Here is a 56,603-nt window from a genome sequence, read left to right on the forward strand (position 1 = left end):
ACGCATTAAATTAAAATTGGCTGGTTTATGTCCAGTTAAATACCGAACTCAAACCAGCCAATCAGCTGCATAATTAAAACTCTAACTTTTTGGGGTCACCACCCTAACTTAAGATGACGGGAGATTTTTTTAATCTTACTATAAATTTTTATCCATTACTAGACAAAGTATGAACTTTACTAAATAAATTACTTGACAGAATGGAGTTTCTACTAGACAAAACTCAGTATTTACTAGAAATTTTTCTTAAATAATAGATAATCCATGAACTCCCTCTACACAAAAACTCCCAAGTAGAGCTAATCAGCTCATACTTGGGAGTTTCATTACTTAGCTTTTGCTTCTAATTCTACATCAACATTTCCGCGAGTTGCTTTTGAGTATGGGCAGACTTGATGAGCATCTTTCATTAGCTCGTCTGCCTCATCTTGTGATACACCACTAATTTCAGATGTCAGTTTAACACTGATCTTAAATCCACCATCAGATGCATCTTTTTCAAAGCTAACATCTGCTGTCGTTGTAGATTCAATATCTTTATTATTATTCTTTGCAACTAAATTTAGCGCTCCATCAAAGCAAGTTGAATAAGTTGCTGCAAACAACTGCTCCGGATTCGTGCCTGTCTCATCTGTATTTTCCGTTGGCATAACGACATTTAAGTCGATGACACCATCATCTGACTTAACGTGACCACCACGGCCACCTTTTGCTGTTGCTGAAGATGTGAATAGTTTACTCATGAAACCACTCCTTTAAATTTAGTCCTAATTACTTCATACCCTAAAATTACCATTCTCATTCATCCATTGGCAAATGTTAACGTTTTTGTCACTAAACATTATGCTATGCTCCAAATGATAAAATGCGCTATAGCTAATAATAAAAAAGCTGTTAATTGAATGTTTCTATGTGTCTTTTCCTCCCAAGAACAAAACTTACTTAACCACAGGATATATGTATTAACATACAATGACGCCAAAACTAATGCCCCTAATGACTCGATATAACTCGGTTGTTCAGTCATAAAACCAAACATCATAATGGCCATAATGAACCATGAAAACGTTCCAAAAAATATCGCTATACGGTCATTAATAAAATTTTCACCCATGTTTTCATCGGTTTCCCACTTTTCAAGGCTTTTTAAATAATTTTGACAAAAGTCCCTTAAATCTTGCTCTATTTAGGGTGAAAAATCATTTCGACATGTGGAATCCCGTCTTCTAAAAACTCATCTGAAATTGTCTTAAACCCACAATTACCATAAAACGCCTGTAAATGTGCCTGGGCTTCAATTTTCACACTTGGGTGGTTCCACCTTTGCGCTATATCATTAAGCGTATATTGTAGCATCTCAGTCCCTATACCAGTCCGCCTTGTTCGTTCATGTGTGATCACTCTTCCGATTGACGCCTCTTGAAACTTAACGCCTGGTGGGATCACCCGACAATAAGCCATAATCCCTTCTGAGTCCTGCGCAAATATATGGAATGATTTTTGATCGTACCCATCAATTTCAGGATATGGACAATTTTGTTCAACAACGAATACTTCAACGCGCAGTTTCAAGATGTCGTATAGCTCATCATGTGTTAGTTCGTACAATGATTTATTGATCCATTTCATGCTGTCACCCAACCCCTTTTAATAACGATATGTCTTAAAAAAATACCACAGACGAGAACTCGATGGAAGTCTTATGAATATAAAAAAACGCACGTAAATTTAATTTACGTGCGTTTTTAGAATAACGTTTTAAGTTATATTACTTAGCAACTACGTTAGCTGCTTGTGGTCCGCGATCGCCTTCAACGATTTCGAACTCAACGTTTTGACCTTCAGCTAAAGTTTTGAAACCGTCTGCTTGGATAGCTGAGAAGTGAACAAAAACGTCATCTCCGTCTGTACGCTCGATGAAACCAAAACCTTTTTCTGCGTTAAACCATTTTACTGTACCTGTCATCTGAAATGACCTCCTTTATTAAATAACGACAAAACAATTGAATCTTTGTTACTTAGACTTCCTAAAGAGAGGCCATTCAGTAAACGTCGATCTCAATTACTTCGTTCTATTTATACTTTACTCCTTTTCTAGAGAAAATGCAAGTCATTCGACAAATATTACAATTCAATTTCAAGATATGATATAACTTGTCCCTGTCTTCAGTAGTATGCTACAATTCAGAAACAAATCATTATTGAAGAAGGATGTGTATCACATGAAAAAGTTTTTAACAGCGATCCTTATCGTGATGTTAACAGCTTTCCTAGCTGCTTGCTCAGGCGACAGTGATGAAGGCGATAATCCTGAAGAAGGTCAAGAAGAAGATGGTCAAGAAGAAAATGGCGAAGAAGAAGGTCAAGGCGAAGAAGGCCAAGGTGAAGAGGCGCAACAAGAAGCTATTAATGTTGATGAAATAGAAAGCGATGAAGTTGTAGCAACTGTAAATGACACTGAGATTCTTGGTGAAGAATTCAAATCCAGTGTAGATCGCGTAACACAAATGTATCAACAACAATTAGGCGGACAAGGCATTGATCAAATGCAAGCACAAATTCAACAACAAGCATTAGATCAACTTATTAACCGTGAAGTAATTAAACAAGAAGCTCAAAGTCAAGATCTTTCAGTTAGTGATGAAGAAATTAGCGAAGAATATGACAATCAGATTAACGGCTTAATTGAACAAAGCCAAGGCGAGTTTGAAGACGAAGAACAAGTTCTAGAACAAGTTGGTATGAATGAAGAAGAACTTAAAGATAGCTTACAAACTGATTTACTCATTCAAAAGTATCTAGATGAAAACTTAGAAGAACCAGAAGTTACTGATGAAGAAATTCAAGAACAATATGATAATATGAAGGCACAAATGGAAGAATCCGAATCTGGTGAGGAAGTTCCAAGCTTAGAAGAAGTGGAAGACAGTATCGTTCAACAAATTCAAAGCCAAAAACAAGGTCAACAACAACAAGAGTTAATTCAAAACTTACGTGAAGACTACGAAATTGAAACTTTAGTTTAAATTAGTAAAGCTGCCGTTGAAACGGCAGCTTTTTTATTTCTTCTTTAGCATAAATAACGTCATAAATGTTAATGACTGTTTCAAATCTTGAGGAAGTGATCCAACGTGTTTAAGATCTACGCCACGTTTGTAAACATATTCTTGATTTATAATCGTTAAATCATTTTCTTCTGCCAACTTTTGAAACTCCCATGGCATCATCGTGTTCATGATGACATCACGGCCATACAAACGATTGTAACTGTTAACTCGAGGCATAGCTGTCGGTCCTAAAACTCCAATACATAAATGACCCCCTGGTTTAATGACGCGTTTAATTTCTAATATCGCATCAACGGGAACCTCTGCCCACTCCATTGCATTGATGGCCATCAAACCGTCAAAAGAGTCCGTATTAAACGGAAGGTTTAACATATCTCCTTGAAGAAATTCCATCCTAGACATACCATTTGTAAGTCGACTCTTACATAGCGACACCATTTCTTCCGATAAATCAACGCCTGTCACATCAAAACCTTCAGACCATAGCTTATAAGAGCCATAACCATCTCCACAACCTAGGTCTAACACCTTACTTCCGGATTTAAAATGATTTAAAACAAACGGAATGATTGATTTTCGACTTCCATGATCCCACATGTCCTGACTGTTGGAATGCCAAAAATCGGCATTCTCATTCCACATTTCTTTAGCCCGTGTTTGCCAACTTGTATCAGTCATGATTGACCTCCTCAATGATTGAATGCCTAATACCGTAATCAATTAAAGACTCATATGAATCTCCATTTAAATCCAAAGCTTTGCAGAAGGCAGGCTCTGTTTTATACCCGTCTCTTTTCCATTGTTTTATTTGTTCTTTTAGATAAGGTTTTCTTTTCAGGATATGATATTCAACCACCATATGTAGATATGCATATTGTTTCTTAACCGGTGTAGCTTGGGCAAATAACTCAAATTCAAAACCTTCATAAATAAAATTACATTTAATAATCGATTCACCACGAATTTGCTTTTCTGCAATTGTAAAACCTGGCATTTCACTATATAATGATGTCACTAACAATTTGAATTCCTCAAAATCGTGAACCTCAAGAATCAGATCAAGATCAGAGTCTTCTATATCAACATCGATCGGTATTGTCCCACACAACACAGGAGTATATTCAGATAAACCTTCAAAAATACCAAGCTTCTTAATAGAATCATAGGCTTTCTGCTGATTATTTGTACCATATTTTAATTGTTCAAACGTTAGCATGCTCTAATACACTTCTTTCGTAAGAAACAACTTGTTTATCATTAATTTGAAAATGGTGTTCATAGCATTGTTGATCCATTAAAATATCAGGCAAATACCGAGGAATCAATTGTCCAGATCCTAGATTTTGTTCGTCTAACAACCAATCAACAAACTTCCAATCAAAAATGCCTTCATCCATTTTTACCGGTGTATTTAATCCAGGGTTTTTATCTAATTCTGCTAGGAACACATACATACCACCATGTCTTATGCCATCAGACAACCAAGTGGTTACACCTTTATAGATGGCTTGATTTTCATACAACTCAATTCCTGTTTCTTCTTTAACCTCACGAATAACACATTCTTTAGGCGTTTCACCTGAATCAATTTTACCACCAACACCGTTCCAATGACCCATATTAGGCGGGTTTTGTCGATTTAACATTAATATTTCATCATTTAGTTTAATGAAGCATATGGTGTATTTAAGCAAAATTTTCTCCTCCTTATCTATCATCTATTAAAGGGGTGTTCGTGTTGAAAAATTTACTAACCTGGCTCATTATAATTTCCGCGATTCTTTATATTTTCATCATACCTGATTGGCCTTTAGGAATAAAACTTATTTTCAAAGTCATCCCTATGATCTTAATTATTTGGTATGCCTTTTTAAAACTTCCTAAACACCGATTATTTGTTCACTATGCAGTTATTATCGGGCTTGTATTTAGTGCTATTGGAGACGTTACTTTGCATTGGTTTATCGTTGGACTTTCGGCGTTTTTGATTGCTCATGTTTTTTATTTGATCGGTTTTTTAACACAATGGCGTACGTCTTTTGTCCGGAGTATAACGATCGTGCCGTTTATCATTTATAGTTACATTCTGGGTAATGGAATCCTTCAGTCGATTACAGACAACACATTAGTCATTCCAGTTATGGTTTACATCATCGTCATTACGGCAATGGCTTGGGCAGCAGTAATGGCTCGGAATGTTTATGCCATTATAGGTGCATTATTATTTGTTATATCTGATTCTATCCTAGCATGGAACATGTTCGTAACTAACGTGCCTTACTCTGGCATATGGATTATGACTACTTATTACAGCGCACAATTTTTAATAGCTCATAGTATTCTATATTTTAACCAGCAATCCGACTAATATATAAAAAAACAGACCGCTTCTCGCGGTCTATTTTAACGCTTCAATTCTCTTTTTGATTTCATCTCTAACATCACGAAAGACTTGATTAACTTCCTCTTCTGTCCCCTCTGCCTTTGCTGGATCGGTTAATCCCCAATGCTCAGACTTCACATTCGGAGGTAAGGTTGGACAATTATCTCTCGCATCACCACAAAGTGTAATAACTAATTCTGAGTTATTTAGAATATCACGATCAATAATGGATGATTCTTGATTTGAGATATCGATGCTGATTTCATTCATGATTTCAACAGCTTTAGGGTTTAACCCATGTGCTTCAATACCGGCACTATGAACGTCCCACTGATCACCTAAGATCTCTTTCCCTAAACCTTCTGCCATCTGACTGCGGCATGAGTTACCGGTGCATAAAAAGTATAAAATTGGCTTGTCTGACATAAGACATCCCTCTCTTTTAAATTAAAAGTAATGATACATATAAACCTAATAAGGTAAAGAATAAAACTGGAACGGTTAGAATAATTCCGACTTTGAAATAGTAGCCCCATGATATGTGAATGCCTTTTTTAGATAAGACATGTAACCATAATAGAGTTGCTAATGAACCAATTGGTGTAATCTTTGGCCCTAAGTCACTTCCGATCACGTTCGCATAAATTAAAGCTTCACGTACAGATCCAGATGTATCTGTATTAGCAATCGCAAGTGCATCAATCATGACAGTCGGCATATTGTTCATAATTGAAGATAAAATTGCTGCAATAAAGCCCATCGACATCGTCGCCGCTAACAAACCTTGCTCAGCTGCAACATCAAGAACCTGAGATAATAAATCGGTCAAACCAACATTTCTTAGGCCATACACAACCACATACATTCCGATTGAGAAGAAGACAATATCCCATGGTGCTCCTTTGACCACATCCATCGTTGGAACTGCCGGGCTACGATTGGCCATCCATAAGAAGAAAATCGCAATGATGCCTGCTACAAACGACACAGGAATTTCTACAAATTCGCTCACAAAATATCCGACTAATAACACGGTTAATACAGCCCAAGATAATCGAAACATTTTATGATCCTTAATGGCTTCATGTGGCTTTTTCAACATTGATAAATCGTAATCTTGGGGTAGTGATTTTCTAAAGAATAAATAAAGCACCACTATACTTGCCACAATGGAAAATAAGTTCGGAATCACCATACGGATTAAATACTCCGTAAACCCAATGCCAAAGAAATCGGCTGAGACAATGTTTACTAAGTTACTGATGATTAATGGTAGTGATGTTGTATCTGCGATAAACCCACTTGCCATAATAAAAGGTAAAATCATCGATTCTTTGAAATTCAATGCTCTTACCATCGACAACACGATTGGTGTTAAAATAAGTGCAGCCCCGTCATTGGCAAACAGTGCGGCAACGGCTGCTCCCAATAGAGTGACCAAAATAAACATTTTAATGCCACTACCATTCGCAATTCGTGCCATATGTAAAGCGGCCCACTCAAAGAAACCAATTTCATCTAATATAAGTGATATTAAAATAATAGCGACAAACGCTAACGTCGCATTCCAAACTAAATCTGTAACGGCAATGACATCGCTAAATGTTACGACACCAACTAATAAAGCGACAATTGCCCCTCCGCATGCAGACCAGCCAATTCCTAGATTTTTAGGCTGCCAGATCACTAACGTTAATGTTATTAGAAATATAAGACTTGCTGCAAAGATCTCCACGTCTAACTCCCTTTCTAGTCACAAATAATGCGTAAATTATTGTTTGATAGTTCTTCTAGATCCTCTTTACCAGTTGGAATTGAATCTATCACGCCTTGAACGACGTCATATGCAGGGTGTTCCTTATTAATTGAGTAAAATACCCAATGCCCTTTTCTTCTTTCGTTAATTAATTTGGCATCTTTTAATTTTCGCAAATGTTGACTAATAGCCGGTTGTGATAAATCTAACAGTTCCACTAATTCACATACACAACATTCGTCAACCGCTACATAACGCAAAATGGATAACCGATTGCGATCCCCCATTAATTTAAGTACTTGTGCCACTTCCTGAACTTCTAAATAAGTTTTCTCCATGATCATCCACCTTATATAAGTAAATGCTTATATAATAATATAATGATTTTATGATCTTTTCAACCTTAAGTCATAAATATTTTAAAAATACTTAATACAAATCGTTTATCTTCTAGTACAATTCATAATATAATGTTGTTGTACATTTAAGTAGGTGATGATTTTGAACAAAACAAATGAAAATTTAATGGTATTTGCCTGGGGCGTTGCATTAGTTGCAACACTAGGTTCATTATATTTCTCAGAGATTCTAGGGTATGTACCGTGTAAAATGTGTTGGTTTCAACGGATTTTAATGTATCCAATGGTTGTTATTTTACTGATTGGAATTGCGATTAAGGATGTTAAAGCCGTTTACTATACAATAGCTTTATCCATTATCGGGTATTTAGTTTCCACCTACCATTATGCGATTCAAAAATTTGAGGTATTCCAGCAATCAGCTCCAACGTGTGGACAGGTATCATGTACAGGCTCGTATATTAACTGGCTAGGGTTTATAACTATCCCTTTCTTAGCTGGTCTGGCGTTTTTATTAATTTTAGTTGCGTCTATATTGATTTGGAAAAATATGAAGGAGGAATAAGACCATGAAGAAACTTATCATCTTCGGGTTAACGATTATTGCTTTGTTTATAGTTATTATACTGTTAACCAATCTGTCTCAACCAGAAGTGGACGAAAATAACGCTTATGGAACAACGGACTTAGAATCTGAAACAGCCGAACTTTTAGATGATCCTAATTATCAAAATATCATTACACCGGATGAATTAGAGGAGAAATTAGAATCTGGTGAAGATGTGACTGTATACTTTTTCAGCCCAACATGTCAATATTGTCGTGAAGCAACTCCACGATTAATGCCTATTGCCGATGATATGAATGTTGATGTACAGCAGTACAATGTTTTAGAGTTTGAACAAGGCTGGAATGAGTTCAACATTGATGCAACACCTACATTAATCCATTTTGAGAATGGCGAAGAAGTAGCACGTGTGAAAGGTGCCGTTCCAAATGAACAGTTCGAACAATTCTTTAATCAAGCTGTATTGGATGAATAAAAATAAGCTAGCCTAAATCAGGCTAGCTTATTTTTATCAGCATGTTTTTCTGATTTACACGCAGGTTTCCGAATTTTACCAGAAAGTTTTTTAAATTTACAAGCAGGTTTATAAAAATCCCCAGCTAGCACCGCTAACTGGGGAAAAGTTATTCCTCATCATTTTCTTTATGCTTTTTAGGCATTGGATCCACTTTATGATCATACGAATACCCTTTTGAAATAGCAAATAACGTTAAGGCTAAAACACCAACTACAATAGCTATTGCTATGATAAGAACTTTTAACATCTCATAACACCTCTATTTGTGATTAGGGTTGCGACGTTTTTTGTTCCCTTTTTGTCCTCTTTGGTTTGAACGGCGATCATTTTGAGGCTTTCCACCTTTATAGCGACCGCCACCTTGATGACCTCGATTTCGTTTTTGCCCGCTATCGTTTCCGCCTCTAACTTTTTTCACACGTAATGGTGAAACAGCGGTTAATTTTACTGGCGTTCTGTCAGGTTCTTTCGCGAGTAGCTTCAATGCAGCTGACACGACTTCTACCGAGTAATACTCATCCAATAACTGCTCTGCTACATGACGATATTTTTGAGAATCTTGGTCTTCAATCGCCTTAAGAAGATTATCTTTTGTAGCCTGTTGAATCCCTTCAAGCACATCATCATAAGATGGAATTTTCTTACGTGTCATTTTATGCTTCGTTAACTGTTCGATACTTTTTAGGTGTTCGAACTCTCTTGGTACTACAAACGTTAAAGCTTGTCCTTTATTACCTGCACGCCCTGTACGTCCAATACGGTGTACGTAACTTTCAGGGTCTTGAGGTAAATCAAAGTTATATACGTGTGTCACACCTGAGATATCTAAACCACGTGCTGCCACATCTGTGGCCACTAAAATATCGGTTGTTTGGTCTTTAAAACGCTTAATCGCAAGCTCACGTTTGTTTTGAGTAATATCACCGTGAATACCTTCAGCTGAATAACCACGTTTCAATAAACCTTCAGTCAATTCATCAACACGTTTTTTCGTACGACCAAAAATAATCGCTAATTCAGGAGATTCAATATCTAGTAATTTACATAAAACATCGAATTTCTGTGGCTCTTTCACTTCTATGAATAACTGTTCAATGTTTTCTACCGTTAGCTGCTTCGATTTTATACGAATTACTTCTGGCTCATTCATAAATCGCTCAGCTAAGGTCTGAATTCGCTTCGGCATTGTTGCTGAAAATAACAATGTCTGATAGTCAGATGGAATGGCTGCCATAATCGCTTCAATATCTTCAATAAAGCCCATGTTCAACATTTCATCTGCTTCATCTAGAACGACTGTATGAATTTGATCTAGACGAATCGTTTTCCTACGAATGTGATCGAGTAGTCGACCTGGTGTGGCAACGACAATCTGTGGGCGTTTTTTCAACGCTTTAATCTGTCTTTGGATGTCTTGTCCACCGTAAACAGGTACGGTTCTTACACCTTTATCCTGTCCAATACGGTTTAATTCCTCACCAACCTGAATAGCCAATTCACGCGTAGGCGCAATGACTAAACCTTGTACCATTGATTGATTCATATCCATTTTCTCAATCATTGGTACACCAAATGCGGTTGTTTTCCCTGTTCCTGTTTGAGCCTGTCCAATCATATCCCGGCCATCTAATGCAACCGGAATTGATTTCTCTTGTATTGGTGTTGGGTTTTCAAAGCCCATGTTAGACAAAGCCTTAACAATGTCCTCACCAATTTGAAAATCTTTAAATGCTGTTGTCAATCTTGTTCCTCCTAATATTTAAACTCATCTTACTGCTGAAAAACTCGTTATTTTTAAGCTTCAGGCAGCGTACATCATGACCTAACGTTAGCTTTCCTTAACCATAATTAATTTATGAAGAAAAAATTTCCGAACTTTTCATAAGACAATTCAGTATAACTGTTTCATGACCTAAAGTCAACTTTCAGTCATCGAGTAAAGATGAGGCATTTTGCTCTAAAACTAAATCATCCATCGGTGGATTATGCAAACCTGCTCTGACATCACGGTAGTAACGTTCAAATGGATATTCCTTAAACAATCCACGGCCACCTGCAATTCTCATCGCTAAATCCACGACCCGATTAGCATCATTTGTTGCTGTAACTTTAACAACTGCAAGATCCCGAGCTAACTCTGTTCGCTTCTCTGGATACTGATCCCATTCCTGAGCTATGTGAAACAGATAAGCTCGCGCCCGTCTTAAGATCATATCCATCTCACCGATTTTCTGTCTGATATGAGACTCTTTTGCAATTGGGTGATTTAAGCTATTCGGTTGAAATTCCTTTGCGAACTGAATCGCATCCCTTAACGCGGCTTTTGCAACCCCTAAGTAACAAACAGGAATATGAAGCAACCAACCTTTTGGTCCAGAACCTTTACTTTTACGCTCAACAAGACTATCAGCGCAAACGTTAACACTCTCTAGAACCAAATCATCACTTCCAGTCCCTTTCATTCCAAGTGTATCCCAAGTTCGGTCAACAAATACACCATCTTTTGACATATCAACCACAAACCAACCGATCGCTTCTTCATCTTCAATCCAAGCAGATACAATCGCATAATCTAACACTTCGGCCATGGTCGTAAATGTTTTACGTCCGTTTAAAACATATCCAATTGCGGTCTTCGTTGCAATTGTCTCAGGTCTACCTCCGCGAGTTGGGCTACCGGTGTTTTTCTCTGTTGATGCACGATTAAATAATTTTTGTTGAGATGCTTGATTGGCAATCCAATCAAAATCGTCTTCCGCCCAAAGCTTTCCTTCTTTTAGCTCCATTAAGATGCCGTTATGCCACCCGACAGATAGAGCTGTTGCCGCATCTTGTTCTGCAATTTTCTCTTGCATTAATAACCATTCATATAATGATAAATCTTTGCCACCATAAGTATCCGATAACACAAGCGATAAATATTCATGTTGCTTAAGTGTATCTAAAGATTCTTTTAAAAAGCGCCCTTCTTGATCCGCTTTTCTGACAAATGATGATAAGTCTTGAGATATAAGTTCTGCTTTTTTATATAACATTTTTTGTCGGTCATTTTTAATAAATTTTAAATCTTGTTCAAACATCTTGAAGCTCCTTCCAAAGTATAAGATATCATATGAATAAACTTGGAATTAGCTTAATACAAATACACAATTTATGAAAATGTTTAGTTTTAAAATGGTTGAGGAAAATAATTATACAAAGGAGAGTGTCACATGAAAGGAATTAAATTTATAAACTATTTAATTAATTTAGTAATTGGACTTGTTCAATTACTATTAGGCTTAAGGATTATTTTGAAATTATTTGGGGCATCTGTATCGGCACCTTTTGTCGAATGGACATATAATACTAGCGAACCTTTACTACACCCGTTTGAAGGAATCTTTCCGACTAAAGTGTTAGACGGGACATTTGTGGTCGAATTCTCCGCTATATTTGCCTTTTTGATCTATACGATCATCGGCTATTTCCTTACGAGTTTAATCGTTGGTTTTGATCGTAAGTGGAATAGCTCATAGGTAGTTGGTTCCTGCCTAAGTGAAACGCACGGGCTTATGTCCGTGCGTTTTTAATACGTTCTTTATTCGAAAGTAAAATTAATCCGACCATTAACAAAATTAATCCAAAACCAGATAGCCACGTTAGAGATTCACCTATTAAGAATATTCCTAGCATTGATGCGGTAAGTGGCTCAGCTAAAGCCAATGTAACAGCCGTAGAAGCTTCAACTTCCTTTAACCCTCTAGCAAATAAAATATAAGCTAAAGCCGTCGCCAAAACCCCTAAATGTAAAACCGAAATCATACCCGAGGCCTCAATTGTCCACGATAAATCCGCAGTAAATAAAATCGGAAGTAAAAATAACGCCGCCGTACTGAAAACAATAGCAACAACTGTATCAGGTGCATGGTGTTCCACTAGCCTTTTACTGACAAACGTATAAGTAGCAAAAGATAAACCAGCTCCTAGTGACATAACCATACCATGTGGGTTGAGGTTAACTTGTTCACCTGATTGAAACAACAAAAAACAGCCTATAATGGCAGACGCTGTTGAGACTGCCCAAATCCAATCTGGTAGTTTTTTATAACGAGCCCATTCAATCAATCCCGCAAAAATCGGGGCACTACAAATCGCAACAACAGTCCCAATCGCAATACCTGTCATATAGACACCTGAGAAGAAAAATGGCTGGTAAGCTGCCATCGCTAAAGCACTGATGAACAATGGCCATTTAGGAATCGCTCTTAGTTGTAGACCTTTTTTAAAACTAATAAATATAAGTAAAGCTCCCCCACCTATGAGTAGACGCAAAGCACCTACTACAAGTGGAGAAGCGTCATCTGGCGCAAGCGCCTGAGCCGTCCCTGTTGTCCCCCAAAGAACCGCTGCTAGTAATACTAGCCATATACTTAGTGTCATGATTTACCAACTTGTCTTTCATACACGACATAGGAATATATTCGAAAAGCTATAAAACCACCTAAAGCTAACAATATTAACGGTTTAAATGAGAAGGACTCTATTAATAATAGAATTAAGAAACACAGTACTGAAAAAAATGTTGTAAAGTTAGAATACATGCCATTTAATGGGACATTACCAACAAAAAATGAAGACATTCCTTTTATTCGATCAACATAACAACGGTTGCAATAAGGCGTGACTGAAAAAATAACCGTTGTAACTACTAAGTCATCTTCATGCTCTATTTCTTTAGCGCATTGATCGCAAATCACTTTACTCCCCATATCAGATTCCCCCAATTAATTAACTTAATATTACCATTTTTCTTTAAATACGGGGAAGGCAGTTTGTTTAAAACGGATTCGTTGCCCACTGTAAGGATTGTTTGATAAATATACGTTGGTTCAATTTAAGTTGTGCCACCATATACTCCGCCAAATCCTCTGGCTGCATAAATCTCTCTTCATCCTTCTTCTCTTCTAGTTGGCCTCCAAAGACAAGCTCAGTTTGAACTAAACTAGGGTTCATCGTAAAGACTCTGATATTGTAAGGTCTAACTTCTTGCATCAATGCTTCACTCATGCCTTGAACGGCAAATTTCGAAGCGCTATAAGCAGATGAACCAGCTGTTGCTTTAAGGCCATTACTAGATGAAATATTAATAATATCTCCTTTGTTCTTCTCGATTAAATCTGGAAGAACGGCACGCGTGACATGATATGTTCCAAACACATTAACCTCAATTGGTCTTTTCCACTCATCAGGTTCAGCATCTACTAGATTTCCACTTGAACCAACACCTGCATTATTAATTAGAATATCAGCTTTACCAAGTCGGTCTTTAAGTTTGCTAACGGCTTGATTAACAGCTTCCATGTCGGCAATATCAACGGCGACATATTCAACTTTTACGCCGTATGATTGTATCTCTTCTGCTACCTTTTGTAATTTGCTTTCGGTTCTTGCGATTAAACCAACATGAACGCTTTCTTTTGCGAGTTCACATGCGGTTGCACGACCTATCCCCGAACCTGCTCCAGTAATATATGCAATCTTTCTTTTAATATCTTGACCCATATTCATCATCCTTTCATTAATATTCGTAAAAAGAAAAGCCGTAACAAATGATTACGGCCTGTAGTCGATCGGTTTTAAATTTTGTTCGATTTGGTCTCGGCGATCTTCTAAAAATGGAGGGAGTGCAAGCGATTCACCTAAATGCTCAGCATCTTCATCGGTTGCAAAACCCGGACCGTCTGTTGCTAGTTCGAACAATATGCCATTTGGCTCTCTGAAATATACAGAACGGAAATAGAAACGATCCACAAAGCCAGAATTTCCGATTCCAATTTCATTTAATTGCTCTAAATATTGACGGATTTTTTCTTCATTTTCAACACGAAACGCAACATGGTGAACGCCACCACGTCCTAGACGCTCTTTCGGCAAGTCTTCTCTAACATGCACGTGTACCTCAGCACCTGTGCCACCTTTACCAGTTTCATAGACCTGTACGTCCATTCCTGTTTCATGATGTTTGTAAACACGTGCTATTCTAAAACCCATCAATGAGGTTAAAATCGCCTCTGTTGGTTTAAGTTCAGGGACTGTTAGATGTATTGGACCTAAACCTATGATGCCAAAGTTAGGATCTGCCTCGCTACTTTCCCATGGGGTTCCGCCAGCAACGCCGTTGTTATTTTCATCGGATACTAAAGTTAGACGCTGGTTTTCAAAATCCTTAAACGGAATAACTTTTCGACCATTCTGTTCAATAATTCCTTCATGATCAACATCATAGTCACTTAGGCGCTTCTCCCAATACTTTAAAGCTTCATCGTTCGGCACTCGCAAAGAAGTTGTTGAGATACTGTTGTTTCCATTATGGTTTTGTCCTGCTCGTGGTATCTCAAAAAAGGTAAGTTCAGTTCCAGGATTACCAATCTCATCACCATAAAACAAGTGATAAACTGACGGATCATCCTGATTGACAGTCTTTTTGACCATCCTCATCCCTAAAATCTTCGTGTAAAAATCAACGTTTTGCTGAGCATTTGCAGTAATAGCTGACAAATGGTGAATGCCTAAAAGCTCCATCTTATAAGCCCCTTTCCAAAAGGTTTAATCTTATTATATCGTAACAGACAATATCTTGAGATTAAATTAATTCCCCTTCAAGGTTAATCCAAAACCTATTCACAATCGTCCCATCTTCCTCAACGAACGATTCGTCCTGAATACCACCATTTTTTAGGATCACTTTTTTAGACCCTGCATTTTCATTATTACAGGTAACAAGCGCCTTCTTAACGCCCAAAGTTCTTAAGTGCTCTAAACACTTTTTTAACATAACAGTCGCATACCCTTTCCCCCTCTCAGTTGGCCTCACACCATAACCGACATGCCCACCTATTTCGAGAAGTTTATCATTCAATTCATGTCTCATATTACAAGAGCCGACAATGTAGTCGTCGTCATTCACAAGAAAGAAAGTCGTATTCGCGACCCAACCTTCTCTTACCATTCCACGCGATTCTTTTGACCAACGCTCCACATAATCTTCGTAATCACCGTTCACTTTCCGTAACGTCGTCGGTACAATCTTTTCATTATATTGCTTCCACTCATTAATATACTCATAAAATGCATCTTTTATTTCTAGATTAGGTTCTAAGAGTTTCATAGCACAACTCCCTTGGTTAAATTTCAATCTATTATACCAGAAAATTCAATCTATTTATTAAACTTTACTTATAAAATTTCAAAACCCGTGTGTATTTTTGGAATAAAAAAAGCCTTTGCGCCTAAGCACAAAAGCTTCATTTCACAATTTCCCAAGACTCAACTGGCCCTTCCACTACATAAAATAGCGGGTGTGGGATTAAATCTTTTAAAATCAATGTCTTTAATTGTTTTAAACGCTCTGGATCTCGCTGTCTTAACTTCGCACGTAGGTGTGCCCACTCATACTCTAACTGACCAGTTGTAACAGCCAGCTTGTCCCTTGGTTCAATTTTAATAATTTTAGAATGGTCAAAATTGTACCCACGAGATTTTGCTTCAATATAGATATATTCTAAATAGATCCCAACTGCCTGCAGCGGATCATCTTGTTCACGAAATCTCACGAGTTGCGGATGATTCCGGTAGCCTTTTGTTTCACCTAATAAAACCTTTTGAGCTAGTAACGATTCGCGCCAACAGGCAACTAACCCTTTAGCATCTAAATATCTTGGATGAATGGACCATAAACGCACGCAACATCAACCTCTATATCATTTGATCTAATCTCTTAAATTCCAACTCTTGAAACTTTTCCATCACACGATCGCGATTAATTCGGAATTCAGCATCTAATAAGTCACACGTAACTCCCGCTTCACAATAAATCTCAGCGAGTTTCCTTGATAAATGAATCATCTCAAGATCATTTTCAAATTTCGTTCGTTGAGCCTTTGTTAATGAATCTAAGTTGTCTAAGATGTTTTCTAATGTCCCATGCTGCTTCAATAGTTTTAATGCTGTTTTCTCACCGACACCTCGAACACCTGGGTAGTTATCTGATGTATCTCCCATCATTGCTTTTAGTTCGATCATTTGTTGTGGTGTAATTCCTTTTTCCTCTTTGAAACGCTCAGCATGGTAAATGTCGTAATTGCCATACCCTTTCTTAAGCAACACCACATTTACGTTATCATCGAGAATCTGCAAAATATCTTGGTCACCCGTTAAAATATAAACCTCAGAATCTTCCTTATAAAGATTCGCTAACGTTCCGATACAATCATCAGCTTCATAACCAACTTCACCGACGTTAGGGATATCCATGGCCTCTGTCACTTCTTTAACTAAATCAAATTGAGGAATTAATTCCTCCGGCGGGGCCCCACGGTTCGCCTTATAATTAGGATATAAATCATTTCTAAACGTATGACTTCCCATATCCCAACACGCTATAACATGTGTCGGTTCAAAAGTATTTGTTGCCGTAATTAAATGTCTCACAAATCCATGCACACCATTTGTTGGTACGCCCTTACTATTCACCATAAAATAACCCGACATCGCGGTTGAATAAAATGCCCGAAACAATAGTGCCATGCCGTCTACTAATAACACTTTATTTTTTGCCATTTTAAAAGCCTCCAATATAAAAGACACACGTACTTGTTGTGTGCTTACTTTCTTTCAACATTACGAAAAAGTCGCACAAACTCTTCTGGTGACTCTTTGGTGTGTAAAGTAAAAACACCTTTTGTCGTATGTAAATAAAAGAATCCAAATTGGTTGGATAACATTTTATAAGAAACATCAAAAACCTGTTCGATTGGGAACTCATACTCAGCTGTTACCACTCGATCTTCGTATAGTTCGACCCAATACTCTTCTTCGATCCGCTTTTGTTCAAAATTAAAATGATCAATTTCGCGTCTAATGCTGAAGTAGGGATGTTTGTGTAAAATGAGAAAAACTCCCTTCTGTGTACTGAAAATTATTATATCATTCAAGCCGATTGATGTCTTCTTGTAAGGCGAACACACTATACAACCTATTCATCCTATTATACACTTTTCTCATAAACCTTTATATGGGAAGTGACGTCAAATGGAAGAAAAAATTAAGCAAATCATGGAAGTCTTTCACCTTGCTGAAAACCTAAAACGTGAATTAAGACATAGCTGGCTATCTGACGGTAGACAAGAAAGTGTTGCCGAACATACATGGCGGGTGTCTTTAATGGCGATGCTCGTAGAACGGCACCTAGAGCAAGATATCAATACTACTAAACTATTAAAAATGATCATCATCCATGACCTAGTAGAAGCAAAAGCTGGGGATATCCCTGCTTTTGACACCCTTGAAAATGAGGAAGCCAAAAAACTCAAGGCACAAAATGAAGAAAAAGCAATCACTCATATTAAAGAACTTATTGGTGGCGAGCAAGGTCGTGAGTGGTATTACCTATGGCATGAGTTTGAAGCCAAAGACACTTATGAAGCAAAAGTCGCAAACGCATTGGATAAGTTAGAAGCACAAATTCAACACAACGAAGCTTCTATTGAAACATGGCTCCCAATCGAATATGATATGAGCTATAAATTAGGCAAACACACTTCGTTCAGTCCGTTTTTAGAAGCTTTTAAAGACGCTATTGAACAAGAAGCCGATACTAAAATTAAGAACACATCTAGATTTGGCCCCAAGTAGGCCAAATCTTTTTATCAAATTGCACCCTACTTACAAACACTTCCGTCTAATAAGTAAAAGGAAGGAGGCGCGAGATGTCGGATTCATTTGAAGCAATAAATCTACGTGAAAACTTAACGGAACAAGAACGACTTACTGTCCTTGAGACCTGTATGAATCAGTATGGTCATGACATATTTCGTCTCGTTCATTCCTATGTTCACAACTACTCAGATGCAGATGATCTTACTCAGGATGTTTTTGTTAAGGTTTACGAAAAAATACATACTTTTAACGGTGAGTCTTCTTTAAAAAGTTGGATTTACCGCATTGCGATTAATACATGTAAAGACTACTTAAGATCGTTTCAATCAAAACAACGAAAGTTAAAGGAAAAATTTCAGCAACTGCTTAACGAACCAGAGATCCCCACACCTGAAGAACAATCCATTGAACAAGAAACACACTCGCAATTATTACTTTACGTAGACCAATTACCCTTAAAGTATCGTGAAATTATTATTTTATATTATTTTGAAGAATTATCATTAAATGAATTGTCAGAGGCTTTAGGCTTAAACAATAACACGGCCAAGGCTAGACTTCGGCGCGCTCGTGAGCGACTTAAGTTAAAGCTTGAAGACGGAGGTGAGCTTTATGGATAATCATTTAAATCAGATGAAAGAAGAATATAAAAAACGTCATCAAGCGTCTTTCCAGGAACAATCACGCGAGCAAGTATTTCAAAAGATTTCAGCCAAACATCAACCCCCAAGCCCAAGGCGATCTTATATATTTAGGTCAGGCTTAACTATTATAGCCTTATTGATCATTGGTTTTTTGATATTGATGAATTATCATGACCAACAAAGTCATCCCCCAATGGCTGATCACGAATTTGAAGAAGATATAGCAATTGACGATGAAACTGATGATGCGACAGATCAGAATGAAGCTTTTGAGGGCTATGTGATTGATGTTCAGAATGAGGGTGTGATCGTATCAAATTATGAAATACGTAACAAAATTTTACTTTCTGAAAATATCTCAAATAATATAAAAATAGGTGATCACATTGTTTATGATAAACAAACTGATAAAATTAATGTTTTAAACACAACGCCTGTAAATGAATCCATTTTACCTGAAAATAGTGCGATTCAAAAAGCCATTGAACACCTAGGTTTGAACCAATCCGAAACCACATATTACATCACGAATGTTGCATATATACCTGAAGACCGAATCTGGGAGGTTGAGTTCAATCATTCTACTAACGGGATTGAAACGGATACCAAAGTCCATATTGATGACCAAACGGGATCATTGGCGACACCGACTGAACCACCATCCGACGTTGTTAGTGATTATACGTTTGATTACAGTCGTTATGGGCAACAATTTAAGGAGCTTGAGCATGACTTAAGGTTAGCTCTTAATAGTGACTGGACATCACTCTACCATTTAGCTAGACAAGATTATTACAATCGAAAAAATATCTACCATGACGTTGATTTTAGTTATAAATTAAACGGAGCAGCTATAGAAGACGGGATCGTAACCATAGACTTTCAGCCATTTGAAGAAAGTTTAACGACTCATGAAATTGGCTCTTTTACTGACGAAATGCGACGAATAGTTTTTAAATACGATGAGGTTAACCAATTTATTTTACAATTTAACGGAAGTCGCAAATCTGAAGATACACCTTATGAGGTGGCTGTAAATGAACCTATTGAGAGAAAAGACAAATACGAATCTTTCAATGAATCCGACAATATAAGAAAAGCAATCAATGCATACAGTGGAACTTTCCGGTATCTATTCCGTCATCATGACAATGAAAAACTAGTATTTGAATCAGGGCAAGAGACCTTAGACTTTCTTACACGTACCATGTCACATGACCTAGCTAAACAACATTTTAGTCACTATATAAGTGAAGTTAATGGGGCTCTAATTTTAAACACTTTTAACATGCCTCCAGTCATTGATCATCAAGCCCCCTACGAAACAACTGAACTCAATGAACAGACATACCAAGTAGAACAGATTATTCAATCAGAGGGTGGAGAGCAATTGCTCACTTATATTATAAAAAATGAAAACTATAAGTGGTATGTTGAATCTATTGAAATTGAATCTCAATAATCTTACGAAGACAGGTTGGACCCCACCAATCTGTCTTTATTATGTAGAAAAATTAAATATTTTGTGTCCCAGGGGGCAACTGATTCGTCTAACATATAAAAGAAAGGAGGAACATTATGGCAGACCACTTTGAGGCTGACATAATTCAAGGAACTAAAGAGTTAACAGAACAAGAACGCCTCGAGATCCTTGAGGAATGCATGACGAAATACGGACATGAAATTAAACGTGTTGTTTATTCATATATCAAGGATCCAACTGAAGCTGATGACATTACACAAGATGTGTTCGTAGATGTCTATGAGAAATTAAATACTTTTAAGGGACAGTCACAACTTAGAAGTTGGATTTATTCAATCGCTATTAATAAAAGCAAGGACCATTTAAGATCTTCACAAAACCGTAAGCGGATTTATAAAGAGAAAGTTATTAAACTTTGGGATAACAAAGATGATGAGACTCCTGAAAAACAATCAATCAGACTAGAAAACACGAATCAGTTATTAAATAAGGTCAAACAGCTCCCTGTTAAGTATCGTGAAATGGTTGTTTTATATTATTATGAAGATCTTTCTCTTAAAGAAATTGCGGACATTCTATCGATCAAAGTCAATACAGCTAAAGTTAGATTACAACGGGCACGAAAAAAACTTAAACCGTTAATTGAACACGATGGAGGTGACTATTTTGAGTAAAGAATTTGTTAATAGCAAACGAGAATACGTTGAAGATATTTCATTTACAGAAGTTGATCGCGAACAAGTACTTGAAAAAATTCAAGAATCTAAACAATCGGTTCCTACTAAAAAAGGTATTTTTCATCCTATACCAGTAGCTCTTACCCTCATCACTTCCTTAATCATTGCAGTCTTATTTTTAACTAACATCGAAAATCTTGTAACACCTAGTACGGGTACAGAGTCAGACTTAGAAAAAACTGAAGGATATATTGTCAAAATTGAAGAAAATGAAGCGATTATAACCAATTCCGAAACACAGCAAAACATTTCGTATACTAACATACCGGAAGAATTTAAACTTGGTCAGATGGTAACCGGTTGGCATGAAAAGGTAAATGATCGTGCAAATGTAGAACTGCAGGATTATGAAATAAAGCAAGGTGAAACTATAGATGGTTCAGATTTAACTGATGAGGAAGCAATTCGCACTGCACTTAAGGCTGAAGAATTTAAAAGAGCTGACCATCCAATTATTGAGTCAGTTCAGTACCACTCCGATTCACGCGTTTGGTCTATTCAAGTTTCCACAAATGATCAGGACAGTTTAGTTATAGACGTTGACGATCAAACAAACGAAGTCATAACCAATCAAAATAACGAGACAGATGAGACACCTAACTTTGATGATATACTAACCCAATATGAACAAACGCTAAAGTCATTAAAAAATAATGAAACTCAATATATAGATTTCAACAATGAAGAAGAATTAAAGAACTATCTCACACAGGCGATGTCAGAATCATTAGCAGAAATTCATATCGAAACGTATATTGACGAGCGTGAAGGCGGATTGTATTTAATTGAAACCGAATTCCCTACTTTCATCGATACAGAAAAAGATTATCAAACAGAGCAGCAGGACGCTGAGACTTATTATGTAAAGCAACAAGTAGATACTGAATTAATGGAGCATCCACATGTCACGGTTGTGATTAAAAAGCGTCAAGATCAATGGATTGTAGCTGATACAGAATAAGAGCACCATTCAAATTAAATTAAATCTAACCAAGAATCAGCTGCTGAAGTCAAAAATGCATTACAATTAGAAGCAAAATACATGTACAAATTCGAAAACAATGACCCTCCTTCTGAAGAATACGAGGACCTGAATTTAACTTTGATCCACGTCTTTGAAGAAAATGATCAAGCAACTGCAACGTACGGTTGGTACTATATAGACCTTGATAACTGGGACATTTATGAATATGAGTTAGCTACAAATCAGTTAACTCATATCTATAAGTACCAAGATGGAGAATATATTAAGAACCAAAACAAATAGTGATTGCCTAGTGAATAAGGCGAATTTAGGTTGACCCTTAAAGAATTGTCAACGAATTGACAAAGAGAGAGTAGTAAATTTTGGCAGCACAAAAAAGGAGTCCTAAGTAGTCATAGTGATGACTTCTTAGGACTCTTTTTATTTCTTAGAATATGATTGGATAATTCTTAAACGTCAGTAAAAGATATAATTATATATTTTAAAAGGAGTGTAGAAAATGGGTATTTTAACTGGTTATCAAAAGAAACAGCCTCTACATTATGGAGAAGTTTATGGAATGTGGTCATATTTAATGGCCGCACAAGGTTTCCACTCAATGTTGCAAACATACAGTAATCATACTGGAGATAAGGACTTAAAAAAATTAATTGAAGAACTTATCCAAGGGGTTAAAACAGAAATTGATGAGGTTCAAGAGGTCTTAAAAGAAAATGGAGTTGGCCTCCCTCCCGCTCCAGCCGAAAAACCACTAGCGAGTTTAGAAGACATACCTACAGGCGCTAAAATTGCCGATCCTGAAATAAGTGCAAGTATATCTAAAGATTTAGGTGAAGGTTTAATTGCATGTACTACCATAGTAACCCAAAGCACTAGGGATGATATTGCAATGTTATTTGGACAATATCATATGAATAAAGCACAAGTAGCAGCTAAAGCTTTACGTTTGAATAAGGAAAAAGGTTGGTTAATCACACCACCATTACACTCAAAAGTTCCTCACCACGATTAACTATGAATGAGGTGGCTAACCCGATTGCAACTGAGGTCATTTCTGATGGGAATATTAATATAAAAAAACATTTTTTATGCAGAAGTTCTACCCAATGGAACACTTGTTTCAAAGGATGACAATCTAGATTAGTAAAATCTATCCCGCTTTTTGGGATAGATTTTTTATTTTATTCGAACACTTCGAACGCCGTACTATTTATTTTTCTTATTTTTCGATAAAATAAATACTATTGGATGATTTATATACATATGGAGGATTCACCATGAAGTATGTCGCACGATTTTTGAAACCGTATTATTTTCAAATGGCTATTGCATGGTTTTTAATGTTAACGGAGCTAGCCGTTGAGCTAATGCTCCCGTTTTTCTTAGGAAAAATGATTGATGAAGGAATTCAAACGCAAGAGTTAGATACGATTATCTTTTGGGGTTCGATCATGGTCGGGCTTGCGATCTTATCGTTTGCCGCTGGTATTATCAACTCGTTTTTCTCTGCTCATGTTACGTTTAAATTCGGTTATGACATGAGACAGCGATTGTTTGAGAAGGTTCAGGCTTTTTCATTTAAAAATTTAAATGAATACCCAACCTCATCCTTAGTCACAAGGTTCACAAACGATATACGTATGATTCAAAACGGTATATTTATGGGACTAAGAATTATGTTGCGCGCACCACTACTCGTCCTTGGTGGTGTCATTATGGCATTTCTAGTTAACTGGCGCATCGCCCTTATTTTCCTAGTTACCGTTCCTTTATTAATCGGATTTTTATTATTCGTCGTTATGAAGGCCGGAAAGCTTTTCAGAAAAGTACAGGAACGTTTGGATAATGTTAACCGCGTCATGCAAGAAAACTTATCAGGTATTCGATTAATTAAAGCCTTTGTTCGCAAAAAACATGAAACGAACCGATTTATGGGTGCGAATACAGAATTAATGCAAAATACCAAGAAGGCCTTACGTCTAATTGAGACTTCCATGCCGGTATTATTATTTGTCATGAACATGAGCTTGTTATTTATCCTATGGTACGGAAACATTGAAGTTGGCAATAATAACGCCCAAGTTGGTGATGTTGTTGCGATTGTCAACTATGCGTTAAGAGTATCAATGGCAATCTCTATGTTTGGGTTTTTAACAATGGCAATTGCTCGAATGAAAGCCTCATCAGATCGAATTGCTCAAGTGTTAGATGCCGAAATCGACTTAGTTGAATCTGAATATGCTAATGAACAGTACCGTGTAAACGATGGGACGATTGAGTTTTCAAACGTCTCCTTTCGTTATCCGAATTTAAAAGAAGACGTGCTATCAGAGCTATCGTTTACCGTACAGCCACAAGAAAAAATAACAATTATCGGTGCTACTGGTTCGGGTAAAACATCCTTATTCCAACTGATCCCGAGACTGTATGATGCAACGAAAGGATCCGTATTCATTGACGGGCACGACGTTCGCGATTATAAATTGGATTATTTACGCGGGGCAATTGGCTACGTGCCGCAAGCACCATTATTATTTACCGGATCGATTCGCGAAAATATTCGATGGGGCAAAAATGACGCATCAGAAGACGACATTATTCAAGCAGCCAAAGATGCACAAATCCACGACACGATAAAAAACTTGCCTAACGGATACGATACCCAAATCGGGCAAAAAGGTGTGAACTTATCTGGCGGTCAGAAACAACGTGTCTCAATTGCACGTGCGCTTATTCGACACCCTAAGATTTTAATGTTGGATGACAGTACGAGTGCATTAGATTTAAAGACCGAATCGCGCTTGCTAGATGCGATTAACCAATATGAATGCACGACGTTAATTGTGACACAAAAAGTCACAACAGCCATGAGCACGGACCGTATTTTCCTCATGGACGACGGTCAATTATTAGACGTTGGACGCCATGACCAATTAGTTAAAACATCTGATCTTTATCGTAAAATCGTTGAATCCCAATTCGGAAAGGAGGATGTGCATGAGCATTAAAGAGCAGCTTCTTGAACCTTTTACTTATAAGAAAATCGACCTTAGTGAAGCTGACCATGTCGATGACCCTCGCGCAAAACCAAAAGTCCGCGATTGGAAAGGAACCTTAAAGCGCATTTGGGGCATGATGCTCACGGAAAAATGGTTGTTAGTCTTTGTATTTTCCATGGTCGTCATTAGTTCAGCTCTTGCCATCCTCGGACCAACGATGATTGGCTTCGCAGTTGATGACTACATCGTCGAGCGTGAATTAACCGGATTAGGTCAAGTGATGATTGCCTTGCTGTTTATTTACTTTTTTTATTCATTGTCCCTTTTCTTACAGCAATTCTTTATGATTGGCATTGCGCAAAACACCGTTTATTCACTGCGTTCTCGACTTTTTAATCAACTTCACCTGTTACCGATTGCTTTTTTTGACAAACGACAATTCGGTGAAATTATGAGCCGCATCACAAATGACGTTGATAATGTTAGTAACACGTTGAACTCATCCGTTATCCAAATCTTTCAAAGTGTCCTAACACTCATTGGAACAGTTGCCGTTATGTTTTATTTAAGCCCTATATTAGCCGTTGTCACGCTGACAATTATTCCAATGATGGTGGTTGGGATGAAGTGGATTACGAAGCGAACCGGACCTTTGTTTAAAATCCAACAAAAGCGCCTTGGGGACATGAATGGATATGTAGAAGAAACAGTGTCTGGTCAGAAGATTGTTAAAACCTTTTCACAAGAAGACCGTGTAACCGATACCTTTGAAGAGAAAAACAATAGCGTGATGTATTCAAGTTTTTGGGCACAAGCGATCTCGGGGTTCATCCCTAAACTTATGAACATGTTAAACTCTTTCAGCTTCGCTATTATCGCTTTTGTCGGTGGTGTGTTAGTTGTTTACGATATGACTTCTGTCGGAACAATTGTAATTTTCACCGAGTTAGCCCGACAATTCACCAGACCACTTAATGAATTATCAAACCAGTTCAATCAGCTATTATCAGCAGTCGCAGGTGCTGAGCGTGTGTTTGATATTATTGATGAGGATAGCGAAGAACTTGATGAAGAGCATGCCATTGAAATCGGTGAACCTAAAGGAGACGTGGAGTTTCAGAACGTCACCTTCTCTTATGATGAAGATGAAGTAGTCTTAAAAGATGTATCATTTAAAGCAAATGCCGGTGAGTCAATTGCATTCGTTGGGCACACGGGTGCTGGTAAAACAACTATTATTAATTTAATTTCCCGTTTCTACAACTATGGCAGCGGTAAGATTCTTCTAGATGGAACAGAAATTAAAGACATCAAACGCTCAAGCTTACGTCAGCACATGGCATTTGTGCTACAGGATGCGTTTTTATTCGAGGGCACGATTAGGGAGAATATCCGTTACGGAAGACTAAATGCAACAGATGAAGAAGTTGAAGATGCAGCAAAAAATGCAAACGCACATTCTTTCATCATGAAGTTCCCTAATCAATACGATACTGTTCTAGACCCTGATGGCACCGGAATTAGTCAAGGTCAAATGCAACTTTTAACCATCGCGCGTGCCTTATTGGCAGACCCTAAAATATTAGTATTAGATGAGGCCACGAGTAGCATTGATACCGTTACAGAAGTCAAAATCCAGGAAGCTTTACAACGTCTCATGAAAGGACGAACCAGCTTTGTTATTGCTCATAGGCTTAACACGATTCAGAAAGCCGATCAAATCGTGATGCTTGAACATGGGCGCATTATAGAAAAAGGTGACCACGCATCATTGATTAAAAACGGAGGCCATTATGCAGAGCTTTATCAAAGTCAGCTTAATCAACACGCTAACTAAAATAGAGCCAATTTAACACTCGAATACTTTCGAGTGTTATTTTTATCGGAAAATTATGTTAAAATATTCCTAAGGAGGAGATGTAAATGAATAACTTTACTAAATGGTTTACTAGCTCCATGTTTTTAGCACTTATAGCTTTAATTTTAGTATTTAATATTGAAGGTTTGGCTCGTCTATCAGGGGAGATGAATAGAAGCTTTTTATTGACCGGAACCTTAGCAACATTTATCTTAGTTATTCTATCTATCACCTTTTTATTTAAAGCTAATTCTGAACGTAAACAATCAAAAATCATTGCTTCTTTCTTTGCTTCATTAATTCCACTTGGCGTTTTTATTATGAATGGCGTCCTATTTTCAGTATGGTTTATTGGTAAGTAAAGGAAAAAAGGAATGCTCACTAATGATAGGCATTCCCTTGAACCTCTATTTAATCCGCTTCTTCCACTCTTTTTTAAACAAATCTCTAATATCGTCTGTTATCGAAATATCAACCTCAGGCATTCCGGCTGCCCCAGGTGTAATCTCGTACTTATCAAAAATGAATGATAAGTTTCCGTCTCGAATAAACATATTCCCAAACATATAGTTCGGGTTTTCTACCCACTCATCAAGTTCCTCTTCAAACACGCCTAAATCTGGCTGCTCCAACAACGACTCTTTGACCATCGGTAGAATTAATTCTCTAGCTTTTCTAGAGTTTTTAAACAGTTCATTCTGTCTTTTAATTAAATTCGACTGTAGATCAACCATCCATACATGGCTTGTTTGGTTTACATTAGCTCCGCCTGTATAGGTCTCTTCTTTAAAGACTATTGAGTAAAGGTCTTTCCCACTCGGATAAATTTCAACAAGTACATTCAAACTCCCGGGACGATCTTGACTGACATTGCCTTCAATTGACGACAGAAAATGTTCATTCGTTCGTTGCATGTAGCCTTTAAAAAAGTTATTGAGTCCATCAGATTCAAAAACTGGTAATTGAAACTTTATATCGTATAAATCTTCATGCTTTTCAAACGTTAACAGCCTAATTCCCTCATGTTTCGTATCGACAATATCGAAATCATTGTCTTGGTCGACATAAATATCCTCAGCACTTGAGAAAATGGCTGATAATATATTTGCAATAATAAAACTAATTAAAAATGCAACCACAAAGTACTTAACGGTCTTTTTAGCATTTTCATTCATATACGACCCCTCTTTCGCATTGGTTTATATTCTTAGTTAAACCAAATTGAGGGAAAATATGCATGATGATGATAAAAGAAAAACCAGGCATCAGCCTGGCTTTTGATTATACAAATATGAGCCAAATAAGCATCGCAGTCACAATAGCAACGATCCCTTGTATTAAGGTACCGCCTGTTTGCGCTTTGTAAGCCTGTGTGACTGACATACCACTAAATTCTTTAACAACCCAGAAGTAGCTATCGTTAATATGTGATACAACCATTGCACCTGCACCAACTGCCATGACAACTAAAGCCATTGGAAGTGCTCCTGTAATCCCTACATCAACAAGCAATGGAGCGACAAGAGTTGATGTGATTACCAATGCTGTCGTCGAAGAGCCTTGAGCTGTCTTTAACGCAGCCGCAATTAAGAATGGAACTAATAAGAAGAACGCACCTGTTAAGAATGGGCTGTTTCCAAAGCTTTCAATGAAACCTGTAATGTTTGTTGTTTGAATAACAGTACCAAATGCACCACCAGCACCCGTAATTAACAAGATTGGTGCTGCTTCTTTAATCCCTAGTCCAATCCAATCGTTTAATGTTTCTTTGTCGTATTTCGGAACTAAAGCAAGTGCAAATAATACACCCACAAGCAATGCGACAACTGGTGACCCTAAGAATAATAAGAAGTTAAAGAAAGCCCCTTCCCAACCGGCAAATGTGACAACAGATCCTAAACCAATTAATAGAATCGGAACGACGATTGGTGCAAATGCTTTGCCAGTAGAAGGCATTTCGCCAAACTGACTCACAACTTCATCATAATCAAAATCCCACTCGTCTTCACCTTCGACCTTAATCTTAGTACCGACTTTAATCGCCCAGAAGTAACCTGCCATAATAGCTGGAATCGCAACAATAACCCCGATTAATATAATCGTACCTAAGTACTGCTCTGCGCCAATATTACCAGCTGCTGCAATCGGACCTGGCGTTGGCGGGACTAATGTATGCGTTGCGAAAAGTCCCGTAGATAACGCAATAGCCATTGAAGCTACAGCTACTTTAGCTCTTTTCGCTAAAGCCTTTTTAAGGGAAGATAGAATGACGTAACCGGAATCGCAAAAAACTGGAATACTAACGATACTTCCGATGACGCTCATCGCTAATTGTGGTCGTTTTTCCCCGACTAACCTTAAAACAACCTCTGCCATACGATAGGCAGCACCTGTTTTCTCTAAAAGAACTCCAATGATCGTACCAAAAACAATTACAAGTCCAATACCGCCCATCAGTCCACCAAAGCCGTCATTCACGGCATTAACAACATCAGAAAGCGGTAATCCTGCGGCAATACCTAATGCAAAAGCTGCTATAATTAAAGATAAGAACGGATGTACATTTAACTTCGCTGTTAGCCCAATAACTAACAACACCGCAGCAATAATGACTAACACTAAACCTATTCCTTCCATGTTTCCCCTCCTAAAAATAATATGTATTTATTTGGACTCCCCTACCTGTTTATAAAACTGAAAGATTTGATAGCTTTGATTGTAGAGAAGTTGCTCCACTTGATTCATCGCTTTTTGTAACGTCATTGGTTGATTGACGATCGAAAAAACGCTCGTGAAATAATCGAGTAGTTTCAATTGCGGATCATCAATAGCCCCAGACAACAGCACAACTGGCTTGTCATACTGTTTGGCAAGCTGAGCGACATAACTCGGCGCTTTTCCGTAAAGAGTTTGGTGATCGCTTTGCCCTTCACCTGTTACTACAAAATCACTATTTTTAATAGTATCTTCTAACCCCATGGTCTGACCTACTAATTCTGCACCAGATTCTAAACTTGCGCCTAAAGCCAATAAAGCAAAACCAAGTCCACCTGCTGCCCCAGCACCCGGGTGGTCTTTTATAGGCTCATTCACTAATGAACCATAAGAACCTATCGCTTGATCTAGCTCTTTAATTTGTTGAACAGTCGCTCCTTTTTGAGGTCCAAAGACAGCACTAGCCCCATTAGGACCGCAAAGTGGGTTATTCACATCACTCGCAACTTTTAATTCAATGTCGAATAACCGTTCATCTAATCCACTTAAATCAACCTGCGAAACGTTTAGCAAGTCCTCACCATAAACACCTACTTCAACGCCTGAATCATCGAAAAATTTTGCTCCTAAAGCCGTCAGCATTCCTAGTCCACCATCATTCGTGGCACTACCCCCAAGGCCTATTATTATCTCTCTATAGCCTTGATCAACAACTTCTAAGATGATTTCACCTAAGCCATAAGACGTTGTATGAAAAGGATTTCGTTTGTTTTCAGGCACTTGAACAAGGCCAGCTGTATTTCCAACTTCTACAAAAGCCGTCTGTTCTGATCCATGAACACCATAATAAGCCTCAACTTGTTCGCCTAGGGGCCCTTTAACTTCTTTATGAAACCGCTTTCCATCTGTTGAAAAAATTAAGGCATCAACGGTCCCTTCACCGCCATCAGCCATTGGTTTTTGGTCTATTTCAATTTCCCCAAACACGTCATAACCCGCTTCTGCTATGATGTCTGCTGCTTGTTTTGCTGAAAGACTTCCTTTAAAAGAATCAGGACTAATGGTTATTTTCATGTTTAAAACTCCTTTTTCTATCTAGTAATCAGTTTATGTTCTGAGTTCTTCTGATACAATGTGTAATTTGAATAAAAATTATAATTTTCAGTTAATTATTATTGGTCATTTGCACAACCTAGTTGGTTTAACAATAACCATAGCACAAAAAGATCTTTCGCTTTCTTCGGGTCAAGACCGACAATTTGAGAAACCATGTCCAATCGGTAATTTAACGTATTTCGATGGATGTGGAGCTTATCTGCTGTTTGATTCATCTGAAAATCATAAGCCACAAATGTTTTAATCGTCTTATGATAATCACTCGATAAAAATTTAAGCTGATCTAGTTCTTTTTGGTAAAAATCTTGGATGACATCTTCAGGTAGTTTCGAGGTTAACACTTCTAATGTATAATCGGTCACACTGGCAATATTTTGACTCGTTATAAGCTTCATGGCATCTTTAGCATAGAAATAAGACTTACGGATTCCCATTAAACCACGTTCGAATGTGCCGATTCCGATTCGATCTAGGTTGAGTTTCTCAAAGCTCTTAATCATTTCGTTTGAGATTGTCTGTGGAACACACGAAATAACCTCCTCGTTTTGAAGCATCGTCGTAAACAATGGATCTGCAACAGCACTAATTGCACGCTTAATCTGATCTAAGTAAAGATTAATATTTTCTGATTGGAAGACAAGAACTTGATAGGACTGAGTTTCCTCAAATTCCACTATGCGCTGCCCTTGCTTAAATACTTCCTTCTCATCAATCATCAAGGGGTGTAGTAACTTTTGAAGCCAGTTTTGTAACAACTGTTCTTGATAAAAGTACTGACGCTCGTGATAGATTTGTTCGATTACCATTTCAACCGTCACTTTAAAAACCTTTGCAATCGGCAATACTTCATCCGGCTCTCCTGTAATTCCAACAACCCCAATGACTTCTTGGTTTAAATAAACAGGCACATTAACGCCAGGCTTTGAATTAGGAAACTCCTCAACGTTGTCCTGATCAATAATAACTGTTGTTAAGGTATTTAACACAGACTGAGCGCCCGCATGGACTTCACCGACTCTGTTTTCATTCGTACTAGCTAATATTAATCCAGCTTTATCCATAATATTAATTGAAAAATCAATATCACCTGCTAAACGTTCGATCACTTCATTGGCTAATTGTTTTGTTAGTTCCATCGTCATTCCCCTATACACGTTTTTCTAAATTGTAACAAAAAAAGAACGTACCTTAGTACGTTCTTTTATGTGTCTTCGTCTAAATTTTTATGAGCTTTTTTAATCCTGCGGTATCGTTTAATACCCTTTAGACCTAAATCAGTTCAGTTTATAACACTTTATCTAAAAAACCTCTCGCACGATCTGTTTTTGCAGAACTAAAGAAATCTTCAGGTTTAGACTCTTCAACGATTTGACCATAATCCATAAAGATAATTCGATCTGCAACTTCTTTCGCAAAGCCCATCTCATGCGTCACAACAACCATTGTCATACCTGAATCAGCTAAAGATTTAATAACATCTAAAACTTCCTTGACCATCTCAGGGTCTAACGCTGATGTTGGTTCATCAAACAACATTAGCTCTGGTTCCATCGCTAATGCACGAGCTATCGCAACACGTTGCTTTTGACCTCCCGATAAGCTATTAGGATAGGCATCCTTCTTATCACTTAGCCCGACTTGAGCTAATAATTTGTCCGCACTTACCTCAGCTTCATTCTTAGATAAACCCTTTACCGTCATCGGCGCATACGTTAAATTATCAATCACTTTCATATGGGGAAAAAGATGAAAATGCTGAAACACCATTCCGATTTTTTGTCTGACCTTTAAAATATTCGTGCTTGGAATAGTTAGATCTTCGCCATCTATCCAGATGTGTCCTTCTGTAGGTGTTTCTAACAGGTTCATACACCTTAATAAAGTGGATTTACCCGAACCTGATGGACCAATGACTGCTACGACTTCACCGTGATTGATGGTTGTATCAATGTTTTGTAAAACAGCTAAATCATCGAAGCTTTTATATAAATTCTCAACTTTAATCACTCTTTCTCAACCTCCGTTCTAATAACTTACCAAGCATCGTTAGAACCATCACCATCATGTAATAAATAACCCCAACAATAATTAATGGCTCAAGCGGACTATATAAATCCGCCCCAACCACACGCGCACGACGCATCAAGTCGAGGTAATTGATCACAGATACAATTGCCGATTCTTTCGTTAATGTTATAAATTCATTCATTAAAGCTGGTAAGATATTTTTCATCGCCTGCGGTAAAATGATTTTCACCATAGTTTGGCGGTAAGGAATTCCCAAAGCCTGTGCCGCTTCTAATTGTCCCTTATCAACGGCCTGGATCCCAGCACGTACAATTTCCGACACATAAGCTGATGAATTAAGGCCAAATGTTAAAATCGCAGCTAAAAAAGGTGAAATATCGTATTCTAGTAATTGTGGAATCCCATAATACACAATCATTAGTTGTAAAATAAGTGGTGTTCCACGAAAAATTGACGTATAAAGATCAGCTAGTTGTCTTAAAAATTTAACGTGACTAATTTTGACTAATGCAACTAATGCCCCTATGAAAAAACCTATAATAATCGCTACGATGACAAATCCTAAAGTTACCCATATTCCTTCTAAGATAAAAGGAATATAAGGCACGACTTGGCTGAAATCCAAATTCATGCCTTAACACCTCAATTCTAGTTTTATTCTTCGGTTAGCTCCCATTTTTCTTCTAATTCTTCAACAGTGCCATCTTCTATTAATTGCTCTAATACTTCATTAACATCTTCAACTAAATCGCTCCCCTTAGGGAATGCAATCGCCATCCCTGGTGAACTTGTTGTTGGATCATCAAAACCAGCTAAATCTTGCTCTTCAATGTAACCTTCAGCAACGGTTTTATCCATATACCCAACGTCAACACGACCCGTTTTTAACTCCTGAATTAGAGTCGTCGCTTCATCCATTTCTTTAATCTCAAAGCCATATTCATCTTGAAGTTCCTTAGCACCTTCTTCTTGGATCGTGCCAAGTTGAACGCCTAATGTTTGACCCTCTAAATCTTCTAAACTCGTAACCTCTGAATCTTTTTGTGTAACAAACATCTCACCTGAATGGTGGTATTCCACTGAAAAATCAACATTTTCCTTACGATCATCAGTCGCAGACATACCAGCCATTACCATATCTACACGTTCTGCTTGTAACGATCCTATTAATCCATCAAAACTCATATCCTCAATCTCTAAATCATAGTTCAACTCTTCTGCGACCTTATGAGCTAGGTCTATATCAAACCCTTCATATTCACCCTCTGGCGTAAACGATTCAAATGGAGGAAAGTCTGCAGATGTCCCCATCACAATCGTTCCATTACTTTCCTCACTTGAATCCCCACTAGTACCGCATGCAGCTAAAACCCCTAATAGAAACATAGATAATGCCGCCAACATCACTTTCTTAATCATTTGTATATCCCCTTTCAAAAATGTATATTTATACGAATAAATGTATATTAACACATAGATATGGATTAAAAAAGCTTTTTATAAAAGAAAAATAATTCCGATAATTGAAAGGGTTTTCAGTATTTAGGCATAATAAAACAGCGAGCTAGTAATATAGCCCGCTGTACCTTGTGTATAGGTTATTCATATTCACCTATTAACTCAAGCACTTCTTCTACCAAGGATGTATCAATCGCCTGATCAAAGTCTAGTTCTCCGCTAATGGCATCATTGTCGTTGTAAACCTCATACTGATTTTTAATATCCTCAACGAACATTTGGCCGTTTGGATCTAATCCTGTTACACCCACATTTTTCCAAACTTCAGGGTCTTTTAACGCTGTATACTCGGTCATAATCTCGATCACACGGTCTATGTCACCTGTTTCTTTAATAAAGGCATCATTATAATCACGTACGCCTTTTAAATAGGCTGCCATAAATCGCTTCGCTACTTCTCGCTTCTCACCTAAAAATTTGGGAGAACCTAACACCATCGCTATTTGGGCTTCAGGCGCATAATCTGTTGCATCTCCAAAGCGAACGTGTAACCCTTGAGACTCACCTTGGGTAATTAAAGGCTCGATTTGAAGCGCTGCATCAATTTGTTCGTTCCCCATAGCAGCTAGCATATTGCCGAAATCAGACATTAACACAAATTCAACATCATCACGTGTTAAGCCAGCGTGTTTTAACATTTCTCCAAAAATGTAATCGTCCACTGCATTTCTCGATGACACGGCAATTTTTCTACCTTTAAAATCTTCATAACTCGTAATCTCATCTTGCAAATCTTCTCTGATTACAAACGTAAAATACGAACTACCTTCAACGTTATGACCTTTATCTGCGATCATGCGAACGTCAATTCCTTGAGCGATAGAGTTGAAGAATGAAGCTGTCGAAATCCCTCCTGCAACATCCACTTCACCAGAAGCGATGGCTGGTAGCATCTCATCACTATTTCCAAACGTCGCGAATTCTATCTCTATGTTGTAATCTTCAAAGTAGCCCATTTCATTCGCAATGTAAAAGCCAGCCCCCGAAGCTGCTCCATCTTCAGCAACAACAACTGTTGTGCGCTCTTCTAACGGTTCAAGACCTTCTTCAGTCTCATTGCCCGAACTCTCAGGACCTTCATCCTGATTACAAGCTCCAAGCGCAAAGACGAACATTAAAAGCGGAAGTATTAACCACTTTTTAGTCATACTCATCTACCTTTCATGTTTTATTCTGGACTCCTGCACTTCTGTCTGCAGGTGATTCCAAATCTTTAAGAAAACATCCGCCGATTTCGGATCCGAGCGAACTTTTTTCATCTGACGAGGCCTAGGCAAATCAATCTTAACTTCTTCTTTAATCGTTCCAGGTTGTGACGTCATTAAAAATATTCGATCGCTGAGTAAAATAGCTTCATCAATACTGTGCGTAATGAAGATAACGGTTTTTTTCGTCTCTTCCCAAATCGACAATAACTCTTCTTGTAAAATGAACTTATTTTGCTCATCCAAAGCGGCAAATGGTTCATCCATAAGTAATATTTCAGGATCATTAGCAAATGCTCGCGCAATACTAACACGTTGTTTCATACCACCTGATAATTCTTTTGGAAACAAATCCTTATAAGGTGTTAAACCGACCTTTTTTAAGTACATAGATGTTCGTTCTTTAATTATTTTTCTAGGAGCGTGTCGCATGCGCAAACCTAATGATACGTTTTCTTCAACCGTCATCCATGGAATAACACCTTGTTCCTGAAATACCATAGATTGAAGTGGACGCTCTTGACCTTTTGCCTGGATGTCGTAATGTCCTGAGCTTGGCGTTTCTAAACCTGCTAGAATTCGAAGCAATGTCGTTTTACCACAACCACTTGGCCCTAAAATACAAATAAATTCACCATCCTCAATGGAAAAATTAATATCTTTTAATGCCATCACTTGTTCTTTATGCTTGAAGAACACTTTCGTTAATTGATCGACCTTAATTTTTTCACTCACCGATAACGCCCCCTATTTCCATGGAATCAGCTTACTTTGCAGGCCTCTAAGTAATAACGAGAACAAGTAGCCAAAGAACGATATTAAAATTAGACCTACAAACATTTCAGGAATTAAAAAGGCTTTATAATTCATCCAAATGACATAACCGATCCCTGAGTTCGCCCCAATCATTTCCGCTGCTACAATGGTCAATAGCGCAATCGCTTGCCCCATTTGAACACCTTCCATCATAACGGGCATGGCACCAGGCAATGCAATTTTCATGAAGAAATCTTTAGGATTAGCCCCGTAGTTTTTCGCAACATCGGCATAAACCTTATCAATATTCATCACACCTGCAACAGTGTTAATCACGACTGGGAAAAATACACTTGCCGCGATTGTCACCATTTTGGAAAACTCACCAATACCGAAAATAATTAGGATAATCGGTAACATCGCAAGTGTTGGAATCGGCATTAGCGCCATAATGAGTGGTGAAAAAAAGTGCCTAATGGATGAGTACATCCCCATAATCAGGCCAAGCGTGATCGCCGGAATTACACCGAGCAAAAAACCAAACACTATGCGAATTAGACTCACTTTTACATGCTCCAATAACTCACCAGATGCCCCCATGGAAATCAAAGTCTCGATGATCGTTGTTGGCGGCGGGAAAAACCTCGGATCAATAATCGCTGTCTGTGAAAGAAATTCCCAGATCAGTAACATAAATATAGGTGACGATATCGTTAGGACTTGCTTCAAACGGTTACTGCGTTGCCTACGTTTGAAATCTCTCTTTTCCACCTCAACAGCTTTACTCAACTCTTCCACAGCTCTATCACCTCTACGCTTCATTTTATGCACTGGGCGTTTATCCGTGCCTGTACGAAAATTTTAAATGGGCGGTTTTTACTTAAGGGGTAAAGTTTCTTATCGGTGAGTTCATTTCCATAAAAACAAAAAAATCCTAAGACCCGAATCGAGTCTTAGGATTAAAACATTTATTATAAAGGGGGAGGAGTTTTAAGGGATTGCAACTGTTACAATCTTATCTTTTATTCTTCGCTATCTTCTTCATCATTATCCGTTCCTAAATCTGTATCTGTTTCAGTGTCAGTCTCTGTATCACCTTCACCTGACATACCGCCTTCTTCCTCTTCACCTGTTGTACCGTCTTCAGTTGTTCCATTTTCTTCATTATTCATGCCGTCTTCTTCAGTTGAACCGTCTTCTTCTACTGCTGGATCTTCTGTCGTTGGTTCTTCTGGTTCTTCACCGCCACCGCAGGCAGCTAAAAACCCTGTTCCTACTAATAATGAGCTGATAATTAATTTTTTCATGTTGAACACTCCTTTTTTATATTTTGGTCAAAGTGTTTGCAACTTTTGTCGTTGCACAAATCAGATACCCGGATTAAAACATAAAATAACGGATGTAAATAACTTGTAAATAAAGAAATGTTTTGTTTAAACCATAAGCGACTTTTTACCTATCAATTAACCAGCTTTAATTTCTAAACAGGTTACTTGTCCTACATAGTTCGACTTAATTTTTACAAAATCATTACAAGGATTATATTACATAAAAATAAAATGACCGGAATTAATCCAGCCATTACCTAATTTGAATATTATATTGTCTCATCCAATAATCAATTTGGCATAAGTGAGCAATTAATTGAGGCCCTTGCATTAATTGACCGTACCACGGTTCTTCAAACATGGAACCTTCAGAATCAACGAGCTTTTGTACTTGTTCTTTTGACATGACTTCAAACAATCGGCTATCTGGGTCTTGAAGAATGTCGCTCATCCATTTCATCACTAATTCTGTGTATTTAGGTTGGAATGTTTTAGGGTATGGATTCTTTTTACGATATAAAATGTCGTGTGGGAGAAGACCCTCCAACGCCTTACGTAATAAGCCTTTTTCTAAACCGCCTACGTTTTTCATCTCCCAAGGTACATTCCAAACATATTCGACTAAACGGTGATCGGCAAAAGGAACTCGAACCTCTAATGTCGCCCCCATACTCATCCGGTCTTTACGGTCTAAAAGTTGTGACATAAACCACTGCATATTGAGATAAAACATCTCGCGTCGCTTGTGATCTACTCTGTTTTCACCATCTAAATGAGGCGTTTCGCGAACCGTTTCTAAGTATCGTGCGTTAACATAGTCTTTTAAACTAAGTTTCGTTTGCCACTCTGGGCGTAGAAGCTTCTCCCGATATTCCAATGAACGAATCCATGGAAAATCGCTATCTCCATTCGATTCAGGATGATGAAACCAAGGATACCCTCCGAAAATCTCATCTGCACACTCACCCGACAGACTGACCGTTGTATCCTGTTTAATTTGCTTACAAAACCAAAGCAAGGAAGAATCAACATCTGCCATACCAGGTTGATCTCGTAATATAACGGATTCTTTTAAGGCTTCAAATAACTCATCTTCTTGAATGATGCAATCATGATGTTTAGTTTTAAACGTATCAGACATAATTTTTATAAAATCTCGATCTGAGGATGGTTGGAAAGTACTTTTTTCAAAATACTGTTCGTTTTGATCATAATCGATCGAATATGTTGGAAGCTGCCCTTTCTCATGTTGTTCAAAGTAATTAGCTGCGATTGCTGTAATAGCACTCGAATCAACGCCACCAGATAAGAACGTTGAGATTGGCACATCCGATACAAGTTGTCGCTCCACAGCGTCAACGAATAAATGTCTAACGTTTTCGATCGTGTCATCGAGGTTGTCAGTATGTGGCTCACTTTTGACATTCCAATATCGCCATAATCGTTTGCCTTGTTTAGATATCGTCATAGCGTGGCCCGGCCTTAACTCGCGTATATTCGAAAAGATACCGTGCCCCGGTGTTCTAGAAGGTCCTAAACCAAAAATCTCTGCTAAACCATCTCGATCAACAGCTGGCGTTATGTCTGGGTGGGCTAATATGGATTTTATTTCTGATCCAAAGATTAGCTTTCGACCGAATTCAGCGTAAAATAGAGGTTTTACCCCTAAACGATCCCGCGCGATAAATAAATGTTGTTTTCGGTCGTCCCAAATAGCAAATGCAAAGATGCCATTTAAATGGTCTAGACAGTCTAGACCCCAATGCACATAGGCGTTGAGTAGCACTTCAGTATCGCACGTCGTCCGAAAACGATATCCTCTTTTCATAAGTACACGTTTAATATCTTCTGTATTGTATAATTCTCCATTATATATAATGGTAAAAGAATGACCTGCATGCCGTATGACCATTGGTTGTTTGCCATTTTCGACATCAATAACAGCAAGTCGTCTATGACCAAATGCCACATGTTGATTGAAAAAATAACCTTCATCATCTGTTCCACGTTTGATTAATTGATTAGTCATTTGTTTGAGATTCTGTTCGTGTTCTCGATGGTTGATTCCGTCGAAATCTAGCCATCCAGTAATTCCACACATTAACTGCCAACTCCATTTCTAAAATTTCATTTATGGAGCATTATATGTAAGGAAGCCCAAATGTTGCTTCATCGAATCTTGATAGATTGTACATCAATTTATTGTTAAGATGAAAATATATGAAATACATAATAAAGTAGGTTTTGATATGGATCAACGTTCATCAAAAGCACAATTCGCTTCCATTTTAGGCATGGTTGCAAATTTATTACTTGCTATTATTAAAGGTGTTGCAGGTATATTTACCAACAGTAAAGCTCTCATTGCTGATGCCTTTCATTCCGCTTCAGACGTTGTGAGTTCGTTTGCCGTTTTAATTGGGATTCGAGCCGCTCAAAAGCCACCTGACCCTGAGCATCCATACGGCCACGGGAAAGCTGAAAATATCGCTACACTCATTGTTTCGATATTACTTTTTGTCGTAGGCTTTGAAATTCTAATGAATTCGATTCAATCTATTTGGAGTCAGGACAAGAACCAAACTAGTATAAACGCGTTATACGTTGTTATTTTTTCAATTGTGGTCAAAGAAGCACTCTTTCAATATAAAAACCGTCTCGGTAAGAAAATTAATAGTCCTGCGATTATTGCAGACGCCTGGCATCACCGTTCCGACGCCATATCTTCTGTGATCGCCCTTGCCGGAATAGGATTATCTATTCTTGGTCGCGAGTATAATATTACGGCTCTGCAATACTTCGATCCAATAGCTGGAAGCTTAATTGCCATTCTCGTTATGTGGATGGGATTTAAGTTAGGAAAAGATGCCGTACATGTGACATTAGAAACTGTTTTAAGTGATGAAGATACTCAAGATTTCTGGGATACGACCTTAACCGTTGATGGTGTTAAGAGGATTGATATGTTAAATGCTCGCTCACACGGGTCATACGTCATTATCGATGTTAAAATAAGCGTCGATCCACAAATAACCGTAGATGAAGGACATAGCATCGCAGCCCGAGTGAAGGAACACCTCATGGACGAACATGAAGAAGTTCAAGATGTTTATGTGCATGTGAATCCATATGAATAAATAAAAAATAAGCATTGAATGGCAAGAGCTATTCAATGCTTATTTATTGGGATTTCTTGATTATAATTTCAATTTCATCTTCGTGTTTTTTTAATAATTCATTTATTAATTGCTCTGCTTTTTCATCCATTTCTTTAGCTTCTTTTTCTGTTTCAGGTTCACCTAAATGCTCTTTAAAAAATTGATTTTGATATTCGCTTCTCTCATAACTTCTTCTTGTATATTCTTCATGGAATTCTTCCGGTTCCATTCCAAATTTTTCAGCCTGATCATCTGCAAAAGATCTGATTTCTTTACCTCTTTCAGTATCGACATCTTCAGACGGATATTGACCAAAAAATTCGACTGCCTCTTCAGCTCCTTCAGATACATCGATTCCCATATCCTTAGCTTCTTGAATCACTAATGTCTCACGAACATAATAATCGACAGCTTCCGGTAGATCTTCATCTTTTACTTCTGAGAAAAAGCGTATGTACCCAACTGTAATTTCTTCCCCTCTTACAACAGCTACAACATCATCGTGATCATAATTAGTAGAATCAGAGCAACCTACTACAAAACTTATGCTTATTAAAATCATAAAACAAATACTTTTATACATTATTTCACCCTTAAAACTATTATGTTTAAATTAGTACATTGAGTGGATTAAAAAGTTATATTGCTATTAAACATATTTTACCATAAATTCTAAAATAACGTTATACTTACAATAAAAATAGTAGTCCAATTAAGGGTACGGTTGTGTACCCTAAACTGAACTACTAACGTAAAATTTATTTCACTGCCTCTTTTTCCTGTTGTCTCAATTCAACCCGACGGATTTTACCTGAGGTTGTTTTCGGTAATTCCTCGATAAACTCAATTTTACGCGGATATTTATAAGGAGCAGTTAAGTGTTTGACGTGATCTTGCAACTCTTTCACAAAACCTTCTCGTTCTGAATCTACTCCCTTCTTCAACACAATAAACGCTTTAACGACTGTACCTCTTACTTCATCCGGACTGGCCACAACCGCGCATTCTTGAACATCTGAGTGTTTGACTAACGCATCTTCTACCTCAAACGGTCCAATCGTATAACCAGAGCTGATAATGATATCGTCACTGCGACCTTCAAACCAGAAGTAGCCGTCTTCATCTTTTTTCGCTTGGTCACCCGTTAAGTAGTAATCGTCACGGTAAGCAGCTTGTGTGCGTTCTGGGTCTTTATAGTATTCTCTAAATAATGCCGGCGTAGAACGATGAACAGCTATGTCACCAACTTCATCCACCCCAACCGGTTCACCATCTTCATTAACGATCTCAACTGTATTTCCAGGGGTCGGTTTACCCATTGACCCTGGACGTACTTCCATATCTTTCGTAATGCCTACTAATAGGGTATTTTCAGTTTGACCATAACCATCACGGACCGTGATATTAAAATAGCGGCGGAAAGTGTCAATTACTTCACGGTTTAACGGTTCACCTGCTGAGACAGCACTGTGCAAGTGAGACAGATCATATTGCTCTAAGCCGTCGACTTTTGCCATTAATCGATATTCGGTCGGTGTACAGCATAACGCATTCACCTTATAATCTTGTAATAACTGTAAGTACTTATTAGGGTCAAATTTGCCTTGATAAACTAAGCCTGTTGCACCGGACCCTAAGATTGATAAGAATGGGCTCCACAACCACTTCGCCCAGCCTGGTCCAGCAGTTGCCCATGCGACATCGCCTTCTTGTACGCCTAACCAGTTAGACGCGGACGTTTTTAAGTGCGCATAGCCCCAACCGTGCGTATGCACGACACCTTTCGGATTACCGGTCGTCCCCGATGTATAAGATAAGAATGCCATATCATCCCGCTTTGTATTCGCCAGATCAAATTCATTTGATTGACTTTCCATTAATTGATCTAACTGATACCAATCATCATGTTTGGCACCAAGGACGAATTTAAGCAGGTCATCAATTCGACTTACTTTTTCAATTTCATTGACATAAGGGTAATAACTTACAATCGCTTTGGCTTCACCATGCGACAAACGATAGTCAATATCTTTAGCCTTCAACATCTCAGAGCCTGGAATCACAACAAGCCCAGCTTTTAATGCCGCAATATAAATCTGGTAAGCCTCAATTAATCTCGGAACCATAATTAATACTTTATCGCCTTTTTCAAGTCCACTATTCACAAATACATTAGCAATTTTATTAGCATTTTTTACCATGTCCACATAACTAATACTTTGCTTTTGTCCTGCATCATCTTCCCAGAGAATCGCTGTCCTGTTTCCTTCTGACGCATATTTTTCAAATTCAGTTACAATATTGTACTGTTCAGGTGCAATTAATTCTTCTCTTTTCATTCGATCCCCTCCGGTCAATTAATTAACGCTTGTACGCGCATTATTATTGTATCAAATTTTCTGAATTATATAAATTATATGGCGTTAAAACAGGACTAACGGCACAGATTTTCGATTTGTTATGATAAAATGAAAAAAGAAGGAGCTGATTAAAATGAAAAAAGTCTATTCAACTGAACAAGCACCAGCAGCGATTGGACCTTATTCACAAGCTGTTGAAGTTGGTGGCATCGTTTATATCTCGGGACAGATTCCCTTAGATCCGTCGACTATGGAATTTGTCAGTGATGATGTCGCCGAGCAAACGAAACAAGTGATGAAAAATTTAGGTGCAATTCTTCAGGAAACAGGGCTTGATTACCAAAACATTGTAAAGACGACCATTTTGTTAGACTCAATGGCTGATTTTGCGACTGTAAATGACATTTATGCAAGTTTCTTAGACGAGCCATATCCAGCGAGAGCTGCATTTGAGGTAAGTCAATTACCTAAAGGAGCTAAAGTCGAAATCGAAGCTATAGCAACCAAAGCGTAGAGCCTGCCTCTGCGCTTTTTACTCTCAATTATTAAACTAAAATTCTAGCCAAATGAGAGAAAACATAGTATCATTAAAGATAGACTTTAGCATTTTGCCACGTTTTATCCTACTAAACTCTTATTTTCAATAACCCACCACAATTTATAATCATTTTAATTTACAAATTATTATCATTAAGTTAATATATATGATGTAATCATCTTAATGAGGAGGAATGATTCATGGCAGATTATAAAAACCGTCTGACCACTTCAAGCGGTGCTCCTGTCGGCGATAACCAAAACTCTATTACAGCCGGTGAGCGTGGCCCAGCATTAATTCAAGATGTACATTTATTAGAAAAACTTGCGCACTTTGATCGTGAGCGTATTCCAGAGCGTGTTGTTCACGCAAAAGGTGCTGGCGCTTTCGGATATTTCGAAGTGACAAATGATGAAATTTCGAAGTACACAAAAGCAGATTTCTTAAACGAAAAAGGTAAACGAACACCAATGTTCATCCGTTTTTCAACGGTTGCAGGTGAACTAGGTTCTGCAGATACATTGCGTGACCCTCGTGGTTTCGCAGTTAAATTTTACACGCAAGAAGGTAACTATGATTTAGTAGGGAACAATACGCCGATCTTCTTCATTCGTGATGCGATTAAATTCCCTGACTTTATCCATACACAAAAGCGTAATCCACAGACGAACTTAAAAGATAAGAATGCGGTTTGGGATTTCTGGAGTCATTCACCAGAATCACTTCACCAAGTAACTTACTTACACGGTGATCGTGGTATTCCAGCAACTTACCGTCACATGAACGGTTATGGAAGCCACACTTACAAATGGGTTAACGAAGAAGGCGAGGCTTTCTGGGTTAAATATCACTTTGTAAGCGACCAAGGTGTCAAAGGTATGGATGAAAAAGTAGCTGATGAGATAGCAGGTACAAATCCTGACTATCACACAGAGGACCTATTCAATTCTATTGAAAATGGTGACTATCCTTCTTGGACACTATACGTACAAATCATTCCATTTGAAGACTATAAAACTTACAAATGGGACATTTTTGACGTAACAAAAACGGTAAGCCAAAAAGATTACCCTCGTATCGAAGTTGGTAAGATGGTCTTAAACCGTAATCCAGAAAACTATTTTGCTGAAGTTGAGCAAGCAGCTCTATCTCCAGCACATCTAGTACCTGGAATCGAAGCATCACCAGATAAGATGTTACAAGGTCGCCTATTCTCTTATTCTGATACTCAGCGTTACCGTTTAGGCGTGAACCATGAACAGCTTCCTGTTAACCGTCCAGTAGTTGATATTAAGAACAACCAACGTGATGGTTACATGCAACAAGGTAACTATGGTACAAACATTAACTATGAACCTAACAGTTATAGTGAAGAACCAAAAGAAGACACTTCAAATAGAATTAATCCATTTGAAGTTGAAGGTGAAGCTGCACAAGTGCCTTATAATTCTAATGACCATTACACTCAAGCCGGTGACTTATATCGCCTAATGAGTGCTGATGAGAAGGACCGTTTAATCGAGGCTGTCGTTGGTCACTTAGGCCAGTGCACGATGGAAGAGGTTAAACTTCGCCAAATTGGTCATTTCTACAAAGCTGACGCTGAATATGGTGAGCGTGTTGCTGAAGGCCTAGGCCTACACGTACCTGAAGAAGTAAAAGCTTAATAAAGATTAATAATAAATCCAGCCGTGATTTCGGCTGGATTTTTTTATTAGAAAAACTTCTCCTCACTTAATGTCATATACATAGAATGATAATTATTTAGGAGGAGAACTATGAGACATCGGTACAATCCGAATGAACACATTCATCCTTATTACTATTACCCGTGGTATGACATTTACCGAAGTTACCAACCAACCACACAACGTCAAAACTACCCTGAGGTTGACCCAACGCAATTTAAAGAATCAGCGGCTGCATTCCAAGAACTACTTAATGATGCAAGTGAGCTATTAGGAAGACTTTCAGAGTCAGAGGAATTTGCTTTCGATGTCATGACAGCAGCACAAGAAGATGATTTAGAAGAAGTTAAACGCTTATTAGAATCAACTGGGATTCATAATGAAGTTGAGATTGATTATAACCCAGACGGGATAACGATGATGATGCAAACGGACGTCGAAGGTTTAGATTGTTGTCATTTAGAAATGGATTTGAGATGGTAAGTAAAAACAAGGTAAGAAGAGTTGTTTCTTACCTTGTTTTAGACCTTTATTAAAAACTTTTAGACCCTTATTGAGTATATTCAGACCAAGTTTTTGAATTATTGGCCGCGAATCTTGTCGAAACATAATCATTTTTTATAATTTCAGACCTTTTTTATCGGCTCACCTCAACTTTCCTAACCGTATAACCGTCCATTTCTTTTACTTCAAAATGTACATTCTGGTATTGAACCGTATCGCCCTGTTTTAAATCATGTTTCTCCGTTAACAGCCAGCCCCCTACCGTGTCGACATCCACCGCTTCAATGTCCAAGTCAAACCAATCATTGATCTCACTCACTAACGCGCGACCGTCAACAATATAGACATTTCGCTCGATCTCCACGAACATGACTTCTTCTTCCTCATCGAATTCATCTTGAATGTCACCGACAATCTCTTCTAAAATATCCTCTACCGTAACAATTCCTGATGTCCCTCCGTACTCGTCAACTAAAACAGCCATATGGATATGTTCAACTTGCATCTTCTTAAGTAATTCTTCTATTGGGATTGTTTCAATCACTCTAATAACTGGCCTAACAAATGGCTCAATTGTTTCATATTCAAAATCTTGTATATCTAAAAAATTCGTTAGCACGCGTTTCACATTAATCATTCCTACGATATGATCGTGATCTCCTTCTATTACTGGATAACGCGTAAAGGTCACATCCCGAACTCGATTTAAAAATTCCTGTATCGTTGCATCAATTTCAAATGCCTCTATTTGCATTCGTGGAACCATGATTTCTTTGGCCAATCGATTATCAAACTCAAAAATCCGATTCACGTATTTATATTCCGCCTGATTAATTTCACCACTCTGATAGCTTTCAGAGAGAATAATACGCAATTCTTCTTCAGAATGTGCAATTTCATGTTCAGATGCGGGAGAAACGCCAAACATACGTGTTAGCAATCTTGCAGATCCATTTAATAGCCAAATGAATGGAAACATTAATCGGTAGAACCAAATTAATGGACGCGCTGTAAAGAGAGCTACTTTTTCGGTTAGTTGAATCGCAAACGTCTTCGGAGCAAGCTCACCAATCACAACGTGTAAAAACGTAATGATAATAAAAGCAAAAATAAACGACAAAAAGTGTGATAGTGACGTCGGAATTTCGATGTAATGAAAAACAGGTCTAAGTAATCGTTCAACGGTTGGCTCACCAATCCAACCTAAACCTAGTGCTGTAATGGTGATCCCAAGCTGACAAGCTGATAAATAAGCGTCTAACTCATCCACTATTTTTTGAGTTGCAATAGCACGTTTATCGCCCTGTTCAACTAAGTGTTCGACTTTACTACTTCTCACCTTCACAATTGCGAACTCCGATGCTACAAAAAAAGCCGTTAAGGCGATTAATAATATGATTAAAAGAATATATCCGATCGTCTCTCCAGTCATACCTGTCACTCTCCTGCTGTCTTCACCACTAGCTTTCCCTATAATTGTTTCCTTTATCAACCAAATGATGTGATATACTTTTAGTAATATGATTTAAGAAAGGTGGTTTTAATATGAGTCAAGTTCAGGAAATGAAAGACGTTTTGTATCATGAAATGGAAGTTGCGATTCGTTCTACGCAAAATTTATTGATGAAAGTATTTGAGGATCACTGGACTTATCAACCGCAGGAAAACATGCGAACACTTAAGGAGTTAGCCACGCACCTTGTATCGATCCCTGCGATTGATTTATACATTATGCAAGAAGAATCTCACGAAACGATACAACAACTAGAGGCTAAATATGAGGCATTAACTACAGCGGATGACATGTGCGTAGCATTTGAAGATGGTTATAATAAATTAAAAGAATATATGAATACACTATCAGACGATGATTTTTTACATAAAACAACGAAAGCATTCTATATGGAGAAGGGGCAAAGTCAGGCGCAATGGCTTATGGAAGTGATGACTCATATGTTCCACCATCGCGCTCAATTGTTCAATTATTTAAAGCAATTAGAATATGATGTTAGTATGTTCGACTTATACGTATAAGAGGGATTAGTCTATGATTTACTTATTTATTTTAGTGGGTTTTTTCGTCGTATCCATTTTAATTCACTACATTCAAAATGGATTAAATGTCAAACGAGATTATAATGTCTCAATCTTTGGGGGCATTTTAGTATTAAGTATTTTTGCTTTTATCATTGGGTACTTTTTTGACTTTAAGTACCATTTATTTTTCATGGGTTACGGGACGCTATTTTTCATCGGATCTTTAATTAGCCTTGCGGTGTCATATTGGTATAATCACTTAAGCTAAAACCCACTGTAAGAATCACGATGGAAACGGCCGTTTGCTTGATACAAGTATTTCTCAGGGACAGCCTGTTCAATTAACGGAAAAAGTTCGCGCTCTTCTAACCTGATGTGTTGATCTAAAATTTCGCCAAGTTCTCGCATTTTTTCATGTTGAGTCACACCTTTTTCTCGAAGGTCGTAAATGAGACTGCGAATTTGAACATGTTGATAAAGCATTTCTTTAACTAAATCAACTTCTACAGAATCAGCATGTTCTAGATACAACGGAACTAAGACCTCTTCTTCATCACGAAAATGATCGCGGCCATCGTTCTCCCAAAAATCTATCATGTCACGTACAAGCTGCTTAAACGTTTTATCACTTTTTTCAGTCCCTGACCGCTTCATCTCCAATGCCATGACTAGCGCATGATGATGGTGATGTGATAGCGGATTCAACGCTTCGTGTCGCTTCATCCAACCACTCCTTTCTTAAAGGTTATAGGACTGACTCAAAATGAGCCAGTCCTTAAGAGAATTTAGCTTACAACTAGTGTCGTAACCATATCTGCATGACCTGGGCCACACATGATACTACAGCGAATCGTATATTCACCTGGTTCTAGATTAACCGTTTTAGAGCCGTCTCCGTCAATTTCAAAACCAGATACACCATCAATTGTAATTCCGTGCATACCTTCTACGTTCTTAAGTTCAACCGTCACATCGCCAGATTCTGCTTGATACTCATCTTGATTAAACTCAAAATTTGAGGCTTCTAATGTTATTTTATTCGAAGGATCCGCTTGTGTATGATTTTCTTCATTCGACCCTTCATCTCCTCCACAAGCTGCTAAAAACATTATAAACACCACTAGCATCCCCAATAACCATTTCTTCATGTTCATCATCTCCCATTTATATTTTTAAGCGCCTACCAGAACTTAAATCCTTTTGATCCTGGTGGGGCGTTTTGAATAATATCAATAATTGGAATGGTGTAGGCAAATAAGATTAACGCAAAGGCTATTCCTATCCAGACCTTCCAATTTTCTAAAATCGCTGGTGGTTGAATAGATTCATCCGCTTCTTCGCCGATCGGAAATTCTTCCTGACCTTTTGGCGCAAAGAATGATAGATTAATCATTAGTGTTAAGTAAAGAATTAGTGAGATGAATAATAGTGATCCACCAACTGCCATGGCTGTTTCATAAGCTCCCCAGCTGGTTGCGACTGAGTGATCAAAATACGTTGTCACTTGAGTTCTTCTTGGATTTCCAAGTAACCCTGAGAAGTGCATTGCACCAGACATAATCAACATGCCGACAACCCAAAGGACAGATTGATAAATGGCTAATCCATTTAATTGTTTGGTTAGTACCCTTCCTTTTAGATGCGGTATTAACCAGTAACTAATTCCGAAAAATGTTAAGGCTACTGTTGCACCAATCGTTAAATGAAAATGCCCTGTGACCCATATGGTATTATGAACAACCTGGTTCATTTGGTTACTGGCATTGATAATGCCACCTGCTCCTGCTGGTATGAAAATAGCCATTCCCATAAATGGAGCTAAAAATCGAACATCTTTCCATGGAAGTTTTTTAACCCAACCGAAAAGCCCTTTTCCACCTAAACTTCGACCCCTCATTTCAAACGTTGCAAATAAGGCGAAAGCAGTCATGAGTGATGGAATGATCACCGCAAATGTTAAGACAACTTGGATAAACTTCCATTCGTGACTAATACCTGGCTCAAGTAATTGGTGGTGGAACCCAACTGGTATTGAAAATAGAATAAAGAGCAAGAATGCTAAACGTGCTAAAGAGTCACTAAAGATTTTTCCTCCGATAATCTTTGGAACAATCACATACCATGCCATGTATGCCGGTAATAACCAGAAATACACGAGTGGGTGCCCAAAGTACCAGAATAACGTACGGCTTAAGGCGATATTGATCTCATCCACCCATCCAATTGACCATGGTATAAACTGTAGAACAACCGTTGCGACGACTCCAATGGTTGCGATTAACCAAAGGACTAATGTGGCAACTGCCATAAAGACAATAAGCGGACTTTTTTCACCTTTATGTTGTTTACGCCAATCATTATATTGTTTAATAATTGCAAACGATCCAAAGTACGTACCGACGATAATTAATGCTAAAGCAATATAAAACAGAGGATGTGCCTCAAGTGGTGCGTAAAATGTATAGAGAACTGTTGCTTCCCCTAACATAATAATGATGACACCTAAAACCATTCCGACAGTCATCATCCAAAAACCAATCCAGGCTGCACGTCGCTTGCCACAACTGAGTTCACCTGTGGTTCTTACGACACTTGCATATAGAAATCCAAAGATGAAAAATGTCGTAAAAACAATCGCCATCAAGACACCGTGAGCGGTTAAGATTTGATAATAATTTAAAGAAGATGGTAATGTAATCATTTCACTTCTGACTAAGGTTTGTAGTAATCCAAATAATCCACCAATAGCAATGGCTGTAAATGCGATGTAAAAATGCGCCATACTCAAACGACTATCTAACTTGTTCATTTACTTCACCTCCAAAGAAGCACTCATCATGTGGTGACCAACCCCGCAATATTCATTGCAGAGAATGAGGTATTCACCTTTTTCATTAAACTTATAGGTCATGGAATTCACATGCCCTGGCGTTACCATCATATTGACGCGTGTTCCTGCTATTTCAAATCCGTGAACGACGTCAACGGAGGTTACGATGAATTTGACGGTAGCCCCTTGTGGAATTTCAATTTCATGGGGTGTGAAACCAAATGACTCGAGAACCATGACTAATTCGTATTCATTATCACCAATTTGTTTTAAACCTGGTTCATCAAATGGTTCTGTTTCGTGAACTTTTTCAGGATCAAGTTTTGTTAAATCACTAGGTGGTGCATGACCTGATGCAAATGCTTGGTAGCCTACAGTGGATAAAAAGGCAATTAATGTTACAACTCCAATGATTAACCAAACCTTCTCAAGCTTGTGCATATGCATTTAAACCCCTCCTTTGGTTTATCTCGTAATAAAAAGATAATAAATCGACAACCAAGACCCCACTATGAATGCGCCGACGATTAAAACCGATATAAATGCTCCATACAACTTCTCTTCACTTTGCTTCTGGCGTTTCATTGGCAGCCCTCCTTATCTCTTTTTCTACTTTTATTGTATTGGTAACTTCTTCTAAACTTTGTGATTTAAATCACAAAGTTAGATGTTTTTGTTGACGAAAATGTGAAGTATTTCACAAATAGAAATTAAAAATAACACCTGACATTCGCCAGGCGTTATTGATTCCAATATTGGTTTAATTTTTCAACGTCTAAGATATGTATTTCTTTACGATTATAGTCCATAACATTTTCTTTTTTTAGCCGGTTAAAGGCTCGGTTAACGGTTTCGCGTGACACACCGATCATACTAGCTAGTTCAGCATTTGTGATCGGCAATTGTAAATAAATCTCCCCTGTTGATTTTTTTATGCCTAACTCATTCGTAAACCGAATGAGCATCATCACAATTCGATGGAACACATCTTGTGATTGAATAGCCTGAAGCCTGTCTTGTAAGTCTAGTAACTTCTCGCCTATGACTTTCATTACCTTAATCGCCATGTTTGGTTTTTCTAATAACAGTAACTCAAACTCGTCAATTGGAACAGATACGATTTTTGCTTCTGTTAAAGTTATAGCCGTTGCTGGATTAGGGGTTTCATCAAAAAATCCGACATGCGGAAACATTTCATCTGAATGTAGGATATTAATGATTTGCTCATCACCTTCTGAACTAACTTTAAAAATTTTCACAAGTCCTGACCGAATAAAGTATACCGAATGACGTGGTGCATTCTGATGAAATAAAATCTCTCCTTGGTCTATGTCTCGCTCTAAAGAAATATTTCTCAATCTTTGTAACTCATCATGACTTAAATCACGAAAAATCGGAAATTGTCCAAAAAACGACTCTGATTGGAACATTAGCTACCCCCCCTTATCGTTTTAGTTTCTTTAGTTGCATTAACCAATCGAATCGCGTCGGTAGGCTCCAACTGTAAATGACAGACAACATTCTTAATACAACAATACAAATGATTAAAACGATAAATTGCCACATGGTATCAGCGATTCCGAATCCAATGGCTAAGGCACCAAAAACTGCCCACAGTGCATAGATTTCTTGATGAAGAACGAGTGGCTTCCGACTCGCAAGTAAGTCTCGGATCATACCGCCCCCTGTACCAGTCAGAACACCTGCAACAATTATGGCACTCAGTGGGTAACCGGCCATTTTAGCGAAAAGTGCACCTTGTACAGCAAACGATGCGAGGCCAATCGCATCAAAGAAGACTCCCCAAAGTCTCTTAAACCCAAGCACCCAATGGAACGGGATAAAAAAGATAAGTGTCATTGTGATAAATGCGATGGTGAATAACATATTTTGATTCCAAATATCTGAAATCGGCAAACCAAGTAAAACGTGACGAATAATACCGCCACCAAACGCCGTTACAAACCCCAATAAATAAACACCAAATAAATCATATTCTTCTTCTAACGCCACGATGGCTCCACTAATCGCAAAAGCCATCGTCCCGATAATGTTTAATATATCCCACGTCACGCCATCACCCCCATTTACATCACAATTATCATAACAAAATTTGGCTCGGAAATGATAGGTAAATAAAAAATAACCCGCAGTAAGCGAGTTATGAACCTTTTAACATTTTTCTCATCGTATTTATGTTCGTTAAATGCATCGCTTCATGTGCTGTAAAAAATTCAAGCGCTTCAGCTACTGTTTTCATCCCTATAAAGTCCTCGGGGAGTGGCTGATCTAACTTTCCTAACACTCGGGCTTCAAGCTCTTCCGATTGCTTTTGTAGTTGTTTTAAAATATCTTCTTTATTTGGTGGGGTATCAGTCCAATCTTCAGGACTTGTCCCACGATCAAAGTAATCCAAATATACTTGTGGAAGTGTTGTCTCTTCATTTAAGACCCAAGCTAACTTGGAATCTAAGTTTGCCACGAGATGCCCTGCATTCCACCTAATATTATTACGAAATGGCTCTGGTATTTCGTCAAAACGCTCCTCAGGAATCTTCTCAACGAGCCCAACCACCCAACTTCGCCAAGTTTTAAAGTGTTGAAGTATAGCTTCTTCTGTTAAAACTGCTTTTTCAGTCATTTCAATTTCCCCCTCTCATTATAATTTTTCTATAAAAAGCACAAATCTCCTGCTAGTTGAATTTTTGTGCTAAGTTATTTGATTTATGCGCTACTTTTTCTCATATATGCGCCGCTTTTTCGGATTTATGCGACTCGAAACTTGTCGAACGTTACTAAATTTCAAATTTATGCGCCCTTTTTGGGTGCTTTATGCGGTCTTTTCATTAAAAGAGACTGAACAAATTGCATTTGTCCAGTCTCTTTGAATTTAATCTAAGATTCGATTGTTTTCATCGACATTACTGACACGGTTCTCTTCACGAGCTTCATATTTGGAAACGAAGCCATCACCTCTACATACAGTGCAGGTGTAATGCCATTCTTCGTCGTCCATTAAAAGGCCGCTACCTTCACAAGCTTTACATCGGTGTTCTTGAGATCCCATTTAAACCCCACTTTCTTGTTTGTTCTTAATCCAATTAATCACTCCACCTTCTAGTATTATGTCCAGATGACGGCTTGTTAAACTGTGTTTAACTTTAATTTTTTCATCTTTACCTTTAATACCGACTTCAAATTCGTTTCCGTTTTGAATCTTGTCACGAACATTTTCGAACTCTAAAACATCACCTGATTCTAGTTTGTCAAAATCACTTTCGTCCGCAAATGTTAGTGGTAACACACCGAAGTTAATTAAGTTTTGTAAATGAATACGAGCAAAGTCTTTTACAATAACGGCTTTTAATCCTAAATAACGTGGGGCTAAAGCAGCGTGTTCACGGGATGAACCTTGACCGTAGTTATAGCCACCAACTAGCGAATGACCGCCTTCATCACGCTGTTTCATTGCACGTTCATAATACGTGTCATCTACAATTTCAAACGTGAATGTACTAATCTTTTGTAAATTACTACGGTATGGAAGTACGCGTGAACCACCAGCTAAAATTTCATCAGTTGAAATGTTATCACCCATTTTAAGTAACACTGGAACCTCAAAACTGTCTTCAATTGGTGCTAATTCAGGGATTGAGCTAATATTCGGCCCTTTTTCTAACCCCACATTTAACCCTTCAGCAGGATCAATTGGTTCTTCTAGCATGCCTTTATTTTTCTCAAAATCAATTTTCGGCTCTTTAATCGATGGGTAATTCATTTCTAGTGTCCTTGGATCTGTAATCACACCTGTTAACGCTGAAGCTGCTGCCGTTTCCGGACTACACAAAAAGACGCTATCCTCTTTCGTACCCGAGCGTCCAGGGAAGTTACGTGGCGTCGTTCTTAAACTATTTCGGCCTGAAGCAGGTGCCTGCCCCATACCTATGCATCCGTTACAACCTGCTTGGTGCAGTCGAGCTCCAGAACCTAATAGACTTGCGATATGACCTTCATCAACTAACTGGGTTAAGATTTGGCGTGATGATGGGTTAATGTCGAATGACACACCATTGGCAATGCTTTTACCTTTAACAATCTCAGCTGCAATCGCAAAATCACGATAGCCAGGGTTTGCTGAAGATCCTACATAAGATTGATAAATGGTTTCGCCAGCAACTTCGCTTACTGGAACAACATTTCCTGGGCTTGATGGCTTCGCGATTAATGGTTCAAGCTCAGATAAGTCAATTTCTTCATGAAGATCGTAAGTCGCTCCACGGTCAGCTGAAATTTCTTGCCAGTCTTCCTCACGACCTTGTTCCTTTAAGAAGCGCTTAACCTCTTTATCCGACGGGAACACAGTCGCTGTGGCACCTAATTCAGCCCCCATATTCGCAATGACGTGACGATCCATAGCAGAGAGATTCTTTACGCCTGGACCATAGTACTCAATGATCTTGCCCACGCCGCCTTTAACATCGTGACGACGAAGCATTTCTAGAATGACATCTTTAGCACTAACCCAATCTGGTAACTTGCCTGTTAATTTAACACCCCAAACTTGCGGCATTTTCACATAAAAAGGCTCACCAGCTATAGCCATTGCAACATCGATACCACCAGCACCCATTGCTAACATGCCCATACAACCGTTAGCACATGTGTGACTGTCTGAACCTAATAATGTTCTTCCTGGTCTAGCTAGCCTCTGCATATGAACAGGGTGGCTTACCCCATTACCAGGTCGACTAAAATACATACCGAATTTTTTAGCTGCGCTGCGCAAGAACAAGTGATCATCTGGGTTACGATGGTCATCCTGAATCAAGTTATGGTCCACATACTGAGCAGAAGCCTCAGTTTGTGCTTGCTTTACGTTCATCGCTTCTAACTCAAGCATGACCATAGTACCTGTTGCATCTTGCGTTAAGGTTTGATCAATCTTCAAGCCAATCTCTGTACCTGGTTCCATTTCACCTGAAACTAAATGCTCTTTAATTAATTTCTGAGCTACGTTTAATTTCATTTTAAAACCCCTTTCCAAATGTCCGTACATATCCACGTTATATTATACGTTTCTATGTAAAATTTACCCTAAAAACTGTCTATTCAAACACGATTGGTTTTGATAACAATGCTTATTTTGTGCAAAACAACAGAATTTACACTGAAAAATAGTGATATTGTAGCATTTTACTCAAAAGTGTTTACGAACATATGTTCGTGTTTTATAATATGGACAAGCGAACAGTTCTTGGTATAATTTGGAGGTGTTACATCATGGAAGGTTATGGATATGTCTTAATTCTGTTTGCATTTGGGTCGTTCATTATTGGGCTAATCTCCCTGATTGTACAAATCATTATGGCCATTAATAAGAAAAAATGAACATACTAAATCTTTTTATAAAAACCCGTTGCGGATCCTTTAAAACCATTTCGTTCATAAAAATGATGGGCTTTTTGTCGTTCTGGTCGATTGCCACTGTTCAGATTGATCATTTGGCAACCTTGACTTTTAGCCCATTCCTCTGCTGCATTAAGAAGTTTTTTGCCTATACCATGCCCACGCTCAGATGAGTCTACAACCATTGTGATGATACGAACATAAGGGGCATCATGTTCAAATCTCATTGCTTTTAACATTCCGACCATTCCTAATAACGTACCATTGTGTTCAAAAACTAACGTATGATAATCCGGATGACGATCAATCGCTTCATACCGTTGCTTCATGGTTTCAGCATCTGTTGGATAGCCCAGTTCA

At 38.0% G+C, this 56,603-nt stretch carries 69 protein-coding genes (1 of these 69 running past the window's edge); 22 read left to right on the forward strand and 47 right to left on the reverse strand.

Annotated features, from left to right (window positions below):
• Positions 1–326: 326 nt before the first annotated feature.
• The 4 genes from EDC24_RS08135 to EDC24_RS08150 all read right to left on the reverse strand — a co-directional run bounded on the left by EDC24_RS08135 (position 327) and on the right by EDC24_RS08150 (position 1,966).
• The gene (locus EDC24_RS08135; RefSeq protein WP_124221543.1) at positions 327–743 is read right to left on the reverse strand and encodes an organic hydroperoxide resistance protein; all 417 of its coding nucleotides are present in this window, start codon (positions 741–743) and stop codon (positions 327–329) included.
• A gap of 98 nt (positions 744–841) precedes the next feature.
• Entirely contained in the window at positions 842–1,114 is a 273-nt protein-coding gene (locus tag EDC24_RS08140) for a hypothetical protein (RefSeq protein ID WP_124221545.1), read from the reverse strand.
• Positions 1,115–1,182: 68 nt separating this feature from the next.
• The gene (locus EDC24_RS08145) at positions 1,183–1,629 is read right to left on the reverse strand and encodes a GNAT family N-acetyltransferase (RefSeq protein WP_124221547.1); all 447 of its coding nucleotides are present in this window, start codon (positions 1,627–1,629) and stop codon (positions 1,183–1,185) included.
• 139 nt (positions 1,630–1,768) lie between these two features.
• Complete coding sequence (locus EDC24_RS08150) at positions 1,769–1,966, reverse strand: cold shock domain-containing protein (protein ID WP_124221549.1); 198 nt, start codon at positions 1,964–1,966, stop codon at positions 1,769–1,771.
• Between the two features lie 256 nt (positions 1,967–2,222).
• On the opposite strand from EDC24_RS08150, the gene EDC24_RS08155 reads away from it, so the two are divergent.
• On the forward strand, positions 2,223–3,026 hold the full coding sequence (locus EDC24_RS08155; RefSeq protein WP_170158516.1) for a SurA N-terminal domain-containing protein: 804 nt from the start codon (positions 2,223–2,225) through the stop codon (positions 3,024–3,026).
• Positions 3,027–3,059: 33 nt separating this feature from the next.
• Here the strand turns inward: EDC24_RS08155 and EDC24_RS08160 are convergent, their stop codons facing one another.
• The 3 genes from EDC24_RS08160 to EDC24_RS08170 are packed head-to-tail and all read right to left on the reverse strand — an operon-like array spanning position 3,060 to position 4,762.
• Positions 3,060–3,746 carry a class I SAM-dependent methyltransferase gene (locus EDC24_RS08160; protein WP_124221552.1) on the reverse strand — a complete coding sequence of 229 codons (687 nt, stop codon included), beginning with the start codon at positions 3,744–3,746 and terminating at the stop codon, positions 3,060–3,062.
• Positions 3,739–4,284 (reverse strand): DUF4269 domain-containing protein, encoded by a 546-nt coding sequence (locus tag EDC24_RS08165; protein WP_124221553.1) that lies wholly within the window; start codon positions 4,282–4,284, stop codon positions 3,739–3,741. Before EDC24_RS08165 ends, EDC24_RS08160 begins: the two co-directional genes overlap by 8 nt.
• The gene (locus EDC24_RS08170) at positions 4,271–4,762 is read right to left on the reverse strand and encodes an NUDIX hydrolase (RefSeq protein ID WP_124221555.1); all 492 of its coding nucleotides are present in this window, start codon (positions 4,760–4,762) and stop codon (positions 4,271–4,273) included. The genes EDC24_RS08165 and EDC24_RS08170 overlap by 14 nt, the downstream gene beginning before the upstream one ends.
• A 41-nt stretch (positions 4,763–4,803) precedes the next feature.
• On the opposite strand from EDC24_RS08170, the gene EDC24_RS08175 reads away from it, so the two are divergent.
• Entirely contained in the window at positions 4,804–5,436 is a 633-nt protein-coding gene (locus EDC24_RS08175; RefSeq protein WP_425455180.1) for a lysoplasmalogenase, read from the forward strand.
• A gap of 30 nt (positions 5,437–5,466) precedes the next feature.
• Here the strand turns inward: EDC24_RS08175 and arsC are convergent, their stop codons facing one another.
• Genes arsC through EDC24_RS08190 form a run of 3 tightly spaced genes read right to left on the reverse strand, consistent with a single transcriptional unit; the run spans position 5,467 to position 7,545 of the window.
• The gene (gene arsC / locus EDC24_RS08180) at positions 5,467–5,877 is read right to left on the reverse strand and encodes an arsenate reductase (thioredoxin) (protein ID WP_124221558.1); all 411 of its coding nucleotides are present in this window, start codon (positions 5,875–5,877) and stop codon (positions 5,467–5,469) included.
• 16 nt (positions 5,878–5,893) lie between these two features.
• Positions 5,894–7,186 carry an arsenic transporter gene (locus EDC24_RS08185; protein ID WP_124221560.1) on the reverse strand — a complete coding sequence of 431 codons (1,293 nt, stop codon included), beginning with the start codon at positions 7,184–7,186 and terminating at the stop codon, positions 5,894–5,896.
• Between the two features lie 14 nt (positions 7,187–7,200).
• The gene (locus EDC24_RS08190) at positions 7,201–7,545 is read right to left on the reverse strand and encodes an ArsR/SmtB family transcription factor (protein ID WP_245998047.1); all 345 of its coding nucleotides are present in this window, start codon (positions 7,543–7,545) and stop codon (positions 7,201–7,203) included.
• Positions 7,546–7,702: 157 nt separating this feature from the next.
• Here EDC24_RS08190 and EDC24_RS08195 point away from each other — a divergent pair, with 157 nt between their 5' ends.
• Both EDC24_RS08195 and EDC24_RS08200 read left to right on the forward strand, forming a co-directional pair.
• Positions 7,703–8,131, forward strand: coding sequence for a disulfide oxidoreductase (locus EDC24_RS08195; protein ID WP_124221564.1), 429 nt, complete (start codon positions 7,703–7,705; stop codon positions 8,129–8,131).
• Positions 8,132–8,135: 4 nt separating this feature from the next.
• Entirely contained in the window at positions 8,136–8,609 is a 474-nt protein-coding gene (locus EDC24_RS08200) for a thioredoxin family protein (RefSeq protein ID WP_124221565.1), read from the forward strand.
• 148 nt (positions 8,610–8,757) lie between these two features.
• Here the strand turns inward: EDC24_RS08200 and ytzI are convergent, their stop codons facing one another.
• The 3 genes from ytzI to EDC24_RS08215 all read right to left on the reverse strand — a co-directional run bounded on the left by ytzI (position 8,758) and on the right by EDC24_RS08215 (position 11,731).
• Positions 8,758–8,898, reverse strand: a complete 141-nt coding sequence (gene ytzI, locus EDC24_RS08205; RefSeq protein ID WP_124221567.1) for a YtzI protein — start codon at positions 8,896–8,898, stop codon at positions 8,758–8,760.
• Between the two features lie 12 nt (positions 8,899–8,910).
• A complete protein-coding gene (gene cshA, locus EDC24_RS08210) occupies positions 8,911–10,392 on the reverse strand; it encodes a degradosome RNA helicase CshA (protein WP_281274511.1) in 1,482 nt (493 codons plus the stop codon).
• Between the two features lie 184 nt (positions 10,393–10,576).
• Positions 10,577–11,731 carry an acyl-CoA dehydrogenase family protein gene (locus EDC24_RS08215; RefSeq protein WP_124221569.1) on the reverse strand — a complete coding sequence of 385 codons (1,155 nt, stop codon included), beginning with the start codon at positions 11,729–11,731 and terminating at the stop codon, positions 10,577–10,579.
• A gap of 132 nt (positions 11,732–11,863) precedes the next feature.
• Between EDC24_RS08215 and EDC24_RS08220 the strand changes: the two genes are divergently transcribed.
• Positions 11,864–12,169: a YggT family protein gene (locus EDC24_RS08220; protein ID WP_124221571.1), complete on the forward strand. Its 306-nt coding sequence runs from the start codon at positions 11,864–11,866 to the stop codon at positions 12,167–12,169.
• Positions 12,170–12,203: 34 nt separating this feature from the next.
• Here the strand turns inward: EDC24_RS08220 and EDC24_RS08225 are convergent, their stop codons facing one another.
• The 8 genes from EDC24_RS08225 to EDC24_RS08260 all read right to left on the reverse strand — a co-directional run bounded on the left by EDC24_RS08225 (position 12,204) and on the right by EDC24_RS08260 (position 17,626).
• A complete protein-coding gene (locus EDC24_RS08225; RefSeq protein ID WP_124221572.1) occupies positions 12,204–13,073 on the reverse strand; it encodes an EamA family transporter in 870 nt (289 codons plus the stop codon).
• Complete coding sequence (locus tag EDC24_RS08230) at positions 13,070–13,402, reverse strand: hypothetical protein (protein WP_124221574.1); 333 nt, start codon at positions 13,400–13,402, stop codon at positions 13,070–13,072. Before EDC24_RS08230 ends, EDC24_RS08225 begins: the two co-directional genes overlap by 4 nt.
• A gap of 67 nt (positions 13,403–13,469) precedes the next feature.
• Positions 13,470–14,195 (reverse strand): 3-ketoacyl-ACP reductase, encoded by a 726-nt coding sequence (locus tag EDC24_RS08235; protein ID WP_124221575.1) that lies wholly within the window; start codon positions 14,193–14,195, stop codon positions 13,470–13,472.
• Between the two features lie 51 nt (positions 14,196–14,246).
• Positions 14,247–15,215: a ring-cleaving dioxygenase gene (locus EDC24_RS08240; protein WP_124221577.1), complete on the reverse strand. Its 969-nt coding sequence runs from the start codon at positions 15,213–15,215 to the stop codon at positions 14,247–14,249.
• 61 nt (positions 15,216–15,276) lie between these two features.
• Complete coding sequence (locus tag EDC24_RS08245) at positions 15,277–15,801, reverse strand: GNAT family N-acetyltransferase (RefSeq protein WP_124221578.1); 525 nt, start codon at positions 15,799–15,801, stop codon at positions 15,277–15,279.
• Between the two features lie 136 nt (positions 15,802–15,937).
• Positions 15,938–16,375, reverse strand: a complete 438-nt coding sequence (locus EDC24_RS08250; protein ID WP_124221580.1) for a pyrimidine dimer DNA glycosylase/endonuclease V — start codon at positions 16,373–16,375, stop codon at positions 15,938–15,940.
• A 13-nt stretch (positions 16,376–16,388) separates the two neighbouring features.
• The gene (locus EDC24_RS08255) at positions 16,389–17,252 is read right to left on the reverse strand and encodes a 5'-3' exonuclease (protein WP_124221581.1); all 864 of its coding nucleotides are present in this window, start codon (positions 17,250–17,252) and stop codon (positions 16,389–16,391) included.
• Between the two features lie 44 nt (positions 17,253–17,296).
• Positions 17,297–17,626 (reverse strand): hypothetical protein, encoded by a 330-nt coding sequence (locus EDC24_RS08260; RefSeq protein WP_124221583.1) that lies wholly within the window; start codon positions 17,624–17,626, stop codon positions 17,297–17,299.
• Positions 17,627–17,723: 97 nt separating this feature from the next.
• On the opposite strand from EDC24_RS08260, the gene EDC24_RS08265 reads away from it, so the two are divergent.
• From EDC24_RS08265 to EDC24_RS08310, 10 genes are all read left to right on the forward strand, one after another.
• A complete protein-coding gene (locus EDC24_RS08265; protein WP_124221584.1) occupies positions 17,724–18,326 on the forward strand; it encodes an HD domain-containing protein in 603 nt (200 codons plus the stop codon).
• Positions 18,327–18,400: 74 nt separating this feature from the next.
• The gene (locus tag EDC24_RS08270; protein ID WP_124221586.1) at positions 18,401–18,970 is read left to right on the forward strand and encodes a sigma-70 family RNA polymerase sigma factor; all 570 of its coding nucleotides are present in this window, start codon (positions 18,401–18,403) and stop codon (positions 18,968–18,970) included.
• Positions 18,963–20,456, forward strand: coding sequence for a hypothetical protein (locus tag EDC24_RS08275; RefSeq protein ID WP_124221588.1), 1,494 nt, complete (start codon positions 18,963–18,965; stop codon positions 20,454–20,456). Before EDC24_RS08270 ends, EDC24_RS08275 begins: the two co-directional genes overlap by 8 nt.
• A gap of 116 nt (positions 20,457–20,572) precedes the next feature.
• Positions 20,573–21,151, forward strand: a complete 579-nt coding sequence (locus EDC24_RS08280; RefSeq protein ID WP_124221589.1) for a sigma-70 family RNA polymerase sigma factor — start codon at positions 20,573–20,575, stop codon at positions 21,149–21,151.
• Positions 21,144–22,175 carry a hypothetical protein gene (locus tag EDC24_RS08285; RefSeq protein ID WP_124221591.1) on the forward strand — a complete coding sequence of 344 codons (1,032 nt, stop codon included), beginning with the start codon at positions 21,144–21,146 and terminating at the stop codon, positions 22,173–22,175. Before EDC24_RS08280 ends, EDC24_RS08285 begins: the two co-directional genes overlap by 8 nt.
• Before the next feature lie 81 nt (positions 22,176–22,256).
• On the forward strand, positions 22,257–22,481 hold the full coding sequence (locus EDC24_RS08290; RefSeq protein WP_124221593.1) for a hypothetical protein: 225 nt from the start codon (positions 22,257–22,259) through the stop codon (positions 22,479–22,481).
• Between the two features lie 217 nt (positions 22,482–22,698).
• Positions 22,699–23,211, forward strand: a complete 513-nt coding sequence (locus EDC24_RS08295) for a DUF3231 family protein (RefSeq protein ID WP_124221594.1) — start codon at positions 22,699–22,701, stop codon at positions 23,209–23,211.
• 265 nt (positions 23,212–23,476) lie between these two features.
• Entirely contained in the window at positions 23,477–25,207 is a 1,731-nt protein-coding gene (locus EDC24_RS08300; protein ID WP_124221596.1) for an ABC transporter ATP-binding protein, read from the forward strand.
• Entirely contained in the window at positions 25,197–27,035 is a 1,839-nt protein-coding gene (locus EDC24_RS08305; RefSeq protein ID WP_124221598.1) for an ABC transporter ATP-binding protein, read from the forward strand. The genes EDC24_RS08300 and EDC24_RS08305 overlap by 11 nt, the downstream gene beginning before the upstream one ends.
• 86 nt (positions 27,036–27,121) lie before the next feature.
• Positions 27,122–27,418 carry a hypothetical protein gene (locus tag EDC24_RS08310; RefSeq protein ID WP_124221599.1) on the forward strand — a complete coding sequence of 99 codons (297 nt, stop codon included), beginning with the start codon at positions 27,122–27,124 and terminating at the stop codon, positions 27,416–27,418.
• 45 nt (positions 27,419–27,463) lie between these two features.
• On the opposite strand, the gene EDC24_RS08315 is transcribed toward EDC24_RS08310, so the two are convergent.
• The 12 genes from EDC24_RS08315 to asnB form a co-directional block, all read right to left on the reverse strand.
• Positions 27,464–28,231 carry a DUF3298 and DUF4163 domain-containing protein gene (locus EDC24_RS08315; protein WP_124221601.1) on the reverse strand — a complete coding sequence of 256 codons (768 nt, stop codon included), beginning with the start codon at positions 28,229–28,231 and terminating at the stop codon, positions 27,464–27,466.
• 106 nt (positions 28,232–28,337) lie between these two features.
• Entirely contained in the window at positions 28,338–29,693 is a 1,356-nt protein-coding gene (locus EDC24_RS08320; RefSeq protein ID WP_124221603.1) for a GntP family permease, read from the reverse strand.
• 27 nt (positions 29,694–29,720) lie between these two features.
• Positions 29,721–30,845 carry a glycerate kinase gene (locus EDC24_RS08325; protein WP_124221604.1) on the reverse strand — a complete coding sequence of 375 codons (1,125 nt, stop codon included), beginning with the start codon at positions 30,843–30,845 and terminating at the stop codon, positions 29,721–29,723.
• A 98-nt stretch (positions 30,846–30,943) separates the two neighbouring features.
• A complete protein-coding gene (locus tag EDC24_RS08330; protein ID WP_170158517.1) occupies positions 30,944–32,023 on the reverse strand; it encodes a CdaR family transcriptional regulator in 1,080 nt (359 codons plus the stop codon).
• 148 nt (positions 32,024–32,171) lie between these two features.
• On the reverse strand, positions 32,172–32,894 hold the full coding sequence (locus EDC24_RS08335) for an amino acid ABC transporter ATP-binding protein (RefSeq protein WP_124221608.1): 723 nt from the start codon (positions 32,892–32,894) through the stop codon (positions 32,172–32,174).
• Entirely contained in the window at positions 32,887–33,546 is a 660-nt protein-coding gene (locus EDC24_RS08340) for an amino acid ABC transporter permease (RefSeq protein ID WP_124221610.1), read from the reverse strand. Before EDC24_RS08340 ends, EDC24_RS08335 begins: the two co-directional genes overlap by 8 nt.
• 23 nt (positions 33,547–33,569) lie before the next feature.
• Positions 33,570–34,334, reverse strand: a complete 765-nt coding sequence (locus EDC24_RS08345; RefSeq protein ID WP_124221612.1) for a transporter substrate-binding domain-containing protein — start codon at positions 34,332–34,334, stop codon at positions 33,570–33,572.
• Between the two features lie 179 nt (positions 34,335–34,513).
• Entirely contained in the window at positions 34,514–35,581 is a 1,068-nt protein-coding gene (locus EDC24_RS08350) for an ABC transporter substrate-binding protein (protein WP_124221614.1), read from the reverse strand.
• A 6-nt stretch (positions 35,582–35,587) separates the two neighbouring features.
• Positions 35,588–36,373, reverse strand: coding sequence for an ABC transporter ATP-binding protein (locus tag EDC24_RS08355; protein WP_245998050.1), 786 nt, complete (start codon positions 36,371–36,373; stop codon positions 35,588–35,590).
• A gap of 12 nt (positions 36,374–36,385) precedes the next feature.
• Positions 36,386–37,087, reverse strand: coding sequence for an ABC transporter permease (locus EDC24_RS08360; RefSeq protein WP_425455183.1), 702 nt, complete (start codon positions 37,085–37,087; stop codon positions 36,386–36,388).
• Positions 37,088–37,416: 329 nt separating this feature from the next.
• Positions 37,417–37,701 (reverse strand): hypothetical protein, encoded by a 285-nt coding sequence (locus EDC24_RS08365; RefSeq protein ID WP_124221616.1) that lies wholly within the window; start codon positions 37,699–37,701, stop codon positions 37,417–37,419.
• A 274-nt stretch (positions 37,702–37,975) separates the two neighbouring features.
• Positions 37,976–39,823, reverse strand: a complete 1,848-nt coding sequence (gene asnB, locus EDC24_RS08370; protein ID WP_124221618.1) for an asparagine synthase (glutamine-hydrolyzing) — start codon at positions 39,821–39,823, stop codon at positions 37,976–37,978.
• A gap of 148 nt (positions 39,824–39,971) precedes the next feature.
• On the opposite strand from asnB, the gene EDC24_RS08375 reads away from it, so the two are divergent.
• On the forward strand, positions 39,972–40,859 hold the full coding sequence (locus tag EDC24_RS08375) for a cation diffusion facilitator family transporter (protein WP_124221619.1): 888 nt from the start codon (positions 39,972–39,974) through the stop codon (positions 40,857–40,859).
• Between the two features lie 43 nt (positions 40,860–40,902).
• Here the strand turns inward: EDC24_RS08375 and EDC24_RS08380 are convergent, their stop codons facing one another.
• Together EDC24_RS08380 and mbcS are read right to left on the reverse strand one after the other, a co-directional pair.
• Positions 40,903–41,442, reverse strand: coding sequence for a SurA N-terminal domain-containing protein (locus tag EDC24_RS08380; RefSeq protein WP_170158518.1), 540 nt, complete (start codon positions 41,440–41,442; stop codon positions 40,903–40,905).
• A gap of 196 nt (positions 41,443–41,638) precedes the next feature.
• The gene (gene mbcS / locus EDC24_RS08385; protein ID WP_124221623.1) at positions 41,639–43,219 is read right to left on the reverse strand and encodes an acyl-CoA synthetase MbcS; all 1,581 of its coding nucleotides are present in this window, start codon (positions 43,217–43,219) and stop codon (positions 41,639–41,641) included.
• A gap of 154 nt (positions 43,220–43,373) precedes the next feature.
• Here mbcS and EDC24_RS08390 point away from each other — a divergent pair, with 154 nt between their 5' ends.
• The 3 genes from EDC24_RS08390 (at position 43,374) to EDC24_RS08400 (ending at position 45,949) form a co-directional block, all read left to right on the forward strand.
• Positions 43,374–43,754, forward strand: coding sequence for a RidA family protein (locus EDC24_RS08390; protein WP_124221625.1), 381 nt, complete (start codon positions 43,374–43,376; stop codon positions 43,752–43,754).
• A gap of 224 nt (positions 43,755–43,978) precedes the next feature.
• The gene (locus EDC24_RS08395) at positions 43,979–45,445 is read left to right on the forward strand and encodes a catalase (RefSeq protein WP_124221627.1); all 1,467 of its coding nucleotides are present in this window, start codon (positions 43,979–43,981) and stop codon (positions 45,443–45,445) included.
• 111 nt (positions 45,446–45,556) lie between these two features.
• Entirely contained in the window at positions 45,557–45,949 is a 393-nt protein-coding gene (locus EDC24_RS08400; protein WP_124221629.1) for a YuzC family spore coat inner layer protein, read from the forward strand.
• A 154-nt stretch (positions 45,950–46,103) separates the two neighbouring features.
• Here EDC24_RS08400 and EDC24_RS08405 read toward each other — a convergent pair whose 3' ends face one another.
• Positions 46,104–47,402, reverse strand: coding sequence for a hemolysin family protein (locus EDC24_RS08405; RefSeq protein WP_124221631.1), 1,299 nt, complete (start codon positions 47,400–47,402; stop codon positions 46,104–46,106).
• 113 nt (positions 47,403–47,515) lie between these two features.
• Here EDC24_RS08405 and EDC24_RS08410 point away from each other — a divergent pair, with 113 nt between their 5' ends.
• Both EDC24_RS08410 and EDC24_RS08415 read left to right on the forward strand, forming a co-directional pair.
• Complete coding sequence (locus EDC24_RS08410) at positions 47,516–48,004, forward strand: DinB family protein (RefSeq protein WP_124221633.1); 489 nt, start codon at positions 47,516–47,518, stop codon at positions 48,002–48,004.
• Between the two features lie 13 nt (positions 48,005–48,017).
• A complete protein-coding gene (locus EDC24_RS08415) occupies positions 48,018–48,275 on the forward strand; it encodes a hypothetical protein (protein ID WP_124221635.1) in 258 nt (85 codons plus the stop codon).
• Here EDC24_RS08415 and EDC24_RS08420 read toward each other — a convergent pair.
• The 10 genes from EDC24_RS08420 to EDC24_RS08455 all read right to left on the reverse strand — a co-directional run bounded on the left by EDC24_RS08420 (position 48,272) and on the right by EDC24_RS08455 (position 55,863).
• On the reverse strand, positions 48,272–48,730 hold the full coding sequence (locus EDC24_RS08420; RefSeq protein WP_124221637.1) for a hemerythrin domain-containing protein: 459 nt from the start codon (positions 48,728–48,730) through the stop codon (positions 48,272–48,274). The two genes, EDC24_RS08415 and EDC24_RS08420, sit on opposite strands and share 4 nt — an antisense overlap.
• 62 nt (positions 48,731–48,792) lie before the next feature.
• The gene (locus EDC24_RS08425; protein WP_124221639.1) at positions 48,793–49,155 is read right to left on the reverse strand and encodes a cupredoxin domain-containing protein; all 363 of its coding nucleotides are present in this window, start codon (positions 49,153–49,155) and stop codon (positions 48,793–48,795) included.
• A 32-nt stretch (positions 49,156–49,187) separates the two neighbouring features.
• The gene (locus EDC24_RS08430; RefSeq protein WP_211342358.1) at positions 49,188–50,816 is read right to left on the reverse strand and encodes a b(o/a)3-type cytochrome-c oxidase subunit 1; all 1,629 of its coding nucleotides are present in this window, start codon (positions 50,814–50,816) and stop codon (positions 49,188–49,190) included.
• Positions 50,817–51,284, reverse strand: coding sequence for a cytochrome c oxidase subunit II (locus tag EDC24_RS15270; protein ID WP_211342359.1), 468 nt, complete (start codon positions 51,282–51,284; stop codon positions 50,817–50,819).
• Between the two features lie 18 nt (positions 51,285–51,302).
• Entirely contained in the window at positions 51,303–51,422 is a 120-nt protein-coding gene (locus tag EDC24_RS08435) for a cytochrome c oxidase subunit 2A (protein WP_124221640.1), read from the reverse strand.
• Between the two features lie 155 nt (positions 51,423–51,577).
• Positions 51,578–52,267: a Crp/Fnr family transcriptional regulator gene (locus EDC24_RS08440; RefSeq protein WP_124221641.1), complete on the reverse strand. Its 690-nt coding sequence runs from the start codon at positions 52,265–52,267 to the stop codon at positions 51,578–51,580.
• A 13-nt stretch (positions 52,268–52,280) separates the two neighbouring features.
• Positions 52,281–52,910: a trimeric intracellular cation channel family protein gene (locus EDC24_RS08445; protein WP_124221642.1), complete on the reverse strand. Its 630-nt coding sequence runs from the start codon at positions 52,908–52,910 to the stop codon at positions 52,281–52,283.
• 88 nt (positions 52,911–52,998) lie between these two features.
• On the reverse strand, positions 52,999–53,478 hold the full coding sequence (locus EDC24_RS08450; protein ID WP_124221643.1) for a DinB family protein: 480 nt from the start codon (positions 53,476–53,478) through the stop codon (positions 52,999–53,001).
• 249 nt (positions 53,479–53,727) lie between these two features.
• On the reverse strand, positions 53,728–53,904 hold the full coding sequence (locus tag EDC24_RS15160; protein WP_170158519.1) for a DnaJ-like cysteine-rich domain-containing protein: 177 nt from the start codon (positions 53,902–53,904) through the stop codon (positions 53,728–53,730).
• Positions 53,905–55,863, reverse strand: a complete 1,959-nt coding sequence (locus tag EDC24_RS08455) for an aconitate hydratase (protein ID WP_124221644.1) — start codon at positions 55,861–55,863, stop codon at positions 53,905–53,907.
• Between the two features lie 254 nt (positions 55,864–56,117).
• Here EDC24_RS08455 and EDC24_RS15485 point away from each other — a divergent pair, with 254 nt between their 5' ends.
• Positions 56,118–56,225 (forward strand): putative holin-like toxin, encoded by a 108-nt coding sequence (locus EDC24_RS15485; RefSeq protein ID WP_425455181.1) that lies wholly within the window; start codon positions 56,118–56,120, stop codon positions 56,223–56,225.
• 5 nt (positions 56,226–56,230) lie between these two features.
• Here the strand turns inward: EDC24_RS15485 and EDC24_RS08460 are convergent, their stop codons facing one another.
• Positions 56,231–56,603 carry the 3' portion of a GNAT family N-acetyltransferase gene (locus EDC24_RS08460; RefSeq protein ID WP_245998056.1) on the reverse strand. It continues 53 nt past the right edge of the window, so only the last 373 of its 426 coding nucleotides appear in the window; its start codon lies off the right edge, out of view; the stop codon is at positions 56,231–56,233.

The sequence above is a fragment of the Aquisalibacillus elongatus genome (assembly GCF_003843875.1).
Lineage (GTDB): Bacteria > Bacillota > Bacilli > Bacillales > Alkalibacillaceae > Aquisalibacillus > Aquisalibacillus elongatus.

Bases quoted from the DNA above. Each gene is read 5' to 3' on its own strand.
- EDC24_RS08135 (WP_124221543.1), bottom strand. From the start codon at position 743: ATGAGTAAACTATTCACATCTTCAGCAACAGCAAAAGGTGGCCGTGGT.
- EDC24_RS08140 (WP_124221545.1), bottom strand. From the start codon at position 1,114: ATGGGTGAAAATTTTATTAATGACCGTATAGCGATATTTTTTGGAACG.
- EDC24_RS08145 (WP_124221547.1), bottom strand. From the start codon at position 1,629: ATGAAATGGATCAATAAATCATTGTACGAACTAACACATGATGAGCTA.
- EDC24_RS08150 (WP_124221549.1), bottom strand. From the start codon at position 1,966: ATGACAGGTACAGTAAAATGGTTTAACGCAGAAAAAGGTTTTGGTTTC.
- EDC24_RS08155 (WP_170158516.1), top strand. From the start codon at position 2,223: ATGAAAAAGTTTTTAACAGCGATCCTTATCGTGATGTTAACAGCTTTC.
- EDC24_RS08160 (WP_124221552.1), bottom strand. From the start codon at position 3,746: ATGACTGATACAAGTTGGCAAACACGGGCTAAAGAAATGTGGAATGAG.
- EDC24_RS08165 (WP_124221553.1), bottom strand. From the start codon at position 4,284: ATGCTAACGTTTGAACAATTAAAATATGGTACAAATAATCAGCAGAAA.
- arsC (WP_124221558.1), bottom strand. From the start codon at position 5,877: ATGTCAGACAAGCCAATTTTATACTTTTTATGCACCGGTAACTCATGC.
- EDC24_RS08190 (WP_245998047.1), bottom strand. From the start codon at position 7,545: ATGGAGAAAACTTATTTAGAAGTTCAGGAAGTGGCACAAGTACTTAAA.
- EDC24_RS08195 (WP_124221564.1), top strand. From the start codon at position 7,703: ATGATTTTGAACAAAACAAATGAAAATTTAATGGTATTTGCCTGGGGC.
- EDC24_RS08200 (WP_124221565.1), top strand. From the start codon at position 8,136: ATGAAGAAACTTATCATCTTCGGGTTAACGATTATTGCTTTGTTTATA.
- ytzI (WP_124221567.1), bottom strand. From the start codon at position 8,898: ATGTTAAAAGTTCTTATCATAGCAATAGCTATTGTAGTTGGTGTTTTA.
- EDC24_RS08215 (WP_124221569.1), bottom strand. From the start codon at position 11,731: ATGTTTGAACAAGATTTAAAATTTATTAAAAATGACCGACAAAAAATG.
- EDC24_RS08220 (WP_124221571.1), top strand. From the start codon at position 11,864: ATGAAAGGAATTAAATTTATAAACTATTTAATTAATTTAGTAATTGGA.
- EDC24_RS08225 (WP_124221572.1), bottom strand. From the start codon at position 13,073: ATGACACTAAGTATATGGCTAGTATTACTAGCAGCGGTTCTTTGGGGG.
- EDC24_RS08230 (WP_124221574.1), bottom strand. From the start codon at position 13,402: ATGGGGAGTAAAGTGATTTGCGATCAATGCGCTAAAGAAATAGAGCAT.
- EDC24_RS08235 (WP_124221575.1), bottom strand. From the start codon at position 14,195: ATGGGTCAAGATATTAAAAGAAAGATTGCATATATTACTGGAGCAGGT.
- EDC24_RS08240 (WP_124221577.1), bottom strand. From the start codon at position 15,215: ATGGAGCTTTTAGGCATTCACCATTTGTCAGCTATTACTGCAAATGCT.
- EDC24_RS08245 (WP_124221578.1), bottom strand. From the start codon at position 15,801: ATGAAACTCTTAGAACCTAATCTAGAAATAAAAGATGCATTTTATGAG.
- EDC24_RS08255 (WP_124221581.1), bottom strand. From the start codon at position 17,252: ATGGCAAAAAATAAAGTGTTATTAGTAGACGGCATGGCACTATTGTTT.
- EDC24_RS08265 (WP_124221584.1), top strand. From the start codon at position 17,724: ATGGAAGAAAAAATTAAGCAAATCATGGAAGTCTTTCACCTTGCTGAA.
- EDC24_RS08270 (WP_124221586.1), top strand. From the start codon at position 18,401: ATGTCGGATTCATTTGAAGCAATAAATCTACGTGAAAACTTAACGGAA.
- EDC24_RS08275 (WP_124221588.1), top strand. From the start codon at position 18,963: ATGGATAATCATTTAAATCAGATGAAAGAAGAATATAAAAAACGTCAT.
- EDC24_RS08280 (WP_124221589.1), top strand. From the start codon at position 20,573: ATGGCAGACCACTTTGAGGCTGACATAATTCAAGGAACTAAAGAGTTA.
- EDC24_RS08290 (WP_124221593.1), top strand. From the start codon at position 22,257: ATGTACAAATTCGAAAACAATGACCCTCCTTCTGAAGAATACGAGGAC.
- EDC24_RS08295 (WP_124221594.1), top strand. From the start codon at position 22,699: ATGGGTATTTTAACTGGTTATCAAAAGAAACAGCCTCTACATTATGGA.
- EDC24_RS08300 (WP_124221596.1), top strand. From the start codon at position 23,477: ATGAAGTATGTCGCACGATTTTTGAAACCGTATTATTTTCAAATGGCT.
- EDC24_RS08305 (WP_124221598.1), top strand. From the start codon at position 25,197: ATGAGCATTAAAGAGCAGCTTCTTGAACCTTTTACTTATAAGAAAATC.
- EDC24_RS08310 (WP_124221599.1), top strand. From the start codon at position 27,122: ATGAATAACTTTACTAAATGGTTTACTAGCTCCATGTTTTTAGCACTT.
- EDC24_RS08315 (WP_124221601.1), bottom strand. From the start codon at position 28,231: ATGAATGAAAATGCTAAAAAGACCGTTAAGTACTTTGTGGTTGCATTT.
- EDC24_RS08320 (WP_124221603.1), bottom strand. From the start codon at position 29,693: ATGGAAGGAATAGGTTTAGTGTTAGTCATTATTGCTGCGGTGTTGTTA.
- EDC24_RS08325 (WP_124221604.1), bottom strand. From the start codon at position 30,845: ATGAAAATAACCATTAGTCCTGATTCTTTTAAAGGAAGTCTTTCAGCA.
- EDC24_RS08330 (WP_170158517.1), bottom strand. From the start codon at position 32,023: ATGGAACTAACAAAACAATTAGCCAATGAAGTGATCGAACGTTTAGCA.
- EDC24_RS08340 (WP_124221610.1), bottom strand. From the start codon at position 33,546: ATGAATTTGGATTTCAGCCAAGTCGTGCCTTATATTCCTTTTATCTTA.
- EDC24_RS08345 (WP_124221612.1), bottom strand. From the start codon at position 34,334: ATGATTAAGAAAGTGATGTTGGCGGCATTATCTATGTTTCTATTAGGG.
- EDC24_RS08350 (WP_124221614.1), bottom strand. From the start codon at position 35,581: ATGACTAAAAAGTGGTTAATACTTCCGCTTTTAATGTTCGTCTTTGCG.
- EDC24_RS08360 (WP_425455183.1), bottom strand. From the start codon at position 37,087: ATGTTACTGATCTGGGAATTTCTTTCACAGACAGCGATTATTGATCCG.
- EDC24_RS08365 (WP_124221616.1), bottom strand. From the start codon at position 37,701: ATGAAAAAATTAATTATCAGCTCATTATTAGTAGGAACAGGGTTTTTA.
- asnB (WP_124221618.1), bottom strand. From the start codon at position 39,823: ATGTGTGGAATTACTGGATGGCTAGATTTCGACGGAATCAACCATCGA.
- EDC24_RS08375 (WP_124221619.1), top strand. From the start codon at position 39,972: ATGGATCAACGTTCATCAAAAGCACAATTCGCTTCCATTTTAGGCATG.
- EDC24_RS08380 (WP_170158518.1), bottom strand. From the start codon at position 41,442: ATGATTTTAATAAGCATAAGTTTTGTAGTAGGTTGCTCTGATTCTACT.
- mbcS (WP_124221623.1), bottom strand. From the start codon at position 43,219: ATGAAAAGAGAAGAATTAATTGCACCTGAACAGTACAATATTGTAACT.
- EDC24_RS08390 (WP_124221625.1), top strand. From the start codon at position 43,374: ATGAAAAAAGTCTATTCAACTGAACAAGCACCAGCAGCGATTGGACCT.
- EDC24_RS08395 (WP_124221627.1), top strand. From the start codon at position 43,979: ATGGCAGATTATAAAAACCGTCTGACCACTTCAAGCGGTGCTCCTGTC.
- EDC24_RS08400 (WP_124221629.1), top strand. From the start codon at position 45,557: ATGAGACATCGGTACAATCCGAATGAACACATTCATCCTTATTACTAT.
- EDC24_RS08405 (WP_124221631.1), bottom strand. From the start codon at position 47,402: ATGACTGGAGAGACGATCGGATATATTCTTTTAATCATATTATTAATC.
- EDC24_RS08410 (WP_124221633.1), top strand. From the start codon at position 47,516: ATGAGTCAAGTTCAGGAAATGAAAGACGTTTTGTATCATGAAATGGAA.
- EDC24_RS08415 (WP_124221635.1), top strand. From the start codon at position 48,018: ATGATTTACTTATTTATTTTAGTGGGTTTTTTCGTCGTATCCATTTTA.
- EDC24_RS08420 (WP_124221637.1), bottom strand. From the start codon at position 48,730: ATGAAGCGACACGAAGCGTTGAATCCGCTATCACATCACCATCATCAT.
- EDC24_RS08425 (WP_124221639.1), bottom strand. From the start codon at position 49,155: ATGAAGAAATGGTTATTGGGGATGCTAGTGGTGTTTATAATGTTTTTA.
- EDC24_RS08430 (WP_211342358.1), bottom strand. From the start codon at position 50,816: ATGAACAAGTTAGATAGTCGTTTGAGTATGGCGCATTTTTACATCGCA.
- EDC24_RS15270 (WP_211342359.1), bottom strand. From the start codon at position 51,284: ATGCATATGCACAAGCTTGAGAAGGTTTGGTTAATCATTGGAGTTGTA.
- EDC24_RS08435 (WP_124221640.1), bottom strand. From the start codon at position 51,422: ATGAAACGCCAGAAGCAAAGTGAAGAGAAGTTGTATGGAGCATTTATA.
- EDC24_RS08440 (WP_124221641.1), bottom strand. From the start codon at position 52,267: ATGTTCCAATCAGAGTCGTTTTTTGGACAATTTCCGATTTTTCGTGAT.
- EDC24_RS08450 (WP_124221643.1), bottom strand. From the start codon at position 53,478: ATGACTGAAAAAGCAGTTTTAACAGAAGAAGCTATACTTCAACACTTT.
- EDC24_RS15160 (WP_170158519.1), bottom strand. From the start codon at position 53,904: ATGGGATCTCAAGAACACCGATGTAAAGCTTGTGAAGGTAGCGGCCTT.
- EDC24_RS08455 (WP_124221644.1), bottom strand. From the start codon at position 55,863: ATGAAATTAAACGTAGCTCAGAAATTAATTAAAGAGCATTTAGTTTCA.
- EDC24_RS15485 (WP_425455181.1), top strand. From the start codon at position 56,118: ATGGAAGGTTATGGATATGTCTTAATTCTGTTTGCATTTGGGTCGTTC.